Source organism: Aquipuribacter hungaricus, assembly GCF_037860755.1.
GTDB classification, from domain to species: domain Bacteria; phylum Actinomycetota; class Actinomycetes; order Actinomycetales; family JBBAYJ01; genus Aquipuribacter; species Aquipuribacter hungaricus.
This window is the reverse complement of sequence record NZ_JBBEOI010000010.1, coordinates 1-41733: the sequence shown is the minus strand read 5'-3', so window position 1 is coordinate 41733 and position 41733 is coordinate 1. Positions and strand designations below refer to the sequence as shown.

Below are 41733 nucleotides of genomic sequence, written 5' to 3'. Positions count from 1 at the left end.
CTGGCCGGGGCGGCCGCGACGGGCACCACCCCGGCCGAGCTCTGGGACGCGGCCGTCGTGTTCCGGGTCGAGGCGGCCGCGGTGGTCGCCTCCTCGGCCAGCGACGCCACGGGCGACCGGCTCGTCGACCTCGGGGAGGCGTTCCTGCGCAGCGGCGCCCCCCTCGTCCTGCTCCTGCTCGTCGCGCCGCTGCGACGTCGCCCGGCGCCCGGCGCGCTGGACCTGCGCGCCGCGGCCGCGGCGGTCCTGGCGTGGGAGTCCGTCGCGGTCCTCGGCGGCGCGAGCTACTGGCCGCCGTACCTCATCTGCTCCGTCACCGGCCTGACGATGGCGACGGCCGTGGTCCAGGGCGGCGCGCGCGGCGTCGGGCGCGCGTGGGCGGCCGGGCTGGTGCCGATCGCGTGGGCGGTCGTCGCGTGCCTGCTGGCGCTGGCCGCGGCGGTGGCCCACCCGCCCGCCCGACCCCAGGACGACGTCGTGGCCTGGCTGCGGGCGCACACCGCGCCGGGCGACGACGCGCTGGTCGCCTACGGCCACCCCGACGTCCTCCACGGCGCAGGCCTGCACAGCCCCTACCCGGACCTGTGGAGCCTGCCCGTCCGGGTGCACGACCCGCGCCTGGCCGACCTCGCCGCCCTGCTGTCCGGTCCCGCGGCGCCGGACTGGGTGGTCCTCACCGGCCCGTCGCTGCGGACCTGGGGGATCGACGCCCGGGCCGGCACGCGTGCCCTCGAGGAGCACTACGTCGAGGAGGCCGTCGTCGGCCGGTACACCGTGCTCCACCACGCCGGCTGACCGGCCGGGGGGCGGAGCGGCGACCCGACCCACCCGTCCGGGCCGGACGGGTGGGTCCCGGAGGAGGCCCCTCGCCTCAGACGTCGCGACGCCGCAGCGCGACGGTCGCGGCGGCCAGCGCCAGCGCGGTGAGCCCCGCCAGGGCCGCCAGCGCCGCACCCGGTGGCAGGGCCGACGGCGTCGCGCCGACCGCGGCGTGGGTGAGCGCCACCGGCAGCAGCTGCGCCCACACCGGGACGGTGCCGGTGACGAGCTGGACCGTGGCCGCGAGGACGGGCTCGCCGACCAGGACCGCCAGCACGCCGAGGACGCCGGCGAGCTGGTCGCGGGCCAGCACCCCGGCGGCGAGCCCCAGGAGCACCAGGCAGGCGACGGCCACCGCGCCCCGTCCCACCACCCCGGCGGCGACCGCGGGGGCCAGCGCCGGCGCCGTGCCCGTCGCGCCGAGCGTCACCGCCAGCGTGGTCGAGCTGACGAGGACGAGCGCCGCGCCCAGCACGAGCCCGGTGAGGCCGACGGCGGCGGCCCGGGCGGCCATGAGGCGCTCCCGGCGGGGGGAGGCGAGCACCGCGCCGACGATCCCGCCGTACCGGGAGTCGCTGGTGCCGGCCAGCACGCCGAGCAGGGCCAGCGCGACCACGGCCACGCCCAGCGACCCGCCGCCCGCCGACGCCCCGAGCGGGCTCAGGGCGTCTGCCTGCACGGCCGCCGTGGCCAGGTCGGTCGGGGGCAGGTCGTCGCCGAGCGCCGCGGCGCCGGGCCCGATGTCCCCGCTGGCGAGCGCGGGCAGGACGGTGACGAGGACGAGCTGGGTGAGGAGCAGCCCGACGAGCGCGGTGACGGCGGCGACCCTGGTCGCGGTCGTGGTGAGGAGGCCGAGGAGCTCTGCGCGCACCATCAGCGCACCCCCGCCCGGCCGTCGGTGAGGCGCAGGTAGAAGTCCTCGAGACCGCCGCCGCCGGCGGCCAGCGCCTGGTCGGTGGTGGACGAGGCGACGACCCGGCCGTCGACGAGGACGACGACGTCGTCGGCGACGTGCTCGACGTCGCCGAGCAGGTGGCTCGACAGCAGCACCGCGCCCCCCGCGTCGGCGAAGGCCCGCAGCCGCCCGCGCAGCCAGTGCATGCCGGTCGGGTCCAGCCCGGTGGCCGGCTCGTCGAGCACGAGCACGCGCGGCCGGGCGACCAGCGCGGCGGCGAGGGCGACCCGCTGCCTCATCCCGAGGGAGTACGAGCCCGCGCGCCGGTCGGCGTCCGGGGCCATGCCGACCTCGTGCAGCACCTCCTCCACCCGGGCGGCGGGGACCCCGGCGCGCAGCGCGGCCATGCGCAGGTGCTGGCGGCCGGTCCGGGCGGGGTGCAGGCCGCCGGCGTCGAGCACCGCGCCGACGGTGCGGGCGGGGTGGTCGAGGTCGCGGTAGGGCCGGCCGAGCACGGTCGCCCGGCCGGCGTCCGGCGAGACGAGCCCGAGCAGCATCCGCAGCGTCGTGGTCTTGCCCGCGCCGTTGGGGCCGAGCAGGCCGGTCACGCGGCCGTGGCCGACGGCCAGGCTGACGTCGTCGACGCGCAGCCGGCCGCGGAAGCTCTTGCGCAGGCCGGTCGCCTGCACGGGGGGGTGTCCGTCTGTGTCCATGCCCCCAGCGTCGTCATCGGCCGCCCGGCGCACCCCGCCCGTCAGGAGGGTCCTGGACCCCGCCCTGCGGAGGGGACGAGCGCCGGGACCCGGTCGTCCGCGCCCGACCGGTCGCCCCCGGCGGGCACCCACCGTGCGGGGGCCGCACGGTCGGACGTCACCACGGGCCGGCGGACGACGACCGCCAGGCAGTCGTCCTCCTGCAGGGCGCACGTGCTGACGTCCGTGAGCAGCCGCCGGGCGAACTGCCCGACCGGTGCCGCGGGCATCGCGGCCGCGGCGCGCGCGAGCTCGAGCAGGCCGGCGGTGACGTCGCGCGTGCCCTCGACGAGCCCGTCGGTGTAGAGGACCAGGGTGTCGCCCTCGGCGAGGACGTGCTCGGTGGTCCCCGAGCTGCCCGCGTCCGGGAAGCCCACGCCCAGGCCGTCGGCCTGCAGCTCCCGGGCTCCGGCGGCGGTGACGAGGACCGCGGGCGGGTGGCCGCCGCCGGCCAGGCGGAGCCGCCCGGTCGCCGGGTCGACCACCGCGACCAGCAGGGTGGCGAGCAGGTCCGGGTGCGTCACCGCGAGGACGGCGCTCGCGCGCGAGACCAGGTCCCCCAGCGGGCAGCCCGCCACCGCCAGGGTGCGCACCGTGGTGGTGACCGCGAGCGCCTCGCGGGTCGCGGCCGTGCCGCGGCCCATGGCGTCCACGACGACCACCAGCACCTCGCCGGAGGGGAGGCGCTGCCAGTCGTACAGGTCGCCGCCGGCGGGCGCGCTGGCGGCCGGCTCGTAGGCGACCGCGGTCTCCAGGCCCTCGACGGCCAGCGCGGGCGGTCGCACCGCGGCCATCAGGGCGGCGACGTCGCGGCGCTGCGCCTCCTCGCGCACGACCAGGTCGGCCAGGGCCTGCTCCGCGCTGGCCGCGCGGGCGGCGACGGTGAGGTCCCGCACCGTGACGACCGCGCTGACCGCGTCGTCCCCCTGCACCGGCGCGACGGTGACCGCGACGGGCGTGCCCGTGGGGGTCCGCAGCAGGCTGCTGCCCGCCGCGAGGGACGCCCCCCCGTCCAGCAGCAGGTCCGCGAGTCGGCGCCCTGCCAGCGGGCCCGTGCCGACGAGCCGCTCGGCGGACGGGTTCGCCTCGACGACCCGCCCCCGCGCGTCGACGGCGACGATGCCGTCCTCGACGGTGCGGACGATGAGGCGGCTGCGGGCCCCGACGGTGGCGAGGCGCTCCCGCACCACCTCGTCCGCGCGCCACGAGGCCACGCCGACCGCGGCGCCCCCGGCGAGCAGCGCGCCGTGGACCAGCGCCCAGACCATCGGCCGCTCCTGCGCCGCGGGATGGTTGAAGATCTCCTGCCCGGACAGCGGCCCCAGCAGCCCGTGGTGCACGACGACGAAGCCCACCGCGGTGAGGAAGGGGGCCCAGGTCTGGTACGCCGCGGCCGCGCCCACGGCCACGAAGAAGAGGAAGTGGGCCTCGATGAGCCCGTGCGACAGGTGCACCACGACCGCGGCGGCCATCATCAGCGCCAGCATCACCGTGGACGACGCGGCCTCGCGCCGCCAGCGACGGGCGCCCACCGACACCACGGTCGCCAGGAGCGAGGGGACGGCGACGGGCAGCGCGTCGAGCACGCCGTGCGCGAGACCGTGGCTGAGCGTGCCCCAGGCGAGCACCACGGCGGCGGCCGCCCAGGCCGCGGCGAGGAAGACCCGGTGGCGCAGGGCCCAGACGTCGTCGGGCAGCGGCGTCCCGCGCGGCAGCACGCGCCGCCGGCCGGGCGGCCGCGCTCCTGGGTGGCTGGCCATGCGGTGGGTCCTGCCTCTCCTGGACGGGGGGGCAGGAGCCCCCCACCGCCCCATCGGCACGTCCGTCACAGACCTTGATAGCCAGACCGGGCGAACCCTGCCGGCCGGCCGGCGGTGGGGCGCAGCACGGGCGCCCCCGCCGCGGCTACGGTCGCCCCGCCACACCGACCAGCAGACAAGGACCGGACCCATGGTGGACACGAGCACCGGCACGACCTGGGCGGCCTCGCCCGACCGCTACGCGAGCACGGACTACCGCAGGGCCGGGCGCAGCGGGCTCCTCCTGCCCCCGGTCTCCCTGGGGCTGTGGCAGAACTTCGGCGACGACCGCGCGCCGGAGACCGCACGGGCGATCCTGCTGCGGGCCTTCGACCTCGGCGTCACGCACCTGGACCTGGCCAACAACTACGGCCCGCCCTACGGCGCTGCCGAGAGCCGGTTCGGCCAGGTGCTGGCCGGCGACCTGCGTCCCTACCGCGACGAGATCGTCGTCTCGACCAAGGCCGGGTACGACATGTGGCCCGGCCCCTACGGGGACGGCGGCTCGCGCAAGTACCTGCTCGCCAGCCTCGACCAGTCGCTGCGGCGCACCGGCCTGGAGTACGTCGACGTCTTCTACTCCCACCGCCGCGACCCCGGGACGCCGCTGGAGGAGACCATGGGCGCCCTCGACGCGGCCGTGCGGTCCGGCAGGGCGCTCTACGTCGGCATCTCCAACTACTCACCGGAGGACACGGCGGCGGCCGCCGCGATCCTGGCCGGGCTGGGCACCCCGCTGGTGCTCCACCAGCCCCGGTACTCGATCTTCGACCGGCGCCCCGAGGCGGGCGTGCTGGACGCCGCCGAGGCGGCGGGGGCCGGCGTGGCCGTGTTCTCCCCGCTCGCCCAGGGCCGGCTGACCGACCGCTACCTGCGGGGCGTCCCCGAGGGGTCCCGGGCCACGCGCAGCACGTACCTGTCCCGCGACGACGTCACCGACGACCTCACCGCCCGCGCCCGCGCGCTCGACGAGATCGCCACCGGTCGCGGCCAGACGCTCGCCCAGCTCGCGCTGGCCTGGGTGCTGCGCGACCCGCGCGTGACCACGGCGATCATCGGTGCGAGCTCGGTCGAGCAGCTGGAGGGCAACCTGCGGGCGACGCAGGGACCGCCGCTGGGGGACGACGAGCTGGCCGCCGTCGAGCGGTGGGCGGCGCCCACCGGCGAGAGCCTCTGACGCCCGGCCGGCGCCGGGGTCCGGGACGCCGGCGCCGGGGGTGACCCCCTGCGCCGGCCGCCCGCCTCAGCCGGCGTCCGGCCCGGTGTGCGTCGGGTCGAGCACGCGCTGGAGGAAGACGCGGGTGCGCTCCTCCCGCGGGGCGCCGATGACCTGCGACGGCGTGCCCTCCTCGACCACGAGGCCGGCGTCCATGAACACGACCCGGTCGGCGACCTCGCGGGCGAACGCCATCTCGTGCGTGACGACGATCATCGTCATCCCGTCCTCGGCGAGGCCGCGCATGACCGACAGCACGTCGCCCACGAGCTCGGGGTCCAGCGCCGACGTCGGCTCGTCGAAGAGCATGAGGTCCGGGTCCATGCTCAGCGCGCGGGCGATCGCCACGCGCTGCTGCTGCCCGCCGGACAGCTGGAGCGGGAACGCGTCCACCTTGTCCGACAGCCCCACGCGCTGCAGGTTGCGCCGGGCGACCTGCTCGGACTCCTCGCGCCCCCGACCGAGCACCTTCTGCTGGGCGATCGTGCAGTTGCGCAGCACGCTGAGGTGGGGGAACAGGTTGAACTGCTGGAACACCATGCCCACCCGGCGCCGGACCCGGTCGATGTCGCAGTCGGGGTCGGTGACGTCGGTGCCGAGCAGGTGGACCGTGCCCGACGACGGCTGCTCGAGCAGGTTGAGGCAGCGCAGCACGGTCGACTTCCCCGAGCCGGACGGGCCGATGACGCACACCACCTCGCCGCGCACCACCTGCAGGTCGATGCCCTTGAGCACCTCGACCGGGCCGAACGACTTGTGCAGGCCCTGCACCGTGACGACCCGGTCCGCCCGGGCCGCGACCTCGCTCACCGGGCCCTCCCCGTCCGCTGCTCCAGCCGCCGGGCGAGGAAGCCCAGCGGGATGGTGATGATGAGGTAGCAGCTGCCCGCGACCAGCACGGGGGTGAGGCTGCGGTACTCCGTGAGCGCCTGCCGCCCGAACTGCGCGAGCTCCTGCTGGGCGAGGGTGGAGCCGAGCAGGTAGGCCAGCGAGGAGTCCTTGGTGAGCATGACCACCTCGTTGGTCAGCGGCGGCAGGACCACGCGGAACGCCTGCGGGATGACGATCGACACCATGGCCCGCGACTGCGACATGCCGAGCGACCGCGCCGCCTCGACCTGGCCCTTCGGGACCGCCTCGATCCCCGCGCGCAGCGTCTCGGCGATGTAGGCGGCGCCGACCAGGCCGAGCGCGAGCATGACGATGACGTAGCGGTTGAGGAACGTCCCCGGGAACGCCAGCGGGACCCCGGTGCCGATGGCCACGAACACCAGCAGTGCCGGCAGCCCGCGGAAGAACTCGATGTACAGCGTCGCCAGCCACCGGTACGGCCCGACCGAGGACAGCCGCATCAGGGCGAGCACCAGGCCCAGGACCAGGCCGAAGGCGAAGCCCAGCAGCGTGTAGGAGACGGTGTTGACCAGCGCGACCGTGAGCACGCGCGGGAACTGCGCCGCGGCCACCTCGGCGTCGAAGAACGCGCGGCGGATCTGCGACCAGTCCGCGAGCACCGCGACGACGAGCACCACGGCGGCCAGCACCGCGTACTGGACCGCCCTGACGACCTGCCCCCGGCGCCGGGGCGACACCCGCCGCCGTGCCGGGGCCTGCGTGACCTGCGTGGCCTCCGTGCTCACCGTCGCCCTCCTCCGTCGTGGTGGTGCGCCGGTGCTCAGCTGGTGGGGGTGGTGCCGAACCACTCCTCGTAGATCTCGTCGTACGTGCCGTCCTCCTGGATCCGGGCCAGCGAGGCGTTGACCGCCTCCAGCAGCTCGGTGTTGTCGGTCTTCACGCCGATGCCGTAGGCCTCGCCGGTCTCGAACTCGGCGGTCACCTCGACGTCGTCGTTGTCGGCGGCGAAGTCGTACAGGACGCTGTTGTCGTTGATCGCGGCGTCGACCTGGCCGGACTGCACGGCGGTGAGCAGCAGCCCGAGGTCCTCGAAGGTGACGAGCTCGGCCTCGGTGGCGTTCTCCTGCGCGTACTCCGCGCCCGTGGTGCCGGCCTGGATGCCGAGCGACAGCCCGGCGAGGTCGTCCAGGCTGGTGTAGCCCGAGCCCGCCGGGGCGATGAGCGCCTGCGTCGCCTCGAAGTACGGGTCGGAGAAGTCGAGGTTCTCCTCGCGGACGTCGTTGATCGTCATGCCGGCGGCGGCGAGGTCGCACTTGCCCGCGTTGAGGTCCTCGCCGGACTGGATCGTCTCGAACGGGGTGTCGACGATCTCCTGCTCGACCCCCAGGTCCTCGGCGATGGCGTCGACGACGTCGACGTCGAAGCCGACGATCTCCCCGCCCTCCTGGAACTGGAACGGCTCGTAGGGCAGGTGGGTGCAGGTGACGAGGGTCCCGGCCTGGACCAGCGGGACGCCGGACTCGCTGGTCGCGGCCTCCTCGCCGCCGCCGCAGGCCGACAGGGCGAGGGCGGCGGCGAGGCCGAGGGCGAGGGTGCTGGCGGTGCTCCGCGGGCTGGGCACGTCGGTCTCCTGTGGTCGTCGGCGCGGGGACGAGGTCCCCGACGGTGCCCCGATGCTGCCACCTGCGAGCGCCCGTGCGGCGGACCCGGGACGGCCGGCGTCGCGTCCGGCGCCGCCCGCTGCCCCGCCGCGCGTCAGCCCTGGGCCTCCAGCTGGGCGGCGATGCCCTCCAGGCACCACTGCCAGCCGGTGCGCATCCCCTCGGCGGCCTCATCGCCCGACAGGCCCTCGACGGTGAGGTCCAGGCGGGTCCCGCCGTCCACCGGCGCCAGCCGCACGGTGCACCGCGACCCCTCGGACATGCCGTCGCCGGAGGTGACGACGTCGAGGACGAGCAGCTCGACGGGCTCGTACACCGCGAAGGTCGCTGTCTCCCCGTGGGCGTCGCCGCCGGGGCGGGGGCCGAATCGCAGGGTGTAGCCGCCACCGGTGCGGGCGTCCACCTCGCAGGCGGACACCAGCCAGTCCGGGTCGGGGCAGGCCCAGCGGCGGAGCAGGTCGGGGTCGGTCCAGGCGGTCCAGACCTTCTCCGGCGGCGCCGGGTAGGTGCGGTCCAGGTCGAACGACAGCAGCGGGGTGGTGGTCATGCGTCCTCCAGGAGTGTGCCGAGGGCGTCCAGCCGGGTCGACCAGAGCGCCTGCTGGTGCGCGGTCCACGCGGCCACGGCGACGAGGGCGTCGTCGCTCAGCCGGCACTCGCGGACGCGGCCGCGCTTGACGGACGTCACCAGGCCGGCGTCCTCGAGCACGCGCACGTGCTTGAGGACGGCGGGCAGCGACATCCGTGCCGGGGTCGCCAGGTCGCCGGCCGGGGCCGGGCCGCGGGCGAGCTGCTCGACGATGGCCAGCCGGGTGGGGTCGCCCAGCGCCGCGAACTGATGGTGAACCACGCGGTTAACTGTCGAGCGGGGCCGTGCGGCGGTCAACCCCCTCCGCGCCGTCCCGCCGGGTCCCACCCCGTCCCAGGGTCTGGACCGCCCTCCGGGCCCCGCGCCTAGGGTGTGCCCGGCGTGACAGCGCCGGGCCCCCCGCCCCGACACCGGAGGAACCTCATGCCCCTCGCCCGATCCCGAGCGCGCTCGGCGACCGGAGGGGTCCTCGCGGCCCTGGTCGCCGCGGTCGCCACCGTCGTGCCCGCCTCCGCCGCACCGGCTGCCCCCGCGGCCACCAGCCACCTCGCCACCGGCCAGCCCGCCACCGTGCAGGCCGCCTCCGTGCAGGCCCCGGTGCGGATCAACGCCGGCGGTCCCGCCGGGACCTTCGAGGGGCAGGCGTACCAGGCCGACCGCTGGTACGTCGGCGGCACCACGAGCTGGTCGGGGGACACGGTCGCCGGCACCACGAGCAGCGCCCTCTACCAGGCCCGCCGCATCGGGGCCCAGGGGTACGCCATCCCGGTCCTGTCCGGCACGTACGACGTCACCGTCGCCACCGCCGAGACCTGGTTCACGACCTCGGGCGCGCGCCGCTTCTCCGCGACCGCCGAGGGCACGACCGTGTTCCGCGACCTGGACCTGCACAGCACCGTCGGGCACGACCGGGCGCACCGGGTCACCGCCCGGGTGACGGTCACCGACGGCCGCCTCGACCTGGCCTTCGCCGCGACGGTCGACAAGTCCGTCGTCGCCGGCATCACCGTCCTGCCGGTCGGCGCCGCGGCCCCCGCGCCCGCCCCGGCTCCCGTCGCGCCCGCGCCTGCGCCGGTCGCGGGCGCCACCCGCCTGGAGATCAAGCCCCCCGTCCTGGTCGACCCGGTGACGGTGTACCTCACCTCGACCAACCAGACGCCGCGGCTGGACCCGACCAAGGACTACCGCCTGGTCATCAAGGACGGCCTGGTCGACATCGGGACGGGGAGCATCCAGATCGGCGGCGGACGCAACAGCGTGCTCATCGGCGGGGAGATCCGGTCCGCCGCCTCCAGCAAGCCGCTCGTCATCAAGCGCGTGAACGGTGCCGCCGGCGGCCACGTCTACGTCGAGGGCGTCCGGCTCACGAGCTCCACCGGCGTCGGCAAGGAGGGCATCAACGTCGACGTCCGCACCACGGGCACGCGGTACACGGTGCAGAACGTGAAGATCGACAAGATCGACAGCGGCTCCAGCGGCCACCACGCCGACATGGTGCAGGTCTGGGGCGGCGGCAGGGACGGCCTGTTCGAGATCAACCGGCTCGACGGGTACTCCGGCTACCAGAACTTCATGCTCAACCCCGCCGACTACGGCACCGACGACTCCAGCCTGCGCTACCGCTTCAGCCGGGTGCGCGCCGAGCACGACGGCGACGGCGGGATCATGGCCTACGCCGCGGGCCGCGAGTACACCCCCGGCAAGTACCGGATCGAGATGCGCGACGTCGCCTTCGTGCACCCCCGCAAGACCGTCATCGACGGCTCGGTGTTCCAGGGGACCTACCACGTCGTCGACATGGCGGGCGTCCGCCTGGCGCGGCCCGGCACGGTGCCGTCCCCGCTGCTCGGCACACCCGGCCGCTCCTACGTCAGCCCCGGCTACGTCGGCTGAGGGCTCCGTCGGCCGGCGCCCGTGCCCGGTCCGGTGCCCCCGGCCGGACTCGAACCGGCAACCTACGGATTAGAAGGCCAGTCGGGGGTGCGGAGTCTGGTCCACTTTGACCTGCTGACCAGGCCGGACGTCGCTGGTGCGCAACAGTTTGTCGTTAGCAGTTCTCGTCCGTCTGCGGACTGGGTGCGGACTGGCGGTGGACTGCCGCTTACCCAACTCGGGTGGTGTGGGTGGTGATCCCGTCGCGTCGGCCAGCTGGGTCGTGAGCCGGCCCGGTGCTGACCTGTCCAGGATGACGTAGTCACCGCGTAGCGGCCGTAGGTCCTGGACAGGCCGGCGCCGGGGTGGCTGACCTGTGGCTGGCCGGCGCGACGGGATCACCGCCACGGTGCCTTCCTCGCATCCCTGAGCTGAGGCCCGGGGTTCGGGGCGGAGCCCCGTGTGTGCCCTTGGATAGACCCTGGTTGAAACGCCGCCCAGTCACATCGAGCGTTCGTCGATTCGCCATGCGGTTGCTTGTCTTGGATTGGCGCGATAGCTACTCCGCACCCCGCATGTTAAGGAGGCTGGCTCGGGGTCATCCGGGATGTACGGCATGACGTCTTGGTGGCAGAGACTCGGCCAGCTTGACGGATCTGAGAATTCCTCAACGGGTCCGGTCCAAAAAATCTCAGCATCTAGATGTTCGAGGAAGGACCGGTGCAGACGCGCCGTGTACCGGAAGCTGTCAGCCGGCTGGCCCGCCCGGCTCGCAGCGGCGGAAGCCAGGTGCGACTTGACCATGTAGCCGCAGAAGAGGGCAGCCATGTCGGCGACCTGCACACCCCTGTAGTCGGCGCTGTCGACCAGTCGGTACCGGGGTCGGTCTAGTCCGCCTCCGTGCTCACTTGGCATGCCGAAGACCCCCTGACGGAGTCGGAAGGCATCACCGCGATCGATCAGGATCTGGCAGTCGCCGATGGTCCAGCCGAACTGCATCAACCTTTTTCGCAACACGCTGATGGTCGAATTCAGGAGGTGAGAGGGGTCGCTCAAGGTGGTCGTACGAGCGAAGCCCAAGACGAGAGCGGAATACCGCACGCGGGCAAGCCTGAAACTCAGGTCGTCGAAAAAGAGGTTCAGGTTCTGACGAGGCAGTATTGAGACGAGCCCGTTTCTTTCGCGCCACTGTCCGCTCATCAACTTCGTAGCGTGCAGCTCAAAGCCCGTGGGATCCTCGCACTCTGGCATGTATTTTGTTATGGAGGTGACGCAACGAGCATCGACGCTCGCGGTGGCACGTTCTCCCCACGTTGCGAACAGGGCGTATGTGGAGATTTGTTCTCCACCCATACCGGTGACAACTGAGTAGTCGGCGTAAAGCCGCGGGTCGGGTAGAGGAGGCAGCGGACGGGCGTTGAGCGACTTCTCAGGTTCCATAAGGTTGAAGTCGACGTACATGACTCTGTCGTCCAGGGCATCGCTTGTCACCGGATACTCCTCTTGGCCTAAGAGCGTCGCAATGGAGCATCGCAGATTCCGTCACTTCTATGCCCGCGCTGGCCATGTCGCTTCCTCGACGCGGCCGGGCGGCGGCGCGAACGGCGCTTGCGCCGCACGCGCAAGCCGACGCCCGGCCGCCGCCGCGCGCAGCGCGGCGCCTTGATCCCATAGAGGTCAATGCAGCAGTCCGGGACGAGGGGGGCGGGCCGCTAGGGACCGCCGAGGACACTCGCCGCTTACGGCCCCGTTCCCGGGACGGTATTGCGGGCGGGTCTACCGGGACGAGCCGCTGGCTGCTGGGGCGCATCGGGTAGCTGTGAGGCGGCGTGGCCGCTGAGGGGTCGGCTATCGGAACGCCTAACGTCCAGCAGCCACCGTCAGCGAGACGCCATTCGGGCGTCACGGGCCCAGAACGTCCTTCGGAGCACGACAGGGCCTGTGAGACTGTTCAAGTGATCTTTGGCTACCCGCCCGGAGACGAACGCGCTACCCCGCGCCCCATCGGCGGCGATTGCGGCGGGGACGTCCACCGCATCACCGACGGCAAAGGCTGGGGCTGGAGGGGCGTCACCTACGAGGGGGGCGACCCCACCGCCATCATCGCCGCCTACCTCGAGCGGGGCGTGCACCAAGTCAGCCTCCAAGGAGGCCGGACCGAGGACATCAGTTGGATTTCCCAGCTCCCTGACCTGCGCCGCGCCCTCTGCCACACACCCCTCAAGGACGACACCGCCGTCTGGGACGTGGACACACTGACCCACCTCGTCCTGCACGACACCTGCAAACGGCCCGCACGCATCGACCAGCTGCCGAACCTGCTGTCGCTTGAGATGGACGGTCGCGACGGCCTCGACACCGCAGCGCACCACCCGACCCTCCACTACCTCGCGAGCTGGCGGATCAAGACTGACGACCTTGCGTGGTTGCAGGCGGGCTCTGCCCTACGTGAAGTGAAACTGACGCGCAGGCGAAGCCAGCCGCTCACGACGGCCGGTGTCAACCTCAACGCGGTCACGCACCTGCAGCTGGGCTGCCTCACGCTCACGGACGCCTCCGGCCTCAACACCGGCCAGCAACTGAGGTCAGTGGACCTGGACAGCATCGACTTCCCCTCAGGTGCGGCTGAACAGACCTTGGAGGTATTGGCCGGGCTACCGCGCCTTGGACTCGTCAACGTCTGGCGATGCAAGGGACTGACCGGGGCCGACGTCGCAGCCGCTCTCCCACAGGTCACAGTGACCGAGCTCTACTAGCGCAGCAGCCGCACGCCACAGGCCAGCAAGGACCGCCGGCCGTCCCGGTGGGTCAAGGCAAGCGTGCTCCCGCAAGGGATCCTCATCCGGGACCCCAGCTGTAGACGTGACAGTCGGTCACGCCGGTCGTCGTCGACCTTGTCGGTTTCATCGTTGTCGTCCGTGACCGGCGCACTCGACCGTGCGCTCCTGCACCCTCGCTGCGAGGGTCGCGCGAAGCGAAGATGCCGAGCTACTTCTTCCGGTGGTCGCGGACGAAGATGAAGCCGATGTAGATGAGCCCCACGACGGCGGCAGCGATGACCCACCAGTCCGCGCCTTCGAGCGGCCCATCGCTGATCATGGAAGTCGAAGATACCCGGCAGTCACAGCCCCGGCCTGCTGATCGGCGCGTCGGGCGGGTACAGGCGCAGCGCCTGCTCTCACGCATCGCGCTGGCTGCGCACGCACTCAGGTCGCTCTCCTCAGAGCCGATGCTGCGCCGCTCTTGGACCACGATCCCGGCCACCGCCCGCCCGGCCGCGAGGGCTGAGCCTCAAGCGTGATGGCACCTGCTGACCGCTCGCACCGTCGAGTCGTCGCCTCCTGAGGATCCTCGGTGGGACGCCGTGGCCTGGTAGGGCGACGTGGTCTTCGGCCGCCTGGCGAAACAGGTTGACGGGTCAGTGCGTGACGATGACCGTGGTACCGGCGCATTCGGCCGGAATGACCGTTCCGGCCGCCACCTGTCGCCCCTCCGTGTCGGTGGCGGGCGAGGTGGACCCGCCTCCGAGAGAGATGCTGTCGCCGAGCGTGAACTCGCCACGGCCGGGGATCTCGATCTGCAGCGGGTCGTGGTGGAGCACAGTCGTTCCGACGGGGAAGACGGTGAGCTGCTCGTCGATGCCGAGGCATCCGTCCGTCGCCGTCAGCCGTCCGCTGATGAGGGCCTCCATGCCGTCCACCTCTTCGGCGACGACGACCCTGGTGGGGGCGGAGGCCGAGTCGTCGGTCGCGGCACCGCCACAGGCCGGCAGTACGAACACGGCCACCCAGCACAAGGTCAGGAGGGGCCCGAGCCGCTGCATGCTCGTCCGACGCATGGAGACACCTTCCGGTTCCCTCACGAGGACGCCCTCGTACTTCTTCGTGAGGCCCAAGTTAGTTCGTCGCCGGTAGCCGGTCGGCTAACGGGGACGGTGGATGGATGTGACCGTTGGACCCCTTGCCGATCCGCCGACGGCAGGGACGACTCCGCTCGGGCCGGTCGACGGGGCACCGACAGGGGCTACAGCGGTTGGCTGAACCTGCGCCAACGACCTGACGGAAGCGTTGGCGGGTTGGGCATCCTGCTCAGGTGCCCGCAGCCCGTTCACCTCAAGTCGTCATCGAGCCGTACGTCACGTGGCGTGTGCCCACGCTCTACCCGGGCGTCTTCATCGCTCGAAGCGGTGACGCGGTGGGTCGTATCGACGGCCTTCAGCGTGGGCCCGACGGGCTCAGGTTCACGCTGACGCTCTGGCCGGGCACCCGACAGCGGCCCGAGATCGTCCTACAGCCCTGGGATGAGGACACACAGGCCGTGCGCGGGGTGCTGCGGGCGACCGCTGACGGCCAGGACTACGTGATGCCGAGCGCCTTGGTCCACCGGGGGCACGGCGAGCACGACGAGCCGGAGGAGTGGGTCGGTCCCGACGACGGGGACCGCGCACGCCCGCACCTGTGGCTGCAGGGGTACAGCAGCCTGGACATGGACGGCTCCTATACCTTCACGCCGGTCCTGCGGACGAGCCCGGAGGCGGTGCAGCACCTCGACGTCAACCTCGTCGTCCAGGAGCTGGAGCTGGAACTGGTCTGGAGCATCGACCTCGCCGCACCCCTCTATGAGGCCCCTGCGGAGAACACCGACGCCGGGGCCGGCGCCGCCTCGCGGTCGCGCTTCGCCCGTCCCGTCCTGTTCCAGAACATCGAAACCTCCGAGGCCGACCTCGCCGTTGGACGCCTGGACAGCTTTCACCTGACCCGTCAGATCCTCACCTTCCGGCAGACGATCTGGGCCCACCCCGACACGCTCGGGCGGCTCTCGCTCGGAGGAGCGGAACTCTGGTTCGAGCGTGAGGCGAGCCCCGTGGGCATCTTCTCCGCCACGATCGCCGGCAAGACCTACGTGGGAAACAACGGGCGCTCGGTCTCCTCGCGGCTGACGATGTCGGACGCGCGTACCGTCCGGGATCACGTCCGGGTCGACTGGGCACTCGGCCTCACGGGCCTGGCCAAGGCCTCGTACCGCTCCGAGCCCATCATCTTCGAGCTCGTGGACCCGGGGAGCGAGGTCGAGCTCCGCTGGGACACACAGCTGACCTCCGCCAACCAGCCATAGGAGCCCCACCGACACTGCGGACCAGCGAGCACGAGTCGGGGTCCCCACTTAGCGGTCGGCTATCGGGACGGGCAGGTGCGCCCGCGTGCGTCGAGGCAGCCGACGCGGTCCCAATTCGCGGGCGCTCATCTAGCCTCCGATGGTGAACGAGCAGCAGTTGGCCGCCGCCTGTAGGCCCGACTCTGAGCCCGACCAGCGCCTGCGGGACGCCCTCGCCGCTGGAGCGCAGGTCGTCGGCACGTCACCCAACGAAGCGTCAGGGGCGACCGACACTTGGCCGCGGCGCGTTCGACACCTGGCGCATGAGGGCTTGCTGCTCGACGACGAAACGACCGTGCTCCGCGACCTGGCCGTCCTGGCTGCTGAAGCTCGTCCCTACATCGTCGTCATCTCGAAGTTGCAGATTGAGGATGGCGAGCAGACTCACACAGCGTTGCTCACTGATGAGCCAGCGGTCGTGCGGGTGACCTTCGCCCACAGCCGGGCGGCTGGTGTGGCTTTGACCTAGGTCCACCACGGCAGCACTGGCTTGGCTAGGGGGCGATCGGCATGCGGAGCGTCCAGTGACCGATCGGCAGGCGGGTCGCCCCGAACGGTCTGCAGCTGTGCGTTCGGGGTGCGCTGCGCGAAGGACACCTCGACTTTCGCTCTGGTCGGAATACTCGGAGGCATGGGCGTTGCGGAGATGTTGCTGACCGGTCAGGTGGACACGGAGGCGTTTCACCGTGCCGTCGAGGATGCTGACGACTCCGACGTGGGAGCGATGCTGGCGATGGTCGACCACGACAACCCAGCGGTGCGGTGGGCGATCGCAGCCAACCTTCCTTCGGTGGGCCATGGCGACCCACCTTCAGCGGACATGGTGGCAGCGGGGGTCCGATTGAGCGGCGACCCGGACCCGAAGGTGCGCGACTGGGCCTGCATGGCCCTAGGCACCCAGTGGCGTGAGGTCGACACCGACGCGGTCCGGGACGCCTTAGCGGCCCGGCTGAGCGACGATCACGACGACGTCCGGTGCGAAGCGCTGGTGGGACTCGCCTACCGGAGGGACGCCCGAGCGCGGGACGCCGTCCTGGCGGCTCTCAGCCGGGAGTCCGGTTCCGTCTGGTCCCTGGAACTCGAGGCCGCGGGGGCTCTGTGCGACCCCAAGCTGCACGAGCTCGTGCTGGATCACCTTGACGGTTGGGACGACACAGAGACCGCCGACACCGCCGACGCCGCTCGCCGGCTGACGGACCCCGACGGTATCGGGAACGACGTCGTAGAAGGGGTGGCCGAGCTCTACCGCCGAAGGGCCCACGGCCTGGCCGAAGGTGACGCGTTGACGGCATCGCAAACCATGTGGCGGCTGCTCGACATCGCTCCGCACCGCGCTGTCGAGTTCTACGACGCAGTCGCGGCCCGGCTCAAGGGAGACTCAGCAGCCACGTACCAACTCCGTGAGCGATCCTCGCTGGCGCAGCTTGCGGCTGACGTCCGGTAGATGGGGCGCCATGCCCGGATGGCGATCCCCGACTGGCTTAGGGGGCTGGTGCGGGACGCGCGGTGCGGCGGGCGGACGACCGTGGTGACGCTCGTCCACAGCCCCGGCCAAGGGCCGTGACGCTGTCGGCGTCAGGTGGCATCGTGAGGTCATGGTTGGGGGGACCGTTGGACGTCGAATCGCCACGTACCGGCGTCGCCGTGGCCTGAGCCAAGCATCTCTGGCAGGACTGGTTGGGCGTTCGGAGTCCTGGCTGTCCCAGGTCGAGCGGGGGATCCGATCCGTCGACCGTATGACCGTGCTACTCGACCTAGCTCGAGTCCTGGGCGTCGACGTGGCCTCCTTGACGGGAACGCCTTGGCGGCACGCTCCGAACGGTGCAGGAATGGGGGCGGCGCTCGACGACGTGCGGCGGGTTTTCACCAGCTACGAGATGGCAGTCGGAGCGCCAGGCAGTGCCGCAGCGACATCGGTCGGCGGCATTCGAGCCAAGTCCGCAGAACTGCATGCTCACTACCAAGCGGCCGATTACACCACCGTCGTCGCGGAGCTTCCGACGCTCCTCACCGAGGCAGACAGGCTGCACGCCGCGAACCCGCAAGGGGACCGCGAGGCGGCCCTGGTCTACGTCGAGGCCTACGTTTTAGCCGCCAAGCTCGTCACCAAGCTCGGTGACGGAGAGCTTGCCACCATGGCCGCCGACCGGTGCGTCACCGTGGCGGTTGTCACCGGATCACAGGTGGCCGTGTCGTTGGCCATGTACCAGGTCGCGGCGGCGCTCCTTCGTGGCGACCGCATCGCTGATGCGGAGCGCGTCGTGATGGCGATGGTCGACCGCCGCGACTTCGACCTGAGGTCTGACAACCCCGCCCTGGTTTCGGCTGTCGGTGCGCTGTGGCTCCTCGGCGCAGTGATCGCGGCGCGTCGGACCGACCGCGCTGAGGCTGATTCGCGTCTCGGGCGCTCTGCTGCGCTGGCGGACCTCCTCGGGCATGACGCCAACCATGGGTTCACGGCCTTCGGCCCGACCAACGTCGCCATCCATCGGGTGAGCGTCGCAGCCGAGCTCGGAGACGCCCGGGGGGCACTGGAAGCGGCAGCGAACGTCGACCCCAGCCGGCTGCCACAGGCGTTGGCCAGCCGCCGAGCACAGGTCCACGTGGACCTGGCTTGGGCCAACGCGCAGCGACGGCGCGACGCTGAGGCCACCCTGCACCTCCTCGACGCCGAGCGGATTGCCCCAGGCGCTATCCGCTACAACGTGATCACGCAGGAGATGGTCCGCGAGATGCTGGCCCGCGGCACCAAGACCCAGACGCGGGCACTAACCGACCTGGCGACCCGCGCGGGCCTCGTGCACTGACCTGCTTGACTGGACCGGTGAGCCGGTCCTGCACGCTCGTGGTGTGCGCAGCGCCGCTCGCCCACCGCTGGCCGGACATCGCGGCGGCGCTGGCCGGGGCTGGCTTCACGGTGTCTGTGGTGCTGACTGACAACGCGCTCGGCTGGGACATCGCAAGGCCCCCGCAGGAGCAGGCGGACCCCCGACGAGCGGACGCCTGGGTGGTTGCCCCGCTCACCTTCAACAGCACCGCCAAGATGGCGCTGGGCATTGCGGATACCCATGCGCACGGCCTCCTGTGTGAAGCCATGGGCACAGGGGCGGTGATCACGGCAGTACCGATGATCAACGAAGACCTGTTCGGCCATCCGGCTTTGACCGGCCACCTACGGCGTCTTCGCGAGCACGGGGTCTCCTTCTTCGACCCGCAGTCGGGGGCCGACTCCGTTGACCCGGTCTTGTCGGGCACCGGCGCGGACCTCTCCGCTGAGTTCGACATAGCGTCGCTGGTGCAGGCGGTGCTCAATCGAGCGGCGTCACGCCTGCACTGGTCATCGACGGAGCAGTCGGCCGGCTGACCTCTACCCGCACTTTTGTGCGGGTAGCACCCCGTTGCGGGGCAGAACGGGCTTCTGCGCCCACCGTCTCACTCGACCAGATCGGTCACGAGTGAGAGGGGCAGGTCATGCCGGCTTACGCGGTGGACAGCAGCAAGCAGCCGATGGTGGCGACGGGGGTGGTGGACGCCCGGTTCGACTGGGTGGAGGCCCCAGGTGGGGGTCGTCGTCCGTCGGAGCAGCAGGCGAGGGACGAGGCGACGGGGATGCCGTTGTGGGGGGTGGAGGTGATGTACCAGCAGACCACCTACGGCCGGACAGCGTCGGTGGTGGCGTCGGTGACGGTGTCCAGCCTGGACCAGCCCAACGTCACGGCCCTGGGGCCGATCGGGTTCGAGGGGCTGCGGGTGGAGGTCCGGTCGCCGAAGACGGGCGGGATCATCGAGAACTGGTTCGCCGACGCCATCGCCGCCCCCACCGGCCCCGGCGTCGGTCAGGGTGTGCGCCGGTCGGCGCCGTCGTCCGAGGCGGCCTGACATGCCCATCGGCAGCACCACCGGCTGCGTCGGGACGGGCGCTGGGGTGGACGTGGTCGCCTACGCACGTCACCTCGGCATGGGGTCAGCGGAGGAGGTGTGGGATCACGTCATCAAGTCCGCGGCCGACGTGGGGCAGGTCCTGGACGCGGTGGCGTACCTGATGCGGCGGGTGGCGGAGTACCCGGACGACGGCATGTCGGCGGACCTGTCGTCGGCGTTCAAGCTCGTCGAGGGCGTCGGTGAGCACCTGCTCAACGTCGCCCGCGCCACCCACACCGACCGATGATCACCACCACGGCCACCGAAGCGTCGGCACCGATCTCTGTCACTCCGACTGCCTGGCCGCCACGGACGGCCAGCCGGAAGGTGGGGCGAGCATGGCCGCTGCTGGTGCGCGGGTGGCGTCACGGCTGGTGGGTGTTCCGGCTCCTGCTCGCCGACGTCCTGCGTCGTCCCCTTCGTACCTTCGTCGGCGCCGGCCTCCTGACGTCCGGCGCGTACGTCTGGTGGGCGTCGTCGCGGTGGCAGGACCAGGCTGCCTTCTCCCTGACCGCCGTGGTCCTGGTGGTGTCGCTGGGTGTGTGGCGGTGGCGGGCGCCCCGGTCCTACCGGCGCACTGTCGGCCGGTGGTGGGGGTGCTGGTGGCGGCGCCGCTACCGGTACGGCCCGTCGTGGCAGACCCTCGCCCTGCGCCACGGCCTGTACGTCACGGACCGCCGGCAGGACCCCGGCGTGGTGCGGTCCTTGGTCCTGGCGTGGGCGGACACTCCCCGGGCGCTGCGGCAGCAGGGGCAGTCGGTAGAGGTCGCCCGGCTGCGGCGGGTCCGCTTCACCGGTGCCACCGACCACCTCCTTGTGGCCCTGCCAGCAGGAATCACTCCGGACACCGTCGCCGCGGGGTGCGACTCGTTGGCGCATGCGTGGCGGGCGCTGACGGTCCGGGTGCGCCCGGCAGGGCCGGGGTGGGTGTGGCTCGACATCACCCGCGCCGACACCCTCCGCCGGCCCCTGCTCCTCGGTGCCGTCCCGACGCTCACCGACGCGACAACGGTGCTCGCTGGCCTGGCGGGGCTGTCGGTCGGGGTCCTCGAGGACGGGTCGTCGTGGCGGCTCAAGCTGCGCGGCGCGCACGTCCTCATCGCCGGCACCACTGGCTCCGGCAAGAGCAGCCTGCTGTGGGCGATCGTTGCGGGGCTGTCGACCGCGGTGCACGCGGGCCTGGTGCGGGTGACGTGGCTGGACCCGAAGGGCGGCATGGAAGCCACCCCCGCCCGCCCGCTGGCAGACGTGGTGGACCGGATTGACGACATGGCCGACACCCTCGACGCCTTGGTCGCCGAGCTCGACCAGCGCGCCGCCGCCCTCGCCGGAACCAGCAGGCAGCACAAGCCGTCGGTGAGCAGCCCGCACCGGGTGGTGGTGGTCGACGAGCTGGCGACCCTGACAGCGCTAGCGGACTCCAAGACTGCCCGTCGGGTCGAGGCCGCCCTCGGCGCCCTCCTGAGCCGCGGTCGCGCGGTCGGGTTCACCGTCATCACCACCACCGTGGACCCGTCCAAGGAGGTCGTCCGGTGGCGGGGCCTGCACGCCGTCCGCGTCGCCTTTCGGCTGGACGAGCCGATCCAGGTCGACATGGTCCTCGGCGACGGCGCCCTGCAACGCGGAGCCGCGTGCGACCGCATCCCGCTCTCGACACCGGGGGTGTGCTTCGTCCGCATCGACGGCGTCCCCGACCCTCAGCGTGCCCGCGCCGTCTACGTCCCGGACAAGACGATCGAGCACCTGGGCCGCACCTACCCCGCACCCGCGCTCTGCCCCCCGCCCTCGGACCCGGCCGAGGACACAGCGCCCGCCGGCGTTACGCCGGCCCAGGCCGGAGCACCGGCATGACCGCCAGCCCAGGACCCGGCCACCGGCCAGAAGCCCGTCCCCTCACCCGCACCCACACGCCCGCGACGCTCGGACTGCTGGACCACACCTGGATGACCCGCGGTGCCTGCACCCGGCGCCCAGACCTGCCCTGGACCGAGGACGCCCACCGGGTCGAGGACGAGATCCGCGCCGTCATGGCCCGCGTCTGCACCGGCTGCCCCGTCCGGGAACGCTGCCGCCGCTATGCCAGCGACACGTTCGCCTCGGCCGGGTTCTGGGCCGGCGGGTTCCGTGGCGGCGCCTACACGGGTGACCTCCTCGACCTGCTCGCCGAGCTCGACACCACCGAGCTGAAGGAGCACTACGAGCCCAGCGCCCGCCGGGCCCGCTCGGTGCACCGCAAGGCGCTGGCCTCATGAGCGCCCTCGCCCGGGTCGACGCCGCGGGCAAGGTCTGGACCAGCAGCCAGCAGCGGGTGGTGGACGACCCGACCCTGCGCGTGGACGGGCGGCAGGTGCGCACCTGGGCCGAGCACGCCGGGGTCTGCGTCCGCCCCCTGCTCCGGCAGGTCACCGACCGGGACACCGGCGACGTGACCCGGGTCCCCATCCCCTGCAAGTCCACCCGCGACAAGGTCTGCCCGCCGTGCGCAGACAAGGCCCGACGGGTCCGTCAGCAGCAGTGCCGCGAAGGCTGGCACCGCGACGACGAACCCGACACCGACCAGGTCGCAGACGACCTGGACGACGGCAGGCCGCATCTCGACGAGGTCGCCGAGGACGGGGCCACCGACCAGGCGGACGACGAGCGGACCGACCGGCGGACCCGCTCGACCCGTCGCCGGGACGACGCCGCGGACCTTCCGCGGGTGCCGCAAGAGGACCGCACCGTCGGCCGCACCTGGACCGGCCGCGACGGAAAGGTCTATCGACCCTCGATGTTCGTCACCCTCACCCTGCCCTCCTACGGGCGCGTGATCCCCGGCACCGGCACACCGATCGACGCCGAGAGCTACGACTACCGCCGCGCGGCGCTGGACGCGATCCACCTGCCCCGCCTCCTGGCCCGGTGGGTGCAGAACCTCCGACGCTGCGCCGGCTACCGCGCCCAGTACTTCGCCGCCATAGAGCCGCAGAAGCGCCTCGCCCCCCATGTGCATTTCGCCATCCGCGGCGCCGTCCCCCGCCAGGTCCTCCGCGACGTCACCCGCGCCACCTACGTCCAGGTGTGGTGGCCGCCCTTCGACCACGTCGTCTACGACGCATCGTCGACCGGGCTGCCGGTGTGGGACGCCGGCGCCTACCGCGACCCCCTCAACGGCGCTCCGCTGCCGACCTGGGACGAGGCGATGGACGACCTCGACGCCCAGCTCGACGCCGACCCCGGCCAGCCGGCCGGCCACACCATGCGCTTTGGCCGGCAGACCGACATCAAGGGCATCCTCGGTGACAGCGCTGACGCCGATCGAACCATCCGGTACCTCACCAAGTACCTCACCAAAAGCCTTGCCGACCTCTTCACCGACCACAACCAGCTCGAGGACGACCCGGTTGATTTCGACAACCCCCGGTCGGCTCGCACACGGGCTCGGATGCTGGCCAGCCGGGCGGCCTTCGATACGCACGTCGACCGGCTGCACGAAGAGGTCCGCTGGTTGCCCTGTTCGCCGGAGTGCGCCAACTGGCTCCGCCACGGGATCCAGCCGAAGGATTGCGCACCCGGCATGGAGCCCGGTGCGTGCGAGAAGCGGGCCCACGACCGGGACAACCTCGGATACGGCGGCCGCCGCGTCCAGGTGAGTAAGCAGTGGTCCGGGAAGACCCTCGCCGAGCACCGCGCCGACCGCGCCACAGTCGTCCGCCAGACCCTCCTGGCCGCCGGCATCGCCCCGCCCGACGTGGACCGGATGGCCGTCGACGCCGTCCTCGACGACGGCCGACCTCGCTTCGTCTGGGCCGACATTCCCATGCCGGAAGCCGACTACGCCGCCGCCATCCTCGCGGCCGTCCAGGAGCGGAACCGGTGGCGCGAGCAGTACGAGCACGCCAAACGGCAGCTCGACCCCGGCGGCACCGGTCCGCCAGGTAGGGCTGTGGACAACCCGCTGAGCAACCCGCTGAGCGGTCACGCTGCCTAGGAGGAGGGAGCACGAACATGGCTGAAAGCAATGCCGCCACACGACCGACCGCGGGGCCAAGGACCGAGGTGGCGCCGCTGTGGCGCATCAGAGACGTCGCGACCTACCTGGGGGTGCCCGTCGCAACCCTCTATCAGTGGCGCCACACCGGGACGGGGCCGAAGGCCTACAGACTCGGTAAGCACCTGCGCTACCGCCAGGCCGATGTGGAGTCCTGGCTAGCGGACCGGATCGCGTGACGTGGGGAACGTCGCTAAGCGCCCTGATGGCCGTTGGCGCGCACGCTACAGGGACCCCACTGGCCGGGAGAGGTCACGGCACTTCGACCGAAAGCTCGATGCCCAACGATGGCTCGCCACCGTCGAGGTCTCCCTCGGTCGCGGAGACTGGCTGGACCCGTCGCTCGGCAAGGTGACTGTGGGGGAGTGGGGGCGTCAGTGGCTCGCCGGGCAGACCCAGCTGAAACCCACGACGCATGAGCGATACCGAGGGCTCCTCGCTCGGCAGGTACTGCCAGCCTGGGAGCGGGTGCCACTGCTGTCGGTGACTCATTCGGGGGTGGTCGCCTGGGTGTCAGGCCTCACCAATAGCGGCCTGTCGGGCTCCACGGTCCGGCACGCGCATCGCGTTCTCTCGATGCTGCTGGGTGCTGCCGTCCTCGACGGCCGGATCGTCAGGAACCCCGCGTCAGGTGTCCGGCTTCCTCGCGCAGCCACCTCGGACAAGCGCTTCCTCAGTCACGAGGAGGTAGCCGCCCTCGCCACGGCGGCAGGATCGCCCTTCGACACGGTGGTTCTGGTTCTGGCTTACACGGGATTGCGCTGGGGCGAGCTGGCCGCCCTGCGGGTCAGTGATGTCGACCTGGCCCGCGGCCGGCTTAGCGTTCAGCGCTCGATGACCGAGGTGTCCGGGAGAGCGATCATCGGCACGCCCAAGAACCACCAGCGTCGGACAGTGCCCGTCCCGGCGTTCTTGCTTGCCCGCCTCGACGAGCACCTGCAGGGCCGGGCGGCCGGAGACTTCGCCTTCCCGAGTCGCCAGGGCGCGGTGCTCCGAAACGGCAACTTCCGCTCTCAGGTGTTCGACGCCGCGGCGACCAGCGTGGGGTTGGACGGCCTGACTCCGCACGAGCTGCGCCACACCGCCGCGTCGTTGGCCGTCGCCGCCGGGGCGAACATCAAGGCGGTGCAGCGGATGCTCGGCCACGCCTCCGCGGCCATGACTCTCGACGTGTACGCCGGCCTCTTCGGCGACGACCTCGACGACCTCGCGCGCCGGCTGGACGCGGCGGCTCGCACAAGCCAGTGCGGACTAGGTGCGGACTAGCCGCCATTGAGCGGCCAGCCCTGCCAGCCCTGCGGGGGGCGCTTAAGCCGGTGACCAGCACAGGGAACCGGTGCCCCCGGCCGGACTCGAACCGGCAACCTACGGATTAGAAGGCCGTTGCTCTGTCCATTGAGCTACGGGGGCGCACACCCGGGGCGCCCCGGGCGTGCGAGCACGGTACTCCGGGGTGCGGGCGGCGCAGCGGGTCAGCGCTGCTTGGGGATGATGACCCACAGTGCGATTTAGGCGATCTCGCCCACCCCGAACAGCCCGAACAGGATGAAGCCGAGCCGCACGAGGACCTTCGGCAGCCCCGTCCGCTCAGCGAGGGCGGCGCAGACGCCGGCGATCAGCTTGCCGGAGCGGGGACGGACGAGCCCGGTGGTAGCCATGAGGCGATCATGCACCTCCGGGGCTGCGGCGGGGGCGGCGCGTGCGGCAGCCTGGCCCCCCCGACCACCGACCCCAGGGAGCACGGCCGATGGCACAGGTCCCGGTCCCGGCCCACGTGGTCCTCGCCTCCGCGGACCCCTCGCCGTACCTGTCGATGCGCGACCGGCCCACCCCGCGGGCCGAGCGGCACCGGATGGGACGCGCGCTGCGGCAGGTGGTGAGGCGCTCGCAGCTGGGGGACTGGTCACCGCCCCCGGACCGCGTCGACCCGGTCGCGCTCGTCGAGGAGTCGCACCAGGGGCGCGAGGACTGGCTCGTGCCGGTCCGCACCGCCCGGATGGCCGCCTCGCCGTACGGCTTCCTCCGAGGGTCGGCGGTCGTCATGGCCGCCGACCTCGCCCGGCTGCCGTCGACAGGCATCACGCCCGTGATCTGCGGCGACGCGCACGTCGGCAACGTGGGCTTCTACGGCTCGCCGGAGCGCGAGCTCGTGCTGGACCTCAACGACTTCGACGAGGCCCACCCCGGTCCGTGGGAGTGGGACCTGCGCCGGATGGCCGCGAGCATCTGGGTCGCCGGGCGCCAGAACGGGCACTCCGAGGACGACTGCGAGCGCGCGGTCGCCTCGTGCTCGGCCGCCTACCGCGAGCAGGTGCGGCGGCTGGCAGAGCAGCCGCTCATGGACCGCTCCTTCGAGCGGCTCGACCTGCCGCGTCTGCTCGCCGCCACCTCCGACCCCTCGCTGGCCGCCGCCATCGACGCCGCCGCCAGCCGGGCGCGCTCCCGCACCAGCGACCGGGCCCTGCCGCGCTTCACCGAGGAGCGCGACGGCCGCCGCCACATCGTCGAGGAGCCGCCGCTCATCACCCGGCTCGACGAGCAGCACGCCGAGGCCCTCGCGGTCGCCCTCGACGAGTACCTGCTCACCCTCGACCCGCACTGGGCACGGCTGCTCGGCGGCTACACGATTCTCGACCTGGCCCACAAGGTGGTCGGCGTCGGCAGCGTGGGGCTGCGTGCCTACGTGGCGCTGTGCGAGGGCAGCAGCCCGGACGACGTGCTGTTCCTGCAGCTCAAGCAGGCCCGCCGCTCGGTCGTCGCGCCGTGGGTGCACGGGGAGCAGGCGCTGCACGCCCACCAGGGCCAGCGGGTCGTGGAGTACCAGCAGGCCTTGCAGACCGTGAGCGACCCGCTGCTGGGCTGGACCACGGTCGAGGGCAGGCAGTTCTACGTCCGCCAGTTCCGCAACATGAAGGGGACGCTGGCGCTGCAGGACATCTCGGCCGCGGCGTTCGCGGACTACGTCGGCATCTGCGGCCGGCTGCTGGCCAAGGGGCACGCCCGCACGAGCGGGGCCTCGATGATCGCCGGCTACGTCGGGCCGGGGGAGCCGCTGGACCGGGCGATGTGCCGCTTCGCCCGCTCGTACGCCGACCAGACCGAGCGGGACCATGCGGCGCTAGTCGCGGCGGTGCGGTCCGGCCGGGTGCGCGCCGAGCACGGCGTCTGAGCCGCCGTGGCGGCGGCTGTCGGGTCTGCTCCGTGCCTACCGCCACAGACGGCGGGAGGCCCCACCCGGTATGGGTGGGGCCTCCCGTCAGCGGGGGTGGGTCGGTCAGACCCGGTCGTCGCGGTCGCGCGTCAGACCGTCACGGTCCGTGTCGCCCTCGACCTCGATGTGCTCCTCGCGGACCTGGCCGGACACGGCCTCGGTCTCGGTGACGGTCGCCGTCTCCATGCGGACGCGCTCGACCGGCACGGCCTCGACGTCGACCACGGGGCGCTCCTCGTGGAGGACGACCTCGTGCTCCTCCTCGGAGATGGTCGGGCCGGCGGTGGCGTTGCCGATGTTCGCGTCGGTGATGGGCTCGCGCTCGAGCCGCACCTCCTCGTGGCTGACCGGCACGTTGACCGTCTGGGTCTCGGTCGTGACGTACTTGCGCAGACGGGCGCGCCCGGCCTCACGCCGCTCGGTGCCGACCGTGAGGCGCTCCTCGGAGCGGGTCATGGCGTCGTCCGTGGTCGGGCCGGAGGTGTCGTGGCCCACGGTGCCCCGGTCGCTGTCGAAGCCGGCGGTGCCGGTCGTCGCGGTGCCGGTGGTCTCGGTGGTCTCGGTGCCGGTGGTGTCCGTGGTGGCGCTGTCGCGCTCCAGGTAGAGGTCGTCGGTGCGACCCTCGCCGGAGATGCCGTAGTAGCGGTACAGCTCGTCCTCCTCCTGCGGCGTGAGGTGGCCGGAGTCGCCCAGGCGGGGGGCGTCCTTGACCATCTTCTTGTCGTAGGGGACGCGGAGGCCGCTGTCGGACAGCTGCGCCTGCGCCAGCGGGATGAAGGACTCGGAGGTGCCGAACAGGCCCGTGTTCACGGTCACCCACTCCGGCTGGCCGGTCGCGTCGTCGACGTAGACCTCGCGGGCCGTGCCGATCTTGTCGCCGTCGTTGTCGACGACGGTGGAGCCGGTCACGCGGGTGAGGTCGTTGGTGCTGATCATGGTGAACTCCCGTTCTGGTCGGGTCTGGCAGCCGGGAAGGACTCTCCGGCCGGCACAGGACTGGATGCCCAGCGCGCCCGTTCCCAAACGTGGTCCCGGGCTTCCGCACGGCGGTCCGGCGATGGACACGGGGGGCCGGGGCGGGCATCCTCACGCTGACGACGACGCGTCGGCGGGCTGCCGGACGGCGGCCGGGGCAGTGGTCAGGCCCCGCTCGAAGAGGCTCCAGGTGGAGGGTGCGGCGGTGACCGAGCTCGCCCTGCCGGCCCGCCCCGGGTCCACCCGCGACGCCCGCCGCTGGGTCGCCGACCGCCTCGCCGAGCTCGGCCTGGACGACCTGCTGGACGCCGTCGAGTTGCTCACCAGCGAGGTGGTCACCAACGCCGTCATCCACGCCGGCACGCCGATGCTGCTGCGGCTGCGCGCCGAGGGGCCGGGCGTGCAGGTGGAGGTGGACGACGGCTCCGCGATGCCCCCGGCCCGGCGGCACTACTCCGCGACCGCGACCACCGGGCGGGGCGTGGAGGTGCTGGAGACCCTGGCCGACGAGTGGGGGTGGCAGCCCCACGACGGCGGCAAGACGGTGTGGTTCCGCGTGCTGGAGGCGCGGGAGGCCTGGGTCCCGCTCGACCCCGACCTGCTCGCCGGCCTCGTGCCGCCCCCGGCCTCACAGCCGTCATCGTGAGCGGTGACGGGGGCGGCGGTGCGTCGCTCGGCCGGTTCCTGCCCGACGGCGGGGTCGACGGGGAGCCGTCCACCACGGTGGACGTGCACCTGGTCGGCATGCCGGTCCTCGTCATGCGCGCCGCGCGCGAGCACCACGACGGCCTGATGCGCGAGTTCCGCCTCCTCGCCCTGTCCGGCGGCGCGACGGACGACGACGTACCGGTGCGGCTCGCCGACCTCACGCGCATCCTCGGCGACCGGTACGGCACCACCCGGGAGCGGCGCGACGCCGAGCTGGACGCAGCGATCGCCGCGGGCGCCCTGACGGTCGACCAGGTGGAGACCGTCCCCGTCGCGGCCGGCGCGGCGGCCGCCGGGCTGGCCGCCCTGCTCGCGGAGGCGGACGCCTACTGCCGCGACGCGGTGCTCATGACCCTGCCGCGCCCACCCCTGCTGCAGCGCTTCGGGGACTGGTACACCCGCCAGTTCGTCGACCAGACCGCCGGTCGGCCGCCCGTCCCCTGGGACGGCCCGCTGCGGGCGGAGGACTGACGCGCCCCCCGGGGCCCGGACCACGTCGGTGGTGATCTTCCCGAGTGTCCGCTCGCCACCGGCAGGCCTGCCGGGGCAGGCTGTCGGCGTGGACAACGGTGGACGGTCGACGCTGGTCGGCGCCCTGGGGGCGCTGCGGGCGGAGCTCGGCACCGTCGACCTCTCCTACGAGGTGCCCGGCGTGGCGGCCGCCCGCAAGCAGGTGGCGGCCGTGTCGCGCCAGGTCGACGACTACCTGCTGCCCCGGCTGGAGCGCCTCGACGCCCCGCTGCTCGTGGTGGTGGGCGGCTCGACGGGCGCCGGCAAGTCGACGCTGGTCAACAGCCTCGTCCGGCAGCAGGTCAGCCGCTCCGGCGTGCTAAGGCCCACGACGCGGGCCCCCGTGCTCGTGCACTCCCCGGCCGACGCGCACTGGTTCGTCGACCAGAGGGTGCTGCCGGGCCTGTCGCGGGTGACGGGCGAGGAGGAGGAGCTGTCGCCGGACAAGCCGATCACGACGGTCCGCCTCGTCGCCGACGACGCCCTGCCGTCGGGGCTCGCGCTGCTCGACGCCCCGGACGTGGACTCCGTGGTGGACTCCAACCGCGCGCTCGCGGCCCAGCTGCTGGCCGCCGCCGACCTGTGGCTGTTCGTCACCACCGCCGCGCGCTACGCCGACGCCGTGCCGTGGGGCCTGCTGCAGGAGGCCTCCGCCCGCTCGGCGGCGCTCGCGGTCGTGCTCAACCGGGTGCCCGCCGGCGCGCTCAACGAGATCCGCGGCGACCTGGCCGGCATGCTCGCGGCCAACGGGCTCGGCGCCTCGCCGATCTTCTCCGTCGTGGACTCGGTGGTCGACGCCGGGCTGCTGCCCCGGCGCACCGTCAAGCCGCTGCTCACCTGGCTCACCGGGCTCGCGGCCGACGAGGCCGCCCGCGGCGTGGTCATCCGCCGCACCGTCACCGGGGCCCTCAACACCCTCACCGACCGGGTCGGGGACATCGCCGACGCCGCCGACGGCCAGAACGCCGCCGCGACGGAGCTCCGGGGCCTGGCGCGGGACCGCTACCTGCAGGCCCGCGGCACGCTGGACACCGCCCTGTCCGACGGCTCGGTGCTGCGCGGCGAGGTCCTCACGCGCTGGCAGGAGGCGCTCGGCACCGGCGAGCTGTGGCGCGGCTTCGAGGCCGGCGTGTCCCGGGTGCGCGACCGTGTCGTCGAGCTCGTCCGTGGCAAGCGGGCGCCCGTCGACAAGCTCGGCGAGGCGCTGCAGTCCTCCACGCAGGCGCTCCTGCTGTCGGAGCTCACCGCCGCCGCGGGAGACACCGCGACGCAGTGGCGCGCCCGGCCGGCCGGGGCGACGCTCCTGCAGGAGCACCCCTCGCTCGCCCGGCCCTCCGACGGCACCGACGAGCGCATCGCCCGCCTGGTGCGCGACTGGCAGGGCGCCGTCATCGCCATGGTCACCGCGCAGGGGGAGGGCAAGAAGGCCCAGGCCCGGGCGGTGAGCCTCGGCGTCAACGGCCTCGGCTTCGTCCTCATGCTCGGGGTGTTCAGCCAGACCGCGGGGCTCACCGGCGGCGAGGTCGCCATCGCCGGCGGCACGGCCGTGCTCAGCCAGCGCCTGCTCGAGGCCATCCTCGGCGACGAGGCCGTCCGCACCCTCGCGGCCCAGGCGCGCGCCGACCTGCTCGAGCGGGTGGACGGGTTGCTGGAGCACGAGCGGCGCCGCTGGGTCGAGGCGGCCCCGGTCGCCGACGCGGGCTCCCGGCTGCGCCGTGCGCTGGAGCTCCTCGAGGAGTCCCGGTGAGCGAGGACGTCCGAGCGCGCCGGGGCAGGGGCCGGCGCGGCGAGGACAGGCGCGGCCGCGAGCTCGACCCCGCCGTCGAGGTCCCGGACCTGGTCGCCCGGATCGAGGAGTCGCTGGCGGTGGCCGGCGACCGTCTGGAGCCCGGTCTGCGGCAGCGCGCCGAGGACGAGGTCGGCCGTACCGGCGCGCGGGCGGCCCTCGGGTCCGCCCACACCGTCGTCGCGCTCGCCGGGGCGACGGGCTCGGGCAAGTCGAGCCTGTTCAACGCGGTCGCCGGCTTCACGATCTCCACCGTCGGCGTGCGCCGGCCCACGACCTCCCACCCGGTGGCCTGCGTCTGGGGCACGGGTGCGGACCCGCTGCTGGACTGGCTGCAGGTCCCCTCCCGGCACCGCACCGTCCACGACAGCGAGCTGGCCGGCGGGCCCGGCTCGGCGATGACCGGCCTGGTCCTGCTCGACATGCCCGACCACGACTCGCGCGAGCTCGCCCACCGTGCCGACGTCGACCGGCTGGTCGACGTCATCGACCTCATCGTCTGGGTCGTCGACCCGCAGAAGTACGCCGACGAGGCGCTGCACGCGGACTACCTGCGGCGCCTTCGCGGCCACGACGACGTGCTCATCGTCGTCCTCAACCAGGTCGACCGGCTGGGGACCGCCGAGCGCGAGGCCGTCATGGGCGACCTGCGCCGCCTGGTCCGCGAGGACGGGCTCCCCGCCGCCACGGTCATGGCCACGTCGACGGTGACGGGGGAGGGCGTGGCCGAGCTGCGCACCCTGTTCGCCGACGCCGTCGCCTCCCGCGCCATGGCGCTGGGCCGTGCCCGGGCAGCCCTGCGCGAGGTCGCCTCGACGCTGCGCGGCACCGTGGCCGACGACGAGCCGTTCGTCGACGACGTCGGCGGGGACGACCGGCTCACCGAGGCGCTCGCGGGTGCCGCGTCGGTGCCGGCCGTGGTGTCCGCCGTCGAGACCGGCTACCGGCGCGACGCCTCCGCCTACGTCGGCTGGCCGTTCACCCGGTGGGTGTCGAGGCTGCGGCGGGACCCGCTGCGACGCCTCGGCCTCAAGGACCACAAGCTCACCGGTGAGCTCGGTGCGCTGGCCCGCTCGTCGGTCCCGGAGCCGAGCCGGGCGCAGCTGGCCCGGGTGGACCTGGCCGAGCGGCAGCTGCTCGACACCGCCACGCAGGGCCTGCCGCCCCGCTGGGCGGAGTCGGTGCGGCAGGCCCCGGTGCGGACCGAGGACCTGCGCGACGCGCTCGACCAGTCCGTCGTCGGCACCGACCTCAGCTTCCCCCGGCCGCGCTGGTGGGTGGCGGTCGGCGTGCTCCACGTCGTCCTGGCCGCCGCCGCGCTCCTCGGGCTCCTCGGGCTGCTCGCCCTGTTCGCGCTGGAGTTCCTCCAGGTGCCGTACCCCGATGTGCCGACGCTGTCCGGCGCAGGGATCCCGGTGCCGGTGCCCACGGCCCTGCTCGTGGCCGGGCTGCTCGGGGGCGCGCTGCTGGCCCTGGTCGCGGGCTCCGTCGTGCCCGCCCGGGCGCGGGCCAGGGCCCGGGTCGCGCAGGCCCGGCTCGAGGCCGGCGTCGCGATGGTCGCCCGGGAGCGCGTCCTCGTCCCCGTCGCCGACGTGCTCGCGGACCACCGGCGCGTGCGGGACCTGCTCACCCCCTGAGGGCTCGTCCCGCCGGGTGCGTCGCGGTTGCATCCCGGCTGCGTCCCGGTGCGTTGCCGGTGCGTCCCGCCGGTGCTTGCCGGGTGCGTCCTGCCGGTGCGTCCACAGCCGGCCGGTGGGCGTCGCCGTCCACAGCCGGCCGTCACGGCACCCGCGGTGCGGTGGTCGCCCAGGCACCGTCGTGGTCACCGCCGACGACCCCGTCGGCACTGCGACGAGAGGGACCGACATGCTCAACGAGACCAGGGTGGCGCTGCGCGGGAACGTGGCCACCGAGCCCGTGCTCAAGGTCACCCAGCAGGGCACGACCGTGTGCAGCTTCCGGCTGGCTGTGACGGCCCGCCGCTACTCCTCCTCCGACAGCAAGGTCGTCGACGCCGAGACCAGCTGGTACACCGTCACCTGCTGGCGCAGCCTGGCCGAGAACGTGGTGGGGAGCCTGGCCAAGGGGCAGGGCGTCGTCGTGCACGGCCGGCTGCGGGTGCGGGACTTCGTCCACGACGGGCAGCCGCGCACGAGCGCCGACGTCACGGCCGAGGCGCTGGGGCACGACCTCACGTGGGGCACGACCTCGTTCACGCCCAACCGCCGCTCCCGGGCCGACGAGGTGCGCGACGACACCGACCGCTCCGAGGCCGACGAGCTGGCGACCGCCGTGAGCGTCGGCGAGCTCGACGGCGAGGACCTGGGCGGGGAGGGCGGCGGCCTGCTGGCCGGCCCGGGGTACGACGGCGGGCTGGACCCGGCCCGCCCGCTCGTCGACGTGGGCTCCGAGCCCTTCTGAGCCCTGCCGGCCGCCCGCGCCCGCCCCGTCGGGGCGGGCGCTGGGTCCGGCCGCCGACGGCGCAGCCCCTAGCCTGGGGCCGTGGCGGAATTCATCTACACCATGCACAAGGCCCGCAAGGCCCACGGCGACAAGCTGATCCTCGACGACGTGACGATGTCGTTCTTCCCGGGCGCGAAGATCGGGGTCGTCGGCCCCAACGGCGCCGGGAAGTCGACGATCCTCAAGATCATGGCCGGTCTCGACCAGCCGTCCAACGGCGAGGCCCGGCTGTCGCCCGGCTACAGCGTGGGCATCCTCATGCAGGAGCCGGCCCTCAACGAGGAGAAGACCGTCCTCGGCAACGTCGAGGAGGGCCTGGGCGAGATCAAGGCCAAGCTCGACCGTTTCAACGAGATCAGCGCCCTCATGGCCGAGCCGGACGCCGACTTCGACGCCCTCATGGCCGAGATGGGCGAGCTGCAGGAGGCCCTGGACCACGCCGACGCGTGGGACCTGGACAGCCAGCTCGAGCAGGCGATGGACGCGCTGCAGTGCCCGCCGCCGGACGCCGACGTCACCGTCCTGTCCGGGGGCGAGCGCCGCCGGGTCGCCCTGTGCAAGCTGCTGCTGAGCAAGCCCGACCTCCTCCTGCTCGACGAGCCCACCAACCACCTCGACGCCGAGAGCGTGAACTGGCTCGAGCAGCACCTGGCCGCCTACGCCGGCGCCGTCCTGGCCGTCACGCACGACCGGTACTTCCTCGACAACGTCGCCCAGTGGATCGCCGAGGTCGACCGCGGCCGGCTGTACCCGTACGAGGGCAACTACTCCACCTACCTGGAGAAGAAGCAGGAGCGCCTCAAGGTCCAGGGCAAGAAGGACCAGAAGCTCGCCAAGCGCCTCAAGGACGAGCTGGAGTGGGTCCGCATGAACGCCAGCGGCCGGCAGACCAAGTCCAAGTCGCGGCTGGCCCGCTACGAGGAGATGGCCAACGAGGCCGAGCGCACGCGCAAGCTCGACTTCGAGGAGATCCAGATCCCGCCGGGCCCGCGCCTGGGCAGCACCGTCATCGAGGTCAAGGACCTGCACAAGGGCTTCGAGGAGCGCGGCGAGCTCATCGCCGGGCTGTCGTTCTCGCTGCCCCGCAACGGCATCGTCGGCGTCATCGGCCCCAACGGCGTCGGCAAGACGACGCTGTTCAAGACCATCGTCGGGCTCGAGGAGCCGGACGCCGGCTCGGTCAAGGTCGGAGAGACTGTCAAGGTCAGCTACGTCGACCAGAACCGCGGCGGGATCGACCCCAAGAAGTCGCTGTGGGAGGTCGTGTCCGACGGCACCGACTACATCCACGTCGGCAACGTCGAGATGCCCTCGCGGGCCTACGTCTCCGCATTCGGGTTCAAGGGCCCGGACCAGCAGAAGGCGGCGGGCGTGCTCTCCGGCGGCGAGCGCAACCGGCTCAACCTCGCGCTCACGCTCAAGGAGGGCGGCAACCTGCTGCTGCTCGACGAGCCCACGAACGACCTGGACGTCGAGACCCTCAGCAGCCTCGAGAACGCGCTCCTGGAGTTCCCGGGCTGCGCCGTGGTCATCAGCCACGACCGCTGGTTCCTCGACCGGGTGTGCACCCACATCCTCGCCTACGAGGGCGACGAGAAGGAGCCCGCGCGCTGGTTCTGGTTCGAGGGCAACTTCGCCGCGTACGAGACCAACAAGGTCGAGCGGCTCGGCGTCGACGCCGCCCGCCCGCACCGCGTCACGCACCGCAAGCTCACCCGCGACTGACGCGTCCGCCACAACGGCACCCTGCGTCGGCTAGACCGGCGCAGGGTGCCGTTGTGGCGAAACGGGGCTGCGGCAAAGTGCCGTTGTGACGGAACGACGCCGACGCAAGTTGCCGTTGTTGACGGAACGACGCCGTCCCAGGTTGCCGTCGGAGCGGGACGACGCCGGCCGGCCGGCGTCAGGCGACGCCGCGCGGGCGCAGCTGCACGCTGATGCGCGGGCCGACGGCGCGGGCGGTCTTGGGCACGCTGTGCTCCCAGGTCCGCTGGCACGCCCCGCCCATGACCAGCAGGTCGCCGTGGCCGAGCGTGTAGCGCAGGCTGGCCCCGCCCCCGACGGGCCGCAGGAGCAGGGCGCGCGGGGCGCCGAACGACACGATGCCGACCATGACGTCCTCGCGGCGGCTGCGGCCGATGCGGTCCCCGTGCCAGGCGACCCCGTCGCGGCCGTCCCGGTAGAAGCACATCCCGGCCGACACGAAGCGCTCCCGCTCGTCGGCGGCGTAGTGCTCGTTGAGCGCGTCCCGGGCGCGGGCGAGCAGCGGGTCGGGCCAGGCGTCGTGCTCGCCGTACCAGGACAGCAGCCGGGGGACCGCGACCACGCGGTCGTACATCACCCGGCGCTCCTCCTCCCACGGCACCCGCTCGACGAGGCGCGTGAACATCTCGGCGGAGCCGCTCACCCACCCCGGTCGGACGTCGACCCACGCGCCGCCCGACAGCGTCACCCGCTCGACGGTGCTGCCCAGCGGCCCGAGCGCAGGCGCACAAGGCTCGTCGCCGGCGCCGGACCGGACGCCCAGGTCCGCCCGGCTGTCCGGCAGGCCCGCGGGCGGGTCGGCAGGTCCGAGCGAGTCGAAGAGCGACGGCTGCAGGGCGACCTCCATACTGGCACGGTACGCCGGTTCGAACAGATGTTCTAGTGCTCGGTCACCCGACGGGGCGGAGCAGCCCCCGCAGGTCGACCGCGCCGGGCCCGTAGGCGGCGTCGAGCTCGTCCTGCTCCGCCTGCTCCGCGACCAGGACCTGCACCACGACGACCGCCCGGTCCAGGTCGGTCGCGGCCCACAGGAAGCCGTCGACGTCACCTCGCAGCTGCTGGTCCCGCTCGAGCTCCACCTGCAGCCGCCGGAGGGCGTCGGCGTCGCGTCCGTCCGGGGAGACAGCGCCGGCTCCGTCCGGCACCGGCCCTCCGTCACCGGCCGGCCCCCCGTCACCGCCCGGCACGCCGCCCGGTCCGTCGGCTCCCTGCACCTCCGCGGTGCGGGTCAGGGTCAGACGGTCACCGTCGAACGTCCCCGTCAACCGGTAGGTGCCGAACCGCACCCCGGAGCCTGTCTCGTACGACCGGGCAGGGACCGCATCCCAGTCCCACCCGACGAGGTCCGGCCCCCCGCACTGCGGCGGGTTCGACTCGAGCACCACGTCGACGCAGAGCTGCGGCCCCACCCCGGGCTCGTCGAGGACCAGCCCCTCGGTGACGAACGCCCCGTCGTACCCCTCGGGCACCAGGTCGCTGCCCGCTCCTGCAGGGGCCGCCGTCACCGGGGCCACGCCGGTGCCGCTGCTCCCCGCCGCGCCGCCGTCGGGGAGGGCCTGACCACAGCCGGCCAGGGCGACGACCAGCAGCGCCGCGGCGACGTCCGTCCTCATGACCCTCCGACGCCGTCGGCGCTCCAGCGGTTCCGCACGGGCCCGGTCAGCCCGCGTGCTCCTCAGCCACCGGCGAGGCGCACCATGCCCTCCTGGGCCACGGTCGCCACGAGCCGGCCGGACCGGTCGAACATCGACCCCTGCACCAGGCCGCGGGCGTTGGACGCCGAGGGGGAGTGGTGCCGGTACAGCAGCCACTCGTCGGCGCGGGCGGGGCGGTGGAACCACATGGCGTGGTCGAGGCTGGCGATCTTCAGCCCGGGGGTCGACCAGGCGATGCCGTGCCGGTGCAGCACCGGCTCCAGAACCGAGTAGTCGCTGGCGAAGGCCATGACCGCGGCGTGCAGGAGCGGCTCGTCCGGCAGGGACGCGGGTGTGCGGAGCCACACCGTCCCGTCGGGCGAGCGGTCCTCCGACGGCTCGAGGAAGACGGCACCGCCGACGTTGCGGACGTCCATCGGCCGCTCGTGGGACCAGTAGCGGGCGGCGGGGTGGTCGATGCCGGCCAGCACCTCGGCCGTCGTCGGCACGTCCTCGGGGTCGGGGACCTCGGGCATCGGGTCGGCGTGCTCGACGCCCTCCGCGGGCGTCTGGAACGAGGCGATCATCGACAGGATCGGCCGGCCGTGCTGCAGGGCGTGGGTGCGGCGGGCGCTGAAGGAGCGGCCGTCGCGCAGGCGCTCGACGGCGAAGTCGATGGGCACCTCGGGGTCGCCGGGCCGCAGGAAGTACGCGTGCAGGCTGTGCGGGGCGCGGTCCGCCTCGACCGTCCGCCCGGCGGCCATCAGGGCCTGGCCGAGCACCTGGCCGCCGAACACCCGCCCGAAGGGCTGGAGCACGTTCTGGCCGACGAACCGGTCGGGGTCGTCGGTGGCCTCCAGCCGCAGGTCGGCCACGAGCTGGTCCCGCAGGGACTCCGGGGACGGAGGAGAGGTCACGCCCGGGAACCTACCGGCCCGGGCGCGACCTCGCGGTGCCGCCGCAGCGGCACCGTCGCCTCAGTAGGAGGGGTCCTCGACCACGTGCATCGCGGCCTCCTCGGCACTGGCGGCGCCGCCGTCGATGCCGACGTCCGTGGCGATCATGTCCTTCTCGGCGTCCTCGGCGGCACCCTGGTCGGGCTCGACGAGCCGCCCGGCGCGGAAGTCGCCCACCTCGGACCCGTCCGGGTCGTCGGTGACGACGAGGTCCTCGGCGGCCATGTCCTCGCCGAGCGCGTCCTGCAGGGGCTGCTCCTCGGGGAGCAGCGTGTCCCCGGGGCGCTCGATGCCGACGTCCGGCACCTCGGCGGCGAGCCGCTCGTCGAGGCTCGCGCCCTCCGCCTGCTCCGCGGCGGTCTCGCCGTGGTGGCCCGCGAAGACCGGCCGGTCGTTGGGCACGTACGACTGCTCCATGATCTCGTCCTCGCCGGCCTGGCTGAAGGCGAGGTCCTGGTCGAAGTCGACCTCGTCCGGCTCGAGCGAGGCGACAGCGTCCTGGTCCAGGGAGTCCGTCCCGCCGGTCTCGGTCATGCGTCACCCCTCGGGTTGAGGCTGTCCGGGTCTACGTCGGGGTCGGTCTCGCCCGAGGACTCCCCGGTCAGGTCGCGCGGGTTCATCATCTCGGGGTCGGCGTCGCTGTCGGTGGCGGCGTCGTACGCCTCCTCCGAGGGGTTGCTGGTGCCGGCCGGGTCGCCCTGCGCCCCGGTGCTGCTCTCGGCGTTCTCGGTGTTCTCGCTCATGGCCCCGGGGTACCCCTGCGTGCCCGCCGTCATGCACCGGCTGCTGCCGCCCCGGCGCACGACCTGCCAGGATCGGGCGGTGCCCGTCACCACCGTCCCCGTCGCCATGCGCTGGTCCGACATGGACGCCTACGGCCACGTCAACAACACCGAGTTCTTCCGGTACACCGAGCAGGCCCGGATCGAGGCGCTCGCGGTGGTCAAGGCCCGCCCGGACACGGGCACCCTCGTGGTGCGGCACGAGGTGGAGTACCTGGTGCCGCTGACCTACACCAGCAGCGGCGTCCTGGTCGACGTCTGGGTCACCCACGTCGGCGGCGCCGGCTTCGACCTGGGCTACGAGGTCGCGACCCAGGACGAGGCCGGCGGGCGCACCGTGCACGCCCGCTCGGCCTCGACCATGGTCATGTACTCGTTCTCCGCGGCGGCCCCCCGGCGGATCAGCGCCGAGGAGCGGGAGTTCCTGGCCCGCCTGGACGGCCCGCCCGTGCAGTTCCGCCGCAGCACCCGTCAGGGCTGACGGAACCAGACGGTCGTGTCCGAGGGCACGACGCCGCCCTCGCCCAGCGGGCCCGAGGCCAGCAGCACCTCGGCGTCCTCGGGCAGCGGCAGGTCCGGGCCGTCGAAGTTGACGAGCACCCGGACCGTGCCCCGCAGGAGGCCGAGCGACTGCTCGGGGGTCTGGGCGGGGGACAGCGTCTCCGCCCAGACCAGGTCGCCGAGACCGAGGCCCAGCTCCCGGCGCAGCCGCAGCGCGGTCCGGTACATCTCCAGCGTGGAACCCTCCACGCCCTCCTGCCGGTCGCGCGCCAGCTCGCCGTAGGACGGCGGCTGCGGCAGCCACGACGCCGCCCCCGGGCCGAAGCCGTAGGACGGCGCCCCGCCCTCCCACGGCACGGGCACGCGGCAGCCGTCACGGCCCACCTCGGCCTCGTTCGTCCGGAACCAGGTCGGGTCCTGGCGCGCCCCGCCCGGCAGCGTCGTGTGCTCGGGCAGCCCGAGCTCCTCCCCCTGGTAGAGGTAGGCCGACCCGGGCAGGGCGAGCATGAGCGCGGTGGCGGCGCGGGCGCGGCGCAGCCCGAGCACGGGGTCCGGCTGGGGGTCGTCCGGCCCGATGCCGCCGAGGCCCCGCGGGGCAGGCGGGAAGCCGAACCGGGAGGCGTGGCGGACGATGTCGTGGTTGCTCAGCACCCACGTGGCGGGGGCACCGACGGCCGAGGAGCCCTCGACCGACGTGGTGATGACGTGCCGCTGCGCGTCGGCCCGCCACGCGGCGACGCAGTGGTCGAAGTTGAAGGCCTGGTGCAGCTCGTCGGGACGGGTGTAGCGGGCCAGCCGCGAGTACGGCGTCACCCAGGCCTCGGCCACGAGCATCCGGTCGCCGTCGTAGGAGTCGACGATCTTCCGCCAGCCCCGGTAGATGTCGTGGACGCCCTCCTGGTCCCACATCGGGGGGCGGTTGGAGTCCGTGATCTCCGCGGTGCCGCCCATCGGCCCGTCGTCGGCCCAGTCCGGCAGGCCGGGCTCCTTGACCATGGCGTGGGCGACGTCGATCCGGAACCCGTCGACGCCCCGGTCCAGCCAGAACCGCAGGGTCGAGGCGAACTCCTCGTGGACGTCGGGGGAGTCCCAGTCCAGGTCCGGCTGCGTGCTGTCGAACAGGTGCAGGTACCACTGGCCCGGTGTGCCGTCGGCCTCGGTCACCCGGGTCCACGCCGGCCCGCCGAACACCGAGCGCCAGTCGTTCGGGGCCACGCCGCCGTCCGGCCCGCCCCCGTCGCGGAAGTGGTAGCGGGCCCGCTCCGGGCTTCCCGGCGCGGCGGCGAGGGCGGCCTGGAACCAGCGGTGCTCGCTGCTGGTGTGGTTGGGGACGATGTCGACGACCACGCGCAGGCCGAGCTCGTGCGCGCGCCCGACGAGGGCGTCGGCGTCGTCCAGGGTGCCGAAGATCGGCTCGACGTCGCGGTAGTCCGCCACGTCGTACCCCGCGTCGTTCTGCGGGGAGGGGTAGAAGGGGGACAGCCACACGGCGTCCACGCCGAGCTCCGCCAGCTTCGGCAGCCTCGACGTGATGCCCGGCAGGTCGCCGATGCCGTCCCCGTCGGAGTCCGCGAAGGACCTGGGGTACACCTGGTACACGACGGCGTCACGCCACCACTCAGTCACGGGGGGACAGGCTGGCACACGGATGTAAGCGCTGTCACAATGCGGTCCCGGGACGCGCCCGGGCCGGGAGGCGGCTCAGCCGGGACGGTTGACGAGGCTGTGCGCGGCCCGCTCGAGGTAGTCCCACAGCACGGCCTCGTGCATCGGCGCCAGGTCGAGGGAGTCCACCGCGGCGCGCATGTGCGTGAGCCAGCGGTCCCGGGCGTCGCTGTCGACGTGGAACGGCGCGTGGCGCATCCGCAGCCGCGGGTGCCCGCGGGTGTCGCCGTAGGTCGTGGGCCCGCCCCAGTACTGCTCGAGGAACATCCGCAGCCGGTCCTCGGCGGCGGTGAGCTCCTCCTCCGGGTACAGCGCCCGCAGCGGCCCGTCGGAGCGGACGCCCTGGTAGAAGGCGTGGACGAGCCGGCGGAACGTGTCCTCGCCGCCGACCTGCTCGTAGAAGGAGCCGGCCCGGCGCAGGTCCTCGGGGGTGCTCACGCGGACCTCCCGTCGGCCGCGTCGCGCACGGCCGCGTCCTCGGCGGCGGCGTCCTCGGCGATCCGGTCGCGCACGGAGTCGCGCAGCGAGCGGCGGCGCGGACGGGTCGTGCCCCGGGCCTGCCGGCGCTCCATGAGCGCGCGCGTGACGGCGTCGCGCTGGCGGCGCAGCACGAGGAACGACAGCAGCATGGCCAGCACCACGGCGACGACCAGCGACAGCACCCCGCCGACACCGAGCACCCGCAGGACGAGCAGCACCGCCAGGAACAGCCCCACGCGCAGGGCGGAGTAGACGGCGACCGGACGCATGGCACCAGGGTAGGCGTGGCGGCCGGCTCCCCGCGCCGGGGCGGCGCCTACCCTGGGGCGGTGCTGCGCCTCCTCGTCGTGCTCGCCGTCGTCGGCCTGCACGTCTACGCGCTGGTCGACTGCATGCGCACCCAGCCGTCGCTGGTGCGCGGCCTGCCGTTCGCAGCCTGGGTGCTGCTCGTGCTCTTCCTGCCCGTCGTCGGCCCGCTGCTGTGGCTGTGGGCCGGTCGCCCCGGCGCCGACGACCCGGCGGTCCGCCGGCGCTAGGAGTCCGGCCGCGGTCGGAGGACTGTCAGCGGGGAGCAGCTCCAGGACCAGCTGCAGGTCAGCGGCCGAGCGCGAGCCCGGCGCCGAGCAGCAGGCCGTACGCGAGGCCGGCCACGCCGGTGGCGCCGAGGACGGGGACGAGCGCCCGCCCGACGGCGCCCCCGAGCACGGTGCGGGCCGGGCGCAGGGCCGGCACGGCGGCC

The 41733-nt window shown here is 73.2% G+C and carries 45 protein-coding genes, 1 tRNA gene and 2 pseudogenes; 27 read left to right on the top strand and 21 right to left on the bottom strand.

Features of this window, described 5'->3' with window-relative positions:
* A partial coding sequence (locus WCS02_RS03365) for a hypothetical protein (protein ID WP_340289752.1) occupies nt 1-795 on the top strand: 795 nt, incomplete at its 5' end.
* Between the two features lie 76 nt (nt 796-871).
* Here WCS02_RS03365 and WCS02_RS03360 read toward each other — a convergent pair.
* The 3 genes from WCS02_RS03360 to WCS02_RS03350 are packed head-to-tail and all read right to left on the bottom strand — an operon-like array spanning nt 872 to nt 4226.
* Nucleotides 872-1693 carry a hypothetical protein gene (locus tag WCS02_RS03360; RefSeq protein ID WP_340289749.1) on the bottom strand — a complete coding sequence of 274 codons (822 nt, stop codon included), beginning with the start codon at nt 1691-1693 and terminating at the stop codon, nt 872-874.
* Nucleotides 1693-2427 (bottom strand): ATP-binding cassette domain-containing protein, encoded by a 735-nt coding sequence (locus WCS02_RS03355; RefSeq protein WP_340289746.1) that lies wholly within the window; start codon nt 2425-2427, stop codon nt 1693-1695. The genes WCS02_RS03360 and WCS02_RS03355 overlap by 1 nt, the downstream gene beginning before the upstream one ends.
* 41 nt (nt 2428-2468) lie before the next feature.
* Entirely contained in the window at nt 2469-4226 is a 1758-nt protein-coding gene (locus tag WCS02_RS03350; protein ID WP_340289743.1) for a PP2C family protein-serine/threonine phosphatase, read from the bottom strand.
* Between the two features lie 190 nt (nt 4227-4416).
* Between WCS02_RS03350 and WCS02_RS03345 the strand changes: the two genes are divergently transcribed.
* On the top strand, nt 4417-5442 hold the full coding sequence (locus WCS02_RS03345; protein WP_340289740.1) for an aldo/keto reductase: 1026 nt from the start codon (nt 4417-4419) through the stop codon (nt 5440-5442).
* A 66-nt stretch (nt 5443-5508) separates the two neighbouring features.
* Here the strand turns inward: WCS02_RS03345 and WCS02_RS03340 are convergent, their stop codons facing one another.
* From WCS02_RS03340 to WCS02_RS03320, 5 genes are all read right to left on the bottom strand, one after another.
* Nucleotides 5509-6291, bottom strand: a complete 783-nt coding sequence (locus WCS02_RS03340) for an amino acid ABC transporter ATP-binding protein (RefSeq protein WP_340289737.1) — start codon at nt 6289-6291, stop codon at nt 5509-5511.
* Complete coding sequence (locus tag WCS02_RS03335) at nt 6288-7118, bottom strand: amino acid ABC transporter permease (RefSeq protein WP_340289734.1); 831 nt, start codon at nt 7116-7118, stop codon at nt 6288-6290. The genes WCS02_RS03340 and WCS02_RS03335 overlap by 4 nt, the downstream gene beginning before the upstream one ends.
* A 35-nt stretch (nt 7119-7153) precedes the next feature.
* The gene (locus WCS02_RS03330; protein WP_340289731.1) at nt 7154-7954 is read right to left on the bottom strand and encodes a basic amino acid ABC transporter substrate-binding protein; all 801 of its coding nucleotides are present in this window, start codon (nt 7952-7954) and stop codon (nt 7154-7156) included.
* A 134-nt stretch (nt 7955-8088) separates the two neighbouring features.
* Complete coding sequence (locus tag WCS02_RS03325; protein WP_340289728.1) at nt 8089-8541, bottom strand: SRPBCC family protein; 453 nt, start codon at nt 8539-8541, stop codon at nt 8089-8091.
* Nucleotides 8538-8843, bottom strand: coding sequence for an ArsR/SmtB family transcription factor (locus WCS02_RS03320; RefSeq protein ID WP_340289725.1), 306 nt, complete (start codon nt 8841-8843; stop codon nt 8538-8540). The genes WCS02_RS03325 and WCS02_RS03320 overlap by 4 nt, the downstream gene beginning before the upstream one ends.
* A 162-nt stretch (nt 8844-9005) precedes the next feature.
* Here WCS02_RS03320 and WCS02_RS03315 point away from each other — a divergent pair, with 162 nt between their 5' ends.
* On the top strand, nt 9006-10475 hold the full coding sequence (locus tag WCS02_RS03315; protein WP_340289722.1) for a malectin domain-containing carbohydrate-binding protein: 1470 nt from the start codon (nt 9006-9008) through the stop codon (nt 10473-10475).
* Between the two features lie 480 nt (nt 10476-10955).
* Here the strand turns inward: WCS02_RS03315 and WCS02_RS03310 are convergent, their stop codons facing one another.
* Complete coding sequence (locus tag WCS02_RS03310) at nt 10956-11945, bottom strand: hypothetical protein (protein ID WP_340289719.1); 990 nt, start codon at nt 11943-11945, stop codon at nt 10956-10958.
* A gap of 464 nt (nt 11946-12409) precedes the next feature.
* Here WCS02_RS03310 and WCS02_RS03305 point away from each other — a divergent pair, with 464 nt between their 5' ends.
* Complete coding sequence (locus tag WCS02_RS03305; RefSeq protein WP_340289716.1) at nt 12410-13210, top strand: hypothetical protein; 801 nt, start codon at nt 12410-12412, stop codon at nt 13208-13210.
* Nucleotides 13211-13872: 662 nt separating this feature from the next.
* Here the strand turns inward: WCS02_RS03305 and WCS02_RS03300 are convergent.
* Nucleotides 13873-14241, bottom strand: a complete 369-nt coding sequence (locus WCS02_RS03300) for a hypothetical protein (protein WP_340289713.1) — start codon at nt 14239-14241, stop codon at nt 13873-13875.
* Nucleotides 14242-14546: 305 nt separating this feature from the next.
* On the opposite strand from WCS02_RS03300, the gene WCS02_RS03295 reads away from it, so the two are divergent.
* The 14 genes and pseudogenes from WCS02_RS03295 (at nt 14547) to WCS02_RS03240 (ending at nt 24825) form a co-directional block, all read left to right on the top strand.
* The gene (locus tag WCS02_RS03295; protein ID WP_340289710.1) at nt 14547-15569 is read left to right on the top strand and encodes a hypothetical protein; all 1023 of its coding nucleotides are present in this window, start codon (nt 14547-14549) and stop codon (nt 15567-15569) included.
* Nucleotides 15570-15711: 142 nt separating this feature from the next.
* On the top strand, nt 15712-16077 hold the full coding sequence (locus tag WCS02_RS03290; protein WP_340289707.1) for a hypothetical protein: 366 nt from the start codon (nt 15712-15714) through the stop codon (nt 16075-16077).
* Between the two features lie 162 nt (nt 16078-16239).
* The gene (locus tag WCS02_RS03285; protein ID WP_340289704.1) at nt 16240-17052 is read left to right on the top strand and encodes a HEAT repeat domain-containing protein; all 813 of its coding nucleotides are present in this window, start codon (nt 16240-16242) and stop codon (nt 17050-17052) included.
* A gap of 151 nt (nt 17053-17203) precedes the next feature.
* Nucleotides 17204-17380, top strand: a pseudogene (locus WCS02_RS21145) (helix-turn-helix domain-containing protein); the annotation flags it as partial.
* A 57-nt stretch (nt 17381-17437) separates the two neighbouring features.
* Nucleotides 17438-18415, top strand: coding sequence for a hypothetical protein (locus tag WCS02_RS03280; RefSeq protein ID WP_340289701.1), 978 nt, complete (start codon nt 17438-17440; stop codon nt 18413-18415).
* Nucleotides 18416-18432: 17 nt separating this feature from the next.
* Nucleotides 18433-18972 carry a flavoprotein gene (locus WCS02_RS03275; RefSeq protein ID WP_340289698.1) on the top strand — a complete coding sequence of 180 codons (540 nt, stop codon included), beginning with the start codon at nt 18433-18435 and terminating at the stop codon, nt 18970-18972.
* A gap of 107 nt (nt 18973-19079) precedes the next feature.
* Nucleotides 19080-19487 carry a hypothetical protein gene (locus WCS02_RS03270; protein WP_340289695.1) on the top strand — a complete coding sequence of 136 codons (408 nt, stop codon included), beginning with the start codon at nt 19080-19082 and terminating at the stop codon, nt 19485-19487.
* Between the two features lies 1 nt (nt 19488).
* A complete protein-coding gene (locus WCS02_RS03265) occupies nt 19489-19776 on the top strand; it encodes a hypothetical protein (RefSeq protein ID WP_340289692.1) in 288 nt (95 codons plus the stop codon).
* A gap of 104 nt (nt 19777-19880) precedes the next feature.
* Complete coding sequence (locus WCS02_RS03260; RefSeq protein WP_340289689.1) at nt 19881-21380, top strand: FtsK/SpoIIIE domain-containing protein; 1500 nt, start codon at nt 19881-19883, stop codon at nt 21378-21380.
* A gap of 92 nt (nt 21381-21472) precedes the next feature.
* Complete coding sequence (locus WCS02_RS03255; protein ID WP_340289686.1) at nt 21473-21781, top strand: WhiB family transcriptional regulator; 309 nt, start codon at nt 21473-21475, stop codon at nt 21779-21781.
* On the top strand, nt 21778-23499 hold the full coding sequence (locus WCS02_RS03250) for a replication initiator (RefSeq protein ID WP_340289683.1): 1722 nt from the start codon (nt 21778-21780) through the stop codon (nt 23497-23499). The genes WCS02_RS03255 and WCS02_RS03250 overlap by 4 nt, the downstream gene beginning before the upstream one ends.
* Before the next feature lie 17 nt (nt 23500-23516).
* Nucleotides 23517-23738, top strand: coding sequence for a helix-turn-helix transcriptional regulator (locus tag WCS02_RS03245; protein ID WP_340289680.1), 222 nt, complete (start codon nt 23517-23519; stop codon nt 23736-23738).
* 1 nt (nt 23739) lies between these two features.
* Nucleotides 23740-23856: pseudogene (locus WCS02_RS21230) on the top strand (tyrosine-type recombinase/integrase); the annotation flags it as partial.
* Nucleotides 23857-24027: 171 nt separating this feature from the next.
* Complete coding sequence (locus WCS02_RS03240) at nt 24028-24825, top strand: tyrosine-type recombinase/integrase (protein WP_340289677.1); 798 nt, start codon at nt 24028-24030, stop codon at nt 24823-24825.
* A 71-nt stretch (nt 24826-24896) separates the two neighbouring features.
* Here the strand turns inward: WCS02_RS03240 and WCS02_RS03235 are convergent.
* A tRNA-Arg gene (locus WCS02_RS03235) sits at nt 24897-24969 on the bottom strand.
* Between the two features lie 98 nt (nt 24970-25067).
* Nucleotides 25068-25217, bottom strand: a complete 150-nt coding sequence (locus WCS02_RS03230; protein ID WP_340289674.1) for a PspC domain-containing protein — start codon at nt 25215-25217, stop codon at nt 25068-25070.
* Between the two features lie 89 nt (nt 25218-25306).
* Here WCS02_RS03230 and WCS02_RS03225 point away from each other — a divergent pair, with 89 nt between their 5' ends.
* Nucleotides 25307-26728, top strand: a complete 1422-nt coding sequence (locus tag WCS02_RS03225) for a DUF2252 domain-containing protein (protein ID WP_340289671.1) — start codon at nt 25307-25309, stop codon at nt 26726-26728.
* A 105-nt stretch (nt 26729-26833) separates the two neighbouring features.
* Here WCS02_RS03225 and WCS02_RS03220 read toward each other — a convergent pair whose 3' ends face one another.
* Entirely contained in the window at nt 26834-27706 is an 873-nt protein-coding gene (locus WCS02_RS03220; RefSeq protein ID WP_340289668.1) for a DUF2382 domain-containing protein, read from the bottom strand.
* 244 nt (nt 27707-27950) lie between these two features.
* Between WCS02_RS03220 and WCS02_RS03215 the strand changes: the two genes are divergently transcribed.
* The 6 genes from WCS02_RS03215 (at nt 27951) to ettA (ending at nt 34937) form a co-directional block, all read left to right on the top strand.
* The gene (locus WCS02_RS03215) at nt 27951-28391 is read left to right on the top strand and encodes an ATP-binding protein (RefSeq protein WP_340289665.1); all 441 of its coding nucleotides are present in this window, start codon (nt 27951-27953) and stop codon (nt 28389-28391) included.
* A complete protein-coding gene (locus WCS02_RS03210) occupies nt 28388-28924 on the top strand; it encodes a hypothetical protein (protein WP_340289662.1) in 537 nt (178 codons plus the stop codon). Before WCS02_RS03215 ends, WCS02_RS03210 begins: the two co-directional genes overlap by 4 nt.
* 88 nt (nt 28925-29012) lie before the next feature.
* Nucleotides 29013-30710, top strand: a complete 1698-nt coding sequence (locus tag WCS02_RS03205; protein WP_340289659.1) for a dynamin family protein — start codon at nt 29013-29015, stop codon at nt 30708-30710.
* A complete protein-coding gene (locus WCS02_RS03200) occupies nt 30707-32386 on the top strand; it encodes a GTPase (RefSeq protein WP_340289656.1) in 1680 nt (559 codons plus the stop codon). Before WCS02_RS03205 ends, WCS02_RS03200 begins: the two co-directional genes overlap by 4 nt.
* A 229-nt stretch (nt 32387-32615) precedes the next feature.
* Nucleotides 32616-33170, top strand: coding sequence for a single-stranded DNA-binding protein (locus WCS02_RS03195; protein ID WP_340289653.1), 555 nt, complete (start codon nt 32616-32618; stop codon nt 33168-33170).
* Between the two features lie 81 nt (nt 33171-33251).
* Nucleotides 33252-34937 carry an energy-dependent translational throttle protein EttA gene (gene ettA, locus WCS02_RS03190; protein WP_340289650.1) on the top strand — a complete coding sequence of 562 codons (1686 nt, stop codon included), beginning with the start codon at nt 33252-33254 and terminating at the stop codon, nt 34935-34937.
* 178 nt (nt 34938-35115) lie between these two features.
* Here the strand turns inward: ettA and WCS02_RS03185 are convergent, their stop codons facing one another.
* The 5 genes from WCS02_RS03185 to WCS02_RS03165 form a co-directional block, all read right to left on the bottom strand.
* On the bottom strand, nt 35116-35823 hold the full coding sequence (locus WCS02_RS03185) for an alpha-ketoglutarate-dependent dioxygenase AlkB (protein WP_340289648.1): 708 nt from the start codon (nt 35821-35823) through the stop codon (nt 35116-35118).
* A gap of 43 nt (nt 35824-35866) precedes the next feature.
* Nucleotides 35867-36589 carry a hypothetical protein gene (locus WCS02_RS03180; RefSeq protein ID WP_340289645.1) on the bottom strand — a complete coding sequence of 241 codons (723 nt, stop codon included), beginning with the start codon at nt 36587-36589 and terminating at the stop codon, nt 35867-35869.
* A 62-nt stretch (nt 36590-36651) separates the two neighbouring features.
* Nucleotides 36652-37527, bottom strand: coding sequence for an acyl-CoA thioesterase (locus tag WCS02_RS03175; protein ID WP_340289642.1), 876 nt, complete (start codon nt 37525-37527; stop codon nt 36652-36654).
* Nucleotides 37528-37587: 60 nt separating this feature from the next.
* On the bottom strand, nt 37588-38100 hold the full coding sequence (locus tag WCS02_RS03170) for a DUF5709 domain-containing protein (RefSeq protein WP_340289639.1): 513 nt from the start codon (nt 38098-38100) through the stop codon (nt 37588-37590).
* The gene (locus WCS02_RS03165; protein ID WP_340289636.1) at nt 38097-38309 is read right to left on the bottom strand and encodes a hypothetical protein; all 213 of its coding nucleotides are present in this window, start codon (nt 38307-38309) and stop codon (nt 38097-38099) included. Before WCS02_RS03165 ends, WCS02_RS03170 begins: the two co-directional genes overlap by 4 nt.
* Nucleotides 38310-38388: 79 nt before the next feature.
* On the opposite strand from WCS02_RS03165, the gene WCS02_RS03160 reads away from it, so the two are divergent.
* Nucleotides 38389-38829, top strand: a complete 441-nt coding sequence (locus WCS02_RS03160; protein ID WP_340289633.1) for an acyl-CoA thioesterase — start codon at nt 38389-38391, stop codon at nt 38827-38829.
* Here WCS02_RS03160 and WCS02_RS03155 read toward each other — a convergent pair.
* The 3 genes from WCS02_RS03155 to WCS02_RS03145 all read right to left on the bottom strand — a co-directional run bounded on the left by WCS02_RS03155 (nt 38820) and on the right by WCS02_RS03145 (nt 41263).
* Nucleotides 38820-40475, bottom strand: coding sequence for a glycoside hydrolase family 13 protein (locus tag WCS02_RS03155; protein WP_340289630.1), 1656 nt, complete (start codon nt 40473-40475; stop codon nt 38820-38822). The genes WCS02_RS03160 and WCS02_RS03155 overlap by 10 nt on opposite strands.
* 75 nt (nt 40476-40550) lie before the next feature.
* Entirely contained in the window at nt 40551-40934 is a 384-nt protein-coding gene (locus WCS02_RS03150) for a globin (protein WP_340289755.1), read from the bottom strand.
* 14 nt (nt 40935-40948) lie between these two features.
* Nucleotides 40949-41263, bottom strand: coding sequence for a DUF4229 domain-containing protein (locus tag WCS02_RS03145; RefSeq protein ID WP_340289628.1), 315 nt, complete (start codon nt 41261-41263; stop codon nt 40949-40951).
* A 60-nt stretch (nt 41264-41323) separates the two neighbouring features.
* On the opposite strand from WCS02_RS03145, the gene WCS02_RS03140 reads away from it, so the two are divergent.
* A complete protein-coding gene (locus WCS02_RS03140) occupies nt 41324-41530 on the top strand; it encodes a PLDc N-terminal domain-containing protein (RefSeq protein ID WP_340289625.1) in 207 nt (68 codons plus the stop codon).
* The last annotated feature ends 203 nt before the right edge of the window (nt 41531-41733 follow it).

What these genes read in the sequence shown, in the direction of transcription:
- WCS02_RS03360 (WP_340289749.1), bottom strand. Translation starts at nt 1,693, where the DNA reads ATGGTGCGCGCAGAGCTCCTCGGCCTCCTCACCACGACCGCGACCAGG.
- WCS02_RS03355 (WP_340289746.1), bottom strand. Translation starts at nt 2,427, where the DNA reads ATGGACACAGACGGACACCCCCCCGTGCAGGCGACCGGCCTGCGCAAG.
- WCS02_RS03350 (WP_340289743.1), bottom strand. Translation starts at nt 4,226, where the DNA reads ATGGCCAGCCACCCAGGAGCGCGGCCGCCCGGCCGGCGGCGCGTGCTG.
- WCS02_RS03345 (WP_340289740.1), top strand. Translation starts at nt 4,417, where the DNA reads ATGGTGGACACGAGCACCGGCACGACCTGGGCGGCCTCGCCCGACCGC.
- WCS02_RS03325 (WP_340289728.1), bottom strand. Translation starts at nt 8,541, where the DNA reads ATGACCACCACCCCGCTGCTGTCGTTCGACCTGGACCGCACCTACCCG.
- WCS02_RS03315 (WP_340289722.1), top strand. Translation starts at nt 9,006, where the DNA reads ATGCCCCTCGCCCGATCCCGAGCGCGCTCGGCGACCGGAGGGGTCCTC.
- WCS02_RS03285 (WP_340289704.1), top strand. Translation starts at nt 16,240, where the DNA reads ATGGGCGTTGCGGAGATGTTGCTGACCGGTCAGGTGGACACGGAGGCG.
- WCS02_RS03280 (WP_340289701.1), top strand. Translation starts at nt 17,438, where the DNA reads ATGGGGGCGGCGCTCGACGACGTGCGGCGGGTTTTCACCAGCTACGAG.
- WCS02_RS03270 (WP_340289695.1), top strand. Translation starts at nt 19,080, where the DNA reads ATGCCGGCTTACGCGGTGGACAGCAGCAAGCAGCCGATGGTGGCGACG.
- WCS02_RS03265 (WP_340289692.1), top strand. Translation starts at nt 19,489, where the DNA reads ATGCCCATCGGCAGCACCACCGGCTGCGTCGGGACGGGCGCTGGGGTG.
- WCS02_RS03255 (WP_340289686.1), top strand. Translation starts at nt 21,473, where the DNA reads ATGACCCGCGGTGCCTGCACCCGGCGCCCAGACCTGCCCTGGACCGAG.
- WCS02_RS03250 (WP_340289683.1), top strand. Translation starts at nt 21,778, where the DNA reads ATGAGCGCCCTCGCCCGGGTCGACGCCGCGGGCAAGGTCTGGACCAGC.
- WCS02_RS03245 (WP_340289680.1), top strand. Translation starts at nt 23,517, where the DNA reads ATGGCTGAAAGCAATGCCGCCACACGACCGACCGCGGGGCCAAGGACC.
- WCS02_RS03230 (WP_340289674.1), bottom strand. Translation starts at nt 25,217, where the DNA reads ATGGCTACCACCGGGCTCGTCCGTCCCCGCTCCGGCAAGCTGATCGCC.
- WCS02_RS03225 (WP_340289671.1), top strand. Translation starts at nt 25,307, where the DNA reads ATGGCACAGGTCCCGGTCCCGGCCCACGTGGTCCTCGCCTCCGCGGAC.
- WCS02_RS03220 (WP_340289668.1), bottom strand. Translation starts at nt 27,706, where the DNA reads ATGATCAGCACCAACGACCTCACCCGCGTGACCGGCTCCACCGTCGTC.
- WCS02_RS03195 (WP_340289653.1), top strand. Translation starts at nt 32,616, where the DNA reads ATGCTCAACGAGACCAGGGTGGCGCTGCGCGGGAACGTGGCCACCGAG.
- WCS02_RS03185 (WP_340289648.1), bottom strand. Translation starts at nt 35,823, where the DNA reads ATGGAGGTCGCCCTGCAGCCGTCGCTCTTCGACTCGCTCGGACCTGCC.
- WCS02_RS03180 (WP_340289645.1), bottom strand. Translation starts at nt 36,589, where the DNA reads ATGAGGACGGACGTCGCCGCGGCGCTGCTGGTCGTCGCCCTGGCCGGC.
- WCS02_RS03170 (WP_340289639.1), bottom strand. Translation starts at nt 38,100, where the DNA reads ATGACCGAGACCGGCGGGACGGACTCCCTGGACCAGGACGCTGTCGCC.
- WCS02_RS03165 (WP_340289636.1), bottom strand. Translation starts at nt 38,309, where the DNA reads ATGAGCGAGAACACCGAGAACGCCGAGAGCAGCACCGGGGCGCAGGGC.
- WCS02_RS03145 (WP_340289628.1), bottom strand. Translation starts at nt 41,263, where the DNA reads ATGCGTCCGGTCGCCGTCTACTCCGCCCTGCGCGTGGGGCTGTTCCTG.